This window comes from Flavobacterium sp., assembly GCF_044349645.1.
Taxonomy (GTDB): domain Bacteria; phylum Bacteroidota; class Bacteroidia; order Flavobacteriales; family Flavobacteriaceae; genus Flavobacterium.
The window spans coordinates 1-43438 of record NZ_JBIKQP010000018.1; the positions used below are offsets into that span (position 1 = coordinate 1).

Genomic DNA, 43438 nt, shown 5'->3' on the forward strand with positions numbered 1-43438 from the left:
TTTGAATTCTTTTTCAGAATTACCATTAGCATACGTTTTAGCATCACTTTCTATTTTATGAGAAACAAAAGTGAATGAAAGTTGGTAAATACTCACCAATGCAAATAAAATTGCGAAAAATTTAATAAGTCCTCTATTCTGCATTATTACTATAGTTAATTAATTTTTATTCTATTATTATTTGTAAAATTGTTAAAAATAAATAAAGTCCTAAATATTTTAAATAAAATATAACTTCTTTGTCTATTCTCATTATTTTTTAGCTGACAAATATATAATTCTCTCAGAGATTAACCAATTTATTTATCGATTAATATCAAAAAAAAGACTGCATTTTTGCAGCCTTCTTAAAAAGTAGATTTATTATTTATGCTAAAACAGATTTTAAATCTGCATTCATATTACGAACTGCATCAGCACTTTTTGCAAAAAGGGCTTTTTCAGCATCATTTAATTTGATTTGTAGAATTTCTTCTACACCATTTTTTCCAATGATACATGGAACTCCAATGCAAATATCGTTTTGTCCGTATTCGCCTTCTAGGTATACAGAGCATGCGATCATTTTTCTTTGGTTATTTAGAATTGAATCGACTAAATAGGCAACTGAGGCTCCCGGCGCATACCAAGCTGAAGTTCCTAAAAGACCAGTCAATGTTGCTCCTCCAACCATAGTTGCGGCAGCTACTTTCTCTAATTCTTCAGCAGATAAAAACTCAGAAACTGGAATACCATTATAGGATGCCAATCTAGTTAAAGGAATCATTGTAGTATCACCATGACCCCCAATTACCATTGCAGAAATGTCATTTGAAGGAGTCGCTAATGCATCTGCTAAATAATATCTAAAGCGGGAACTATCAAGTGCTCCACCCATTCCAATAATTCTGTTTTTTGGTAAACCTGTAGCTTTTAAAGCTAAATAAGTCATTGTATCCATTGGATTTGAAACTACAACTACAATTGTATTTGGCGAAAACTTTAATACATTTTCAACTACTGTTTTTACAATTCCTGCATTAATACCTATTAACTCTTCGCGAGTCATTCCAGGTTTTCTTGGAATTCCTGAAGTAATAACTACTACATCACTGTTAGCTGTTTTTGAGTAATCATTTGTAACTCCAGAAACTCTTGTATTAAATCCAGTATTTGTAGCACATTGCATAATATCCATTGCTTTACCTTCTGCAAAACCTTCTTTTATGTCTAATAATACTACTTCACTTGCAATTCCTCTGTATGAAATTGCGTCTGCACAAGATGCTCCCACATTCCCTGCTCCAACTATTGTAACTTTCATTTTTATTATTTTATGTTTAATTAAATTCGTACTGAACTGCAAAATTTGAATTTACAAATTTACCAAATGCAACTGTAGATTGTAAAAACACTTTGTTAATTTTATATCTACAGGAAACTTCTCCTAAGTAGTTAGTTTTAGTTTTGTAGATTTCTTTTATTTTTTCATTAAAAATTGCTTGAAACGGAATTGCTTGTCCTGATGGAACATCGCCAATAAATTTATATTTTATATCACTTATATTGGCAATTATTCCGCCCATAATTTCAAATCTTTTAAATTCTTTAGAAACATTAAATTGAAATTGCCATGTATCTACTAGACCATTTATTTGATTAATCCCTAATGCAAGCCCATTATTTGATGAAGGTGGGATAAAATCAAAACTAAGGTTCTCATTAGAAAAACAAACCAAACCAGACATGTTTATCTTTTTTTGAGTTAAAGATTTGAAATATTGGTCGATATTGTGTTTTAATCCATAACCGTATACTTGATAATTTCCACTTTTCAATTTGGTAACGGGAGAATATTTCAAAATTATTTCTGTTCCATACCAAATTGCTACAGACCCCGTAAAATGCGAATAGTATACTTGCTCGGCATTAACGCCTTGAGGAGTTTGAAAAAACACCTGATCGTTACCTATATAGCCATTCAAATTATATTGCTGACTATTACCAAGTGTCGTAGGTACTGTCGCTGAGTTCACAGGAGCCCAATTGGCATCAAAAAGACTGAAAAATGTTAAATCAGAATTTTTTATTTCAAATTCTCTATCTGCCTTTGGGACAAAAAAAACATTATTATTAAATCCTAATGTTACATCCCATAGTTTTCGTTTTTTTGGCGATGACAACCAACCAGAAGAAGCTTGATAAATCGAAGCATCTGAAGCAGGTGTAATATACCTGTCACAATAAAAAATAGCATCATTTAATAAACGACCAAAGGCTTCTAATTCTTGAGCTGTTTGTGAAAACGAAATATTGGAAACTAATAATAATAGGAATAATATCTTTTTCATTAATTAGGCGTCAATATTAGCATATACGGCATTTTTCTCGATGAATTCTCTTCTTGGTGGAACTTCATCCCCCATTAACATTGAGAAAACTCTATCTGCTTCTACCATGCTATCAATAGTAATTTGACGTAAAGTTCTGAAATTTGGATCCATTGTGGTTTCCCATAATTGTTCCGCATTCATCTCTCCAAGACCTTTGTAACGTTGAATTGCTGCGCTTCCTCCCATTCGTTCATTTGCTTGATCTCGCTGAACGTCGTTCCAAGCATATTCCTTTTTATTTCCTTTTTTAACTAAATATAAAGGAGGTGCTGCAATATAAACATGACCGCCTTCAATCAATTCCTTCATAAAACGGAAGAAGAAGGTTAATATTAAGGTTGAAATGTGGCTACCATCTACATCGGCATCACACATAATGATTACTTTGTGGTAACGTAATTTTTCTAAGTTTAATGCTTTACTATCTTCAGCGGTTCCAACTGTAACTCCTAAAGCGGTAAAAATATTACGAATTTCTTCATTTTCAAATACTTTGTGGTGCATTGCTTTTTCCACATTCAGAATCTTACCTCTTAAAGGTAAAATTGCTTGAAAAGCTCTGTCACGACCTTGTTTTGCAGTTCCACCTGCAGAATCTCCCTCGACAAGATAAACTTCACAACGTGCAGGATCTTGTTCAGAACAATCAGAAAGTTTTCCTGGCAATCCTCCACCTCCTAAAACGGTTTTACGCTGAACCATTTCACGTGCTTTCTTAGCAGCATGACGAGCCTGAGCAGCAAGAATTACTTTTTGAACTATTATACGAGCATCATTTGGATTTTCTTCCAAATAATTTTCAACCATTTCACTTACCGCCTGACTCACTGGTGCAACAACTTCTCTATTTCCTAGTTTAGTTTTTGTTTGTCCTTCAAATTGTGGTTCAGCTACTTTTACTGAAATAATTGCTGTTAATCCCTCACGGAAGTCATCACCAGCAATTTCGAATTTCAATTTGTCTAACATTCCAGAAGCATCCGCATATTTCTTCAAGGCTCTTGTTAAACCAGTTCTAAATCCTTGCAAGTGCGTACCTCCCTCGTGAGTGTTAATATTATTTACATAAGAAAAAATATTCTCTGAGTAACTTGTGTTGTATATCAAGGCTACTTCAACAGGAATTTCTCCTTTATCAGAATCCATTGAAATTACATGACCAATAATAGGTTCGCGATTTCCATCTAAATATCTGATATATTCTTTTAAACCTTCATTAGAATGAAAAGTTTCAGAAAGGAAATTACCGTCTTTATCTACTTCTCTTTTATCAGTAAAAATAATGGTTATTCCTTTATTCAAAAATGATAATTCACGCATACGCGCTGATAAAGTATCATATGAATATTCTATAGTTTGAGTAAATATTGATGGATCCGGATAAAAAGTTACAATTGTTCCTCTTTTAGTAGTATCTCCAATTTGCTTTACCGGATAAAGTGCCTTTCCTTTTTCATATTCTTGCTCGTATATTTTTCCGTCGCTACTATGAACCGTTGCTCTTAAATGATTTGACAAAGCATTAACAACTGAAACCCCTACTCCGTGAAGTCCTCCAGATACTTTATAGGAATCTTTATCAAACTTACCACCTGCACCAATTTTTGTCATTACAACTTCAAGCGCAGAAACACCTTCTTTTTTGTGAATTCCAACAGGAATACCACGTCCATTATCTTCAACAGAAATAGATCCGTCTTCGTTAATATCTACTATTATTTTGTCACAATGGCCTCCCATTGCTTCGTCAATTGAGTTGTCAACTACTTCATAAACCAAGTGGTGTAATCCTCTAACTCCTACATCTCCAATATACATCGATGGACGCATTCTAACGTGCTCCATTCCTTCTAATGCCTGAATACTATCTGCTGAATAATTATTTTTATTTATTTCTTCGCTCATATTAATGTAATTCTGAATATTTTTTTGTTTAACGTACAAATATAGTCAAACAAGAATTAATTTCGTCTTAAATCGCTTGTTTTATAGCTTAAGTTATTAACATATATCGGTTAATTACTAGGTCGGTTTTTACCAATAAAAAACGCTTACTAAATTGTAAGCGTTTAAAAAACAAAATGCAATAAAAAACTAACTAAAAATTACACTTGTTTTAGCAATATCGGTATCAGCATTTACGTGGGCAGTATTTGCTCTTCCGCTGGGATCTTGGTTTTCTTGCCATTTTGGAATCCATTTTCTAACGGTTTCAGCTGCACTTGATTGTGGATAATATTTATGAAAAATCGTTCTATAATAATAGGCTTCCTTAGTTGTAGGTGTATTATAAGGATATAAAGACGACGCAGATTCCAATTCAAAATCAGTAACTTTTGATGAACAAAACTGTATTAATTGATCAATCCAATTATAACCTACTCCATCTGAAAATTGTTCTTTTTGCCTCCATAAAACCTCATCTGGTAAGTAAGGATTATCTGGAGTATCAAAAGCTTTTCTGAGAATGTATTTTTCTTTTCCATCATAGGCTTTAGGCTGTTTTTCTTCTGCTTTAATCAGCATTGCTATATCCAAAAATTCTTTGTCTAAAAATGGCACTCTTGCTTCTAAACCATGAGCCATCGTAGATTTATCAGCTCTCAATAAATCGGCTGTAAATAATTTTTGAACTCTTTCGATAGTTTCTTTTTGGAAATCAACTACGGAAGGAGCATTTCTAAAATACAAATAACCTCCAAATATTTCATCGGCACCTTCACCTGATAAAACTACTTTTATCCCTCTGTCAGTAATCGCTTTAGATAAGAAATACATAGGGGTACTGGCGCGAATGGACGTTACATCATAAGTTTCTAAATGCCAAACTAATTTGTCTAAAATCTCAATTCCTTGATCAATTGTAAAGTGTATTTCATGATGTTCAGTTCCTAAATATTTAGCTACTTTTTTTGCTGCCAAAGCATCCGGAGCATTGGCATCTAAACCAATTGAAAAAGAATGTAATTTTTTACCGCTTTCTGCTAATAATCGAGAGGCAATTGAGGAGGTTAATGAAGAATCTAATCCTCCAGACAATAAAACACCTATTGGCACATCACTCATTAATCTTTTTCGAGTAGCTTCTGTTAATGAAGTTCTGATTAATTCCAAATCCAATTCGTGATCGGCTTTTGAGTAATCTTCATATTCAGGATGGTAATATTTTACAAAACCAGTTTTGGGAGTATAATAGTGTCCCGGTGGAAATGTAGAAAACGTTTTGCATTGGTCCGCAATGGGTTTCATTTCAGAAGAAAAGTAGGTACGACCTCTTTCGTCCAATCCATAGTACAAGGGTTTAACCCCCATTGGGTCGCGACCGGCAATATAGTCATCTCCATCAATAATTACGAAAGCCCAATCTCCATCCAACAAATCACAAAAATCATATCCAAATTCTTCATATAAATGAACAATAACTTCTGAGTCTGATTTAGTTCTGAAAGTATGATGTTTTAATATTCCATTCCGTAATTCTTGGTGATTGTATATTTCTCCATTGTGAACCATCCAAGCTGTTTTTGAACCTTGAATTGGTTGCCTACCTGAATGCAAATCTATTATAGATAATCGCTCATGACTTAATATGTGTCCGTTATCAGTAATCTTTAAGTCGCTTTCATCTGGTCCACGATGCGACATTCTTTTAGAAAGTTCCTTCACTAATCCTTCTTCTTTTCCTTTTCCGATAATGGCTAAAATTCCACACATAATATTTTATTTTACTTCTGCAAAATTGAATATTATGATTTATTTTTAAAACCAAATAGAAATATTTAGTTACAATTATTAATAAATAAATATATTTTTATGTAAATGTGAAAGTAGAAATCAATATTAGCCGAATGTTAGTTATAAATTGTAAAATTTGAATTTTATAAAATGCTATCAACGTGATATTTTGTTGCATTAATTTCGAATTCAAATCCAACTTTATTACCCATTAATTTTTCGCCAAGAGGCGATTGCGGTGAAAGTGCTATTATATTTACTTGATCAATAGTGATTTTTGGTAAAGCCAAACTCAAATACAAATAAATTCCATTGGCTTGAACCAAACTTCCTAAACCTATTTTTGTATTGGTTAAAGTTGCATCTATTTTGTCTAAAATCGCTTTTTGATCTAAAACCTCTTTGAGTTTGTAGTTTAGTTTTTCTTGTTCCAAATGCATCATCGATAAAGCGGTTTCGTGTTTGTCACCAGCAGATCCTTTGGCATCATTTTTTGAATCCTCGGTCAATGCCGATATCATATCACGAAAAACATCGATTTTATCTTGAACTTGACGAGAATAATGATGATGGATTTTTTGTTTGAAAGTCATAGCGAAAAAATATCCACAAAAGGAACAAAAATTAAAATTAACATAAGTCTTTTATCGTAAATAAAAATTAAAAATCAAATTTATAACTTGCTCCCAAAACTACTTGAAGTGCTTGAACAGGATAGTTAAACCATTTTTGATACGATTGATTGGCAATATTATTAAATTTTAAAAATCCTGTTAATCGATCGCTATGGTTGTAACCAATATTTAAATTAGCATCAAAAAAACCTTTGATATTAATCGTTTCAGGATAATAAGCCGGTGGGAAAATAGTTATCATACTTTGTATATAAACAATGTCTTTTCGTTCACCAACATAGTAAACATTTGCACCAGCAAACCATTTTTTAGTGATATTTACATTCATAGAAGCTTCTAATTTTAAAGTTGGCAAATTCCAAGCTTCTTCTTGAAATGTTTTGAAAAATCGACTGTAAGAACCGTTTAAACCTATGGTTACATTTTTAGAAAAATCGGCTTTTAATTCTCCAAATAAACTAACTGTTCTTATATCATCGTAAACTACACCAAAAGAATTTCCAAATTGGTAGCTCTCTGTATTTGCAGCAAACATATTGAATTCATTACTTTTAAATAATGATTTATTTTTTTCATTTTGAACTGAACCACGCATAGTATAACTCATATTATTTGACAATTTTCCTTTTAACCCAGCAAATAAATCAAACTGTTTGTCTGTTGGAGCAATTGCTAATGTTGGCGAAACAAACGGATTTTCATTTGAGAAATCACGATAAGAATTTTGATCCAAGCTACCCTCTACCCCGGTGTAAAAAATCATAAAATCTCCAACTATTTTTACTGAAGCATTTACTTGCGGATATACAAATACTTTACTGCTACTATTTTGGTTATCGGCACTATAAAATACAGATGCGCCAAGATTTATTGCCCAATCATTTTTATTTACAACGATGCTTGGATGAATTCCAAAATTGGTAAATCCATATTTGATTGAATTGGTTCCTAGGAAGTTTTTCTCAAAACTACCACCTAAATAATCTACAATCAAATTGGTTTTTATTTTCTGTCTCAGAAGATCAAACTCGAACGAAGGTTTCACATAAAATCTGTTTTCAACTGATCCGTTGGCATCCCAAAAACGATTGTATTTCAAACTAGCGTCCTTAAAAAAACTGTCGGTCAAACTTAAATTTGTTCCAATATAAAAATTGTTAAAACTATGCTTCGGATTAATTCTGTCGATAGTTGTTTGGGTAAAATTATCAGGAATTCCGAACCAATTGTACATTTGGTTTTGAAATCCTAAATCTGAAATCCAAGTCAAATTTTGAAGTTGGTTTCCATAGGTTAAATCGATAGAAGTTTTATCAAAACCATTGTTCAAAACAACATCTTTTATTCCGCCTTGAGACGAAAGATGTCTTAACATACCTCCAATGTATTCGTGATCGCTAATATTATCTGTAACAAAAAGTTCGGCATTAAGTGAGGTATAATTTCCTAAACCCAGATTAGCAAAGTTCTTATATAATTTTTCCGCTTGAGACTTATCAACGTTGGCAGCACGCCCTTTTATTGGTACAAAAGTAGAAGCTACGGGAAATGAAAAGAAATTGTATTTTATATCTTCTTTTTTAGAATTTTCAGCATCTTCAAGTGAGGGTATTTCCTTAACTTTAAATGCGTCAGAGATTGTTGGAGTATATGGTTTTACAACATTTACCACTTCAGTGCCTATATTTTCGTCTTTCTTTTGAGCGAAAGAAAAGTGGAAAGCCAATAGAATTATAACTAGTCCAATATTATTTTGAAATATCTTTGTCATTTGATTATTTATTTAATTTGTAACCGACGAATTCGTTTTTGCTTCTTCTGTTTTAATACTATCCAATTCCTTTTGAGCATCTTCAACTATATCAGGAAATGAAGTAAAATTTTTAATCACACTATCTAAAATATAGGTCGCTTGAAAACTATCTTTCAATCCATAAAAATTTTTAGCCATAACCACCAAGCCTTTTGCACCAAAATATTTGTAACCAGAATAATCTTTGGTTAATTTTTGAACTACCGTATTTGATTCCTCAAATTTTCCATCCGAATTTTTAAAATACGCGTCAAAATACAAAGCTTCGGCAGCTAACTCCCCTTTTGCAATTGTCATCAATTTTGAATACGCTTGACGTGCTTTTGGCAAATCATTAGAATTAAAAGCAGCTCTTGCAATTATTATTTGCGCATCACTTTTTACTTTATCTTCGGTTTTTGGATTACTTAATACTTTATCAGCATACAAAACAGCATTTACATAATCCTTTTGCTCGTAGTAGGTTTTCATCAAATTCGCTTGAGCAAATGTTATGTTTTGAGGAAAATCAGCTTCGGTTTCTAAACGGATTAATATTGGAACTAACTTATTATTATCATTTGATTTAATATGAATTTCCGCTAATCTAGCCAAGGCTTGTTCTGTAAATTCGTTTCTCGATTTCGAAATTACATATTCGTAATTAGTTACTGAATTTGCTTCCAATCCATCAGCATAATAAGATTGAGCTAAATAAAAATTAGCGTTCAAAGCATGATTCCCATTTGGAAATTTAGAAACATAATTACTAAAACCTACAATTGCTTGTTTGGTATTGTTTTGCAAAAATTGTTTTTCAGCAGCTTCAAATGTATCATTATCTAATTCCGCATCTGTGACAGAAACAAAATCTAAAGTTCTAACCCAAGTTGCATATTCATCGACTTTACCATTGTCTACATAAATTATTCTAGCGGTAGAAACTGCTTCTAAAGCTTCCGGAGATTTTGGGAAATCCGCTGCAACTTTCTTAAATTTTGCAATAGCTAAATCGTCTTTTTCAGTATTGTAATAAATCAAACCTTGACGCAATATCGATTTTGAAGCATAAGAACCTTTTTTAAATTCAGTCAATAACTGATCGTAAGTTTTTATAGCTAAATCATAATTCTTCTCCGCAACGTAAGTGTTTCCCAATTCAAATAATGCATCATCACGGTATTGCGATTTTGAATAGGTTGCAATTAACTTATTTAAATCATCAATTTTCTTGTCATTTTTAGAAACAAATCCGTAGCTAATTGCTTTTTGAAAAGCAGCATAATCTGCATCGATACTTTTCAAATCGATTGCTTTATTGTAAGCGTCCATAGCTGGCCAATATTTTGCAGTTACAAAACGGCTGTCGCCTAATCGCAAATAGGCATCGTTTAAACGAATTTTATCGTCTTTAACTGCTTCAACATGAGCTTGGAAAAAATCTCCAGCTTGATCGTATTCTTTTAACTTAAAATAGGAATAGGCAATATTGTAATTGATGTTTTTATATTCAGAAGTGTTTTTCGATTCAGGAAATTCTATAAATTGTTTGAAACTAATTAATGATTCGTTGAAACTGTCCAACACAAATTCTGTTTCTCCTTTCCAAAAAGTTGCCCGAGAAGTGAATTTTGCATCTTGCTGTTCACCAATTGATTTCTTGAACATTGATAGTGCTTCTTGATAATTACCATCAGTAAATAATTCTAAACCTCTGTAAAATGTTACTTTTTGGTAAGCTTGTTTGTTAGCAAAACTTTTATTTTTTTCTAATAATTCTAAGGCACCTTTGTAGTTTTTTGAAGTGATAAATGAATTAATTAATAGTGTTTCAATGTCTGTTTTGCTTGTCGAATTTGGATATTTATCTAAAAAAGCAATCAAAACATCCGGAACACTTTGATAGGAATTTCCAATATCATAACTCAATTTCGCATAATTCAAAAAAGCATCTTCTTGAATTTTTAAATCAAATATCATTTCAGATGAATTTTTGAACGCATTTAATGCCTGTTGCTTTCTATTGGTCTTTAAATAACTTTGACCCAAATGATAATAGGCGTTTTGAGCAACGGAGTCATTTCCATCAATGATTTTGTTAAACTGAGTTATTGCATTTTCAAAATCATTTTGCTGGTAATAGGCAAATCCCAATTGGTAATAATCAGTGTTATTCCACTTTCCTTTTTTTCCTTTATACTGATTTAAAAATGGAATTGCTTTATCGAATTCATTCAAATTGAAATAGCTTTCGCCAATTATTTTATTCAATTCCGATTTTTCTAATGCATTTGATTTGGCCAAAGCAACTGATCCAAGGTCGATTGCTTTTTGAAAATTTCCGGATTTGAAACTCATGTCAGCCTGAAAATAGGACAACTTTTCTTTGAATTTTTCATCCTCAGCTACTTGATCAAAATACTTATTGGCATTTTTATAATCATCGCCTTCATATGCCATAAAACCCAAATAATACTTGGCTTGCGCTGCAAATATTTTTGAATTTATCACTTTATTGAAGTAAGTAGTGGCTTGAGATTTATTCTTTGCTGCGAAAAAAACATACCCTTTTTGGAAATTAAATTTATCAATATCATCATTGGATAAATCGCTTTCGTCCACTTTTTCAAACCATTTTAAAGATTCGGCAAAACTTCCTTGCTCAAAATAATGTTGCGCTATTTCGATGTAGGCAATGTTTAGTTTGGCACTTGTTGGATTGTCCAAAATGAAATTTTCCATTAAAAGATCGGAATTCGATTGATTAAGCTTTATTGCACACATTGCATTGTAGAAAGCACAATCCGATTGAACTTCTTTTCCGTGATTTTCCCATTTTACTTTTTCAAAAATAATTTGAGCCGATAAATACTGCTTATTATTATAAAGTGAAATTGCCTGCTTATAAGCCTCCAAATCGTTGGTATGTATTTCAGATTTCTGAGCGTAAACGGTTGTAATTATCATTAATAACAACAACAAAAAGAGCCTGTTTGGATTTTTCATAATGGAATAAATTATTACAATCAAATATATCGAATTCTATAGCCTATAACGAACTTAATCTCATTATTATTATGAACATATTTTTAAACAATAAATAAGAAAATTGAAATTGGTATTTCAGTAAAACTTATTACTTTTACAAAATAAACAAGAAATCATATGTCACAACCTATTTTATTTTTAAGAAACGTAACTATTTACCAAGAGGAAAAAGTCATTTTAACTAATGTTAATTTGGAAGTAAACGAAGGTGAATTCATATATTTAATTGGAAAAACAGGTTCTGGAAAGAGTAGTTTTATGAAAACTTTATATGCAGATTTACCTTTAACTGAAGGGCAATCGAACATTGTGAATTTTGACTTAGCTACTTTAAAAGAAGACGATATTCCATTTTTAAGAAGAAAATTAGGAATTGTATTTCAAGATTTCAAACTTTTACCAGACAGAACTGTCAACGAAAATATGATTTTTGTATTGAAAGCAACAGGATGGATTGATCTTGTTGAAATGCAAAACAAAATTGATGAAGTTTTAGATAAAGTGGATATGAAATCATTTGCTTCTAAAATGCCACACCAACTTTCAGGCGGTGAGCAACAACGTGTAGCAATTGCAAGAGCATTACTAAACGATCCCGAATTAATTTTGGCTGATGAGCCTACAGGAAATCTAGATCCTCAGACTAGTATTGAAGTAATGGAAGTATTGAGAAAAATTAATGCTTCAGGAAAAACAGTGATTATGGCCACTCACGATTATGCACTTTTGATGAAATACCCATCAAAGACTTTAAAATGTGAAGACAGTAATATCTTTGAAGTTGTTCAAAAAATAGCTTAATGCTCTCCATTCTCATTCCAATATACAATTACAATGCTTATCCATTAGTCTTGGAACTTCACAAGCAGTGTTTGGAATGTGAAATTGATTTTGAAATTTTATGCCAAGATGACGCCTCTAAATCACTGTTAAATTCAGAAAATGAAAATATAAATTCGTTGTCCAATTGCAATTTTACTGAACTAAAAGTTAATATTGCTCACAGGCAAAACAGAAACTCACTTGCAAACAAAGCTAAATTTGATAATTTACTTTTTATAGACGGCGATTCCATTATCATTCGAAATAATTATATATCCAATTATGTTTCTTTTTTAAATGATTTTGATATTATTTATGGAGGAAGAATACATCCTAAAACTAGTCCTTCAAACAATCAAAAGCTTCGATGGAAATACGGAAAATTCATTGAAGATAAATCAGTTGAAAAAAGAAAATTATCACAATTTCAATCATTGTTATTCAATAATACAGTGATAAAAAAAGATTGTTTTAATAAAGTTAAATTTGATTCACAACTCACTAAATATGGCCATGACGACACGCAACTTTCGTATCAACTTAGCCAATTTAATCCTAAATTAAAACACATCGATAACCCCGTTGAACACGGTGATATCGATTCCAATAAAGATTACATTATTAAAACAAAAAGTTCGCTAGAAAATTTGATAGTATTATTTGAAGAGAAAAAAATAAACAAGGATTTTTCAAGGTTAATTTCGTTACTATTAATTTTAAATAAATTGAAATTAACGTATTTATTTTCAGTGTTTTATAAAATATCAGAAGGTTTTCTAAATCGAAATTTGGAAGGAAATAATCCTAATTTATTTATTTACAATATTTTTAGAATTGGGTATTTAAGTAAAATTAGCACCAAAAAATTTAAGAAATAGATTTCGCTTTTATATCCTTAAAAAGTGAATCCCAAAGCGGCATAATGGTATCGATATTGTAATTCAAACTCTTTATTTTAGCATTTTTTCCCATTTCGATTCTTTTATAATCATTGTTTATCAAATACAAAACAGCTTCAACATAATCCGATTCATTACCGTTTTTGACTAATATCCCGTCAGAATTATTAGTTATAATTCCTCTTGGTCCACAAGGACAATCGTAGGCGATACAAGGTAATCCAGTAGCCATTGCTTCAATCAAAACCATTCCAAATCCTTCAAATCTTGAAGTCATCAAATAAATTGAATTCTCTTGGTATTTGGAAACAATATCATTTGTTGGTTCAAAAAAACTAACACTATTGGTAAGATTTAACTCTGAAGTTAGTTTTTGCAAATATAAATCATCACTGGACTTTCCATAAATATCAAGATGCCAATCAGGATGCTTTTTGACTATACTTTTCCAAATATAAAGCAATCTATCAAACCCTTTTTCATAAACATGACGACCAACGGCTATAACTTTTTTTGATTTTAGTTTTGCTAAATTATCCGTGTAAAACCAAAGTGGATTTGGTATAATAACTCCTTGGGGTACATTCCATTCTTTAATACTTTCATTTGTTTCAACAACAAAATTATCAAAATATCTAGCTGAAAATTTCTTGAAAAAAATAGCCAATTGTGAACTAATTATTTTGAATATAGAATCGCTTTCCTTTTCCACTTCGTTTAAGGAATTATGAATTTCTAAAACAACAGGAATTTTTGTTTTTAATAGGAATGGTAAAAGAAATGCCTTTAATCCGTTGTCACAAACAACAATGATATCTGGTTTTAGCAATTCAATTTGCTCGTTTAATTTTCTTCTATAGTTGATTAAAAACTGAATCGGATTTCCATTTAAAATCATGTCATGGAAACCTATTTTCTTATTGAAATTATAAAATTGTGGAAACCCTCCTTTATTTTGAGTGAGAATATCAATTTTATAGCCCCATTTTTCGATAAGATAATACGTTTTTATTGATAGAACACGTGCAACTCCTCCTTCATTATTAATATTTGGAACTAGATAAAGTAATTTCATCATTTAGAATTCAAAAATTCATTATAATCACGAATATAATCTGCTTCTTCAAAAACATCAGAGGCTAAAACTAAACAAACTGCACCTGAAGAAAAATTTTCGAGTTCTCTCCAAATTCCCTTTGGAATATGCAATCCAATGTTTGGTTTGTTCAAAATATAACTCTTTTTTTCGTTACCATCATTTAAGATAACTTCAAAACTTCCGCTTAATGCAATTAATATCTCGTGTTGGTTTATATGGGAATGCCCTCCTCGAAACGCAGTACTTGGAACATCAAATAAATAGTAAACCCTTTTTAGTTCAAAAGGTAAAATATCATTTTGTACAAAGGCTAAATTTCCACGTAGATCTTCAATTGTGGGTATTTGAATTAGTTCTAAATCACAAATTTTGGCCATAATATTTACAAATAAATTTTCAATGAGGGATTATTTCAAAAGAAATAATATTAAATTAACGTGAAAAAAAAGATCTCATTAAGTTCCCAAATTAAATGAAAAAAAACGATATTTACAAGATAAATTGCATTTATAAAAAATGATAAATTATATCATACTGGTCCATAAAAACCCGTTTCAGTTAATTCGATTAATAAATAAATTGTCGGGGAAACATGTGAATTTTTATGTTCACGTTGATAAATTAGTTGATAGTAGACCATTCCTAGAAGCTGCAAAAGAGATAAAAAGCATTCATTTCATTTGTGATGAAAAAAGAGAAGAAGGGATTTGGTGTGGAATTGGGTTAGTTAAAGCCACAATTAATTCACTAAACCAAATAATTGCAGACGGCAGAAAAGGGTATTGTATATTGCTTAGCGGGCAGGATTACCCTATAAAAACTAACAATTATATTGAGGATTATTTATCAAAAAACTATGGAATAAATTTTATTGAAACATTTGACATTCCTACAGAGAATTGGTTCCATAAAGGAATGGACCGAATTTCTTTTTACAAATTTAACTTATCAAATAAAAGGGGTCATTTTGTTGTTGTACCTTCTATATTTCAATTTGAATTTTACAGTTTAAAAACAATTAAATCGATATTGAAACTAATTATTTACAATAAATTTCAACTTATTTTTAAATTATTTAATAACAGAAAACATCCTAATTATATATCTCCCAAAGGTGGAAGTGCCTGGTGGGGTCTTCCAATTGAAACTGTAAAAAAGGTGATTTTATTTTTAGAAAACAATCCCAAATTTCTTAAATATCATAAATATACATTCAACCCTGACGAACTATTTTTTCAAACTATTGTATCACATATAATTAAGGAAAAACCAGAATTAATGGCAAATTCGTTAACTTTTGTAGATTGGGGAAGAGAAGATTCTATTGGTGCTCCCAATTTGTCAATTGAGCATTTTAATTTAATTATAAATCAACCTGAAAACATTCTGTTTGCTAGAAAATTTGAGTACGAAAAGAACTCTGAAATACTCTCAAAACTAGACTCTTATCTTATTAAATCCTAGTAAATCTAACCATTTTTGTCCAATTATATCAATCGAAAAATGCTGGCTACTTGGCAAAGAATTTTGTTTACAAATAGTATATAATTCTTTATCGTCATTTAATAAATTCATCGCCTCAGATAATTTATCTAAGTTCTGGTCTTCAACTAATAGTCCGTTCCATTTATGTAAAATAATTTCACTTGGACCAGACAAACAATCATATGAAACAACAGGAGTTCCACAGGCCAAAGCCTCTAAAATTACATTTGGCATTCCTTCATTCAAACTACTTAAAACAAAAAACTTGGCATTTTTAAGATACGAATAAGGATTTTTTTGAAAACCTAAAAAATGTACTTTATCTGAAATATTCATTTGCTTTGCTAATTGCAAATAATCCATCATTTTAGAACCTTCACCAAGTAAAACCAAGTGAATATTTTGCTTTGGCAAATTTGTATTTGAATACGCTATGATCAATTTATCAAATTGTTTTACATCAGTATCCATTTGACCAACCCCAATAATAAATTCAAAATCGATATCAATTGCCTCATCATATTTTGAATGAATTTCTTCAATATTTATTGGATTATATATAGTTTGAACATTTGACAAATGGTGTTTTTGCTCTATAAATTCTTTGGTTTTATTAGTTACAGCGACAATTTTATAAGAATCATTATAGGTAAAACGGGTTAAAAATGACCAATTTGACATATAATGATCAGTTAAATAGCTATGAACTGTGAAAATTGATTTGGAATTATATAAGAATTTAGAAATAAGTAGCTCCTGCATTGGTTTATTTCGAAATCTAAAATCAATTATAAAATCGAAATTATTTTCGCGAAGATAATTTTTAAGAAATAAGTATCGATTTAGCTTGTTAAAAAAACCGTTAGATTTATTTTTTAATTTTCCAAGATTTATCAACTTACCCGAAAAATCATAGGAAACTTCATCAACCACTATAATATTATGAACATCAATTCCTTGTTTTTCAAAAAAAACTGACAAATTTGCCATGACTCGTTCTGCGCCACCAATTCCCAATCGGTAACCAATTAAAGCGATTTTATTTTTTTTGTTAGGTATTATCATCAACCTTTTCTTATTTTCGTATCAAATATAACTCTTTTTAATAATATGCAAGAAAATCCACTTGTATCAATAATTTGCTTGGCATTCAATCACGAAAAATTTGTGGTTGAGACTTTGAATTCTGTAGTGGAACAAAATTACCAACCTATTGAGTTAATTATTGTGGATGATTGCAGTACTGACAATACAAAACTAGTAATAAATAATTGGCTTTTATCACATTCAGAGGTGCAATTTATTGCAAATGAAGTAAATAGAGGAAACACTAAATCATTTAATACTGCATTAAAATTTGCTAAAGGCGAATATATTATTGATTTAGCAGCAGATGATTTAATAGTGCAAAATGGAATACAATTACAAATTAATGCTTTTCAGAATAGTAAATATAAAAATCTAGGCGTTGTTTATGGAAATGCTGAAATAATTAATGAAGATGGGAGTTTTAATTCATATTATTTTCCTGTAGATGCAAATGGAAAAGTGATTTCAAAAAGGGTCACTGGAAATATTTATAGTTCTGTATTATCAACAGGAGATAGCATTTGTTCTGTTTCTGCATTAATCAAAAAAAGTGTGTTTGACTTTTTGGAGGGATACGATGAAACATTAGATTACGAAGATTTGGATTCTTGGATTAGGGCTTCAAGAGAGTATGAATTTGACTTTATCGATGACGTTTTAGTTAAAAAAAGAACGGTAACCAACTCATTAGGATCCAATTTCTATAAGAAAAAACACAGAATCAATTTATCTACTTATAAAATTCTAAAAAAGGCTTTAAAATTAAACCGTTCAAAAATAGAAGATTTGTCACTTCAAAAAAGAGTTCATCATGAAATTATTCATTCCTTTAAATATAGAAATTTAAATTTATTGATTAAGAATTTAGGACTACGAATAACAATTTCATGGAGAAAAAAATTCAAGAATTATCCTAATTAATGGAGATTTTTCGAATTAACTTATTTAATGGCTTTTCAATAAATAGATATAATAGGATTGAAATTAAATTTAAAGCTATAAATACAATCCAATAATTTGTACTGATTTTATTCAAAATGGTGGCAAAAATTCCCATATGAATTAGATAGAAAACATATGAACTTTTACCCAATAATTGTAGTATTTTGGTGCTAAATAAATTAGATATTAAAGTCTTTTCTTCAATTAACCCAAGAAATAAAGGTGCAATTCCAATAACCGGTAACACTAAAGTATTGATTACTTTTCCTAAAAATGAATCTACTCCAAATCCGCCCTCAACCTTTAGTGAAACCAAGGCACAAACACTCAAAATAATTCCTAATAATCCAAAGTAGGTAATGCCCTTAAAACTAGTTTGATGTTTTCGAACAATTAGTGCTAATCCCATTCCAATAAAGAATTCACAAATTCTACCAAAGAAAGTGTAATCCAACATAAAATTAATTGATTTCATGAATCCATTGCAGTCAATTTCACTAAAATAGGAAACTAATAATAGTCCCAAACCAATAAAAAACAGAGGGATTATTACTAGGAAAAACCTGCTTTTATTTATAAAAATAAAAAATAAAGGAGCTGTGAAATAGAAAACTTCTTCAACGGTTAAAGACCAACCCTGGGCGATTCCTGTGAATTTAAGATCGTCCGAAAATCCTTTTAAGAATGAAATGTTATAAAAATAATTATGTAAATCATTCCAACTATATTGGGAATATACCAATGCAAAAAACAGAAATGTAAGTGTGGTTAGTATAAAATACATTGGATAAATCCTAGCTATTCGTTTAATAAGATAATTTTTAAAACAAAAATTTGGTTCGTCAAAATATCGGTTGCAAATCAAAAATCCACTTAAAACAAAGAAAATCGTAACACCGATATGAAATTCGCTAAAAAAATCGTGAATGTATTTTCCAAAAAATTCAATAGAAAAAGGATTGTAATGGTGAATAAATACCATAAAAGCAGCCAAAGCTCGAATACCTGTTAGTGCTGGAAAATTAACCTTATTCATGGTGTTTGAATTTTCTTTTTATCTTTCTAATGTAAGAAAAAATGTCAACTCGTTTATTTAATTCTCTATAAGAATATAAAATTGAAAAAACTAAAATTAATCCTAGAGGATAGTAAGCATAAGGATAATCAATCGTGAAAGTGATTGTACTAGCTGAAATACCAATAAAAAAACAAACCAATATTACTCGAAATGTATCTTTACGAATCGAAAAATCATACTTGCTTTTTAAAATCGGAATTATATAAAATGCATACAATATAAATTGGATCAAACTAGCAATTCCAATTCCTACTAAACCTAAAAAATGATAGAAAAATAGGGTTGAAACTAATAAAACTATATCACTAATAATTTCTTGTTTGAAATACAATTTGTTATCGCCTTTGGCTAAAATTACAAAGGCTAAAGGCCAAATTACTGATTTTAAAATAATCGCAAATAACGCTGCTTTAAAAATAGATAAAACTCCTAAAAAGTGATTTGAATAAAGCAATTCTACAATAATTGGACCACTAAAGTACATGAAAATTATTGCTGGAGTTACCAATAATAAACCCATTTCAATTTGATCGTTTACTAACTCTTTAACTTTGGAATTGTCACTTTGGATTTGGGTAATTCTAGGATAAAAATCGGCTCCCATAGCATTGAAAATGAGCCCGACGTACGATATTAAAATTACGGAACTCACTTCAAACAACCCCAATATTTCAGCACTTGAACCATTGCCATTCAAATACAATTTAATCAAATAACTACATATTTGACCAAAAATAACATTAATAGATAATAGAAAACCCATTTTCATTAGTGGTTTTCCTTTATGAAATGTATCGACTACAGAAAGTGAGATTTTATCTATTTTAATATTTCTGGTAAAATAGAAGTTTACTAATAAATTGATAAAACTAGATACTAAAATTACAGCAATAATCCCATCAAATTTGAAAAAGTAATAGATAGGAACTGTTATTAAAGTGATTAAAACCGAAGATAAAACATTTGAAATTGCAATCGATTTTATCATTCGAAGGCCTTGCAATAAAGCAATTCGACTGGTTGATAAATTTGAAAAAACAAAATTTACTGACAAAATTACAAACCAAAAATAATAATCTGTGTTACCAAAAGTCAATTTGCTAAGCAATTTTGAAAAACAAATAGTTACCAAAGCGCCAATAATACTGGTGATTATCGACCATCTTTGCAATACTATAAACCGTTGTGAGAATTTATATTGGTCGTTTTCAGCATTTGCCAAACTTACTTCACGAACTCCAGTAATATTAATTCCAAAGTTTGTAAATGAACTAATTATTGCAACTGTATTATTTAATAAACCTACTATTCCTATTCCAAATGGCCCTAAGAAAATTGCTACAAACTTAGACCCTACAATGCTTACCAACATTTTCATTGCTTGTGCAAATCCAAATATTCCAGTAGCATTTAGGATCGTTTTGTGTGAATTTTCTTTATTGTTAATTTCCATTTATTCAATATTACATCCAAAAGATTGGTATTGATTTTTAAATTCGGCAACCCATTTTTTCCATTCAGTGTTAGACGCTGAATAATTATTTGCAGCAACTAATAACTCCTCTATCTTGACATAATTCATATCGTTTGGATAATTTTCCATAGAATCAAAAACTTGGTTAAACCATGCTTCATTTATTATTCTGTTTAAAATAAACATATCAAAATTCACGTTGTCATATATTTTACTTTGATTACTTGCGGAAGAAAGAAAACCTGTTTTCATTAATTCAGTTTTCGTAAAACCAAAATATTGTGGTTTTTTCTTTCTATTTATATATTCAACAGCCTTGCTCAATTGAAGTAGTTCATCAACACTATTATTATGATTTTTCCATAACTTTAAAAAATACTTTTTCTTAAATATAGCCCCTGAAGTTGCATAAATAGTATAATACTCTAAAAATCTCTCTAAACTATAAATATTTAGAAAAGTCAATATTTTTCTAATTTTAAAGCGATGCAATCTAAAAATAAGATTAAATAAAAAAGGATTTGTAGTATATAAATTTGGCGTAAATATTGAATACTCATCATTAGAACTTTCTCTGTTCTTAGGGAGTAAATTGGAGTTTCCAAGCCAACATAATTTCAACATTTTAATTTTATCAGATTCTAAATTCAATCTGATTTTTTTTAAATTTATGGGTTTTGTAAACCAAAAATCATCTTCTATAAGTAAAAAATAATTTGATGCCTTTTCAGCAGCATTAATCCATAAATCTATCGGAATTTTTGGATTTACATTTGAATCTCCATTTGCAATAGCTTTCGATTTCTCTGAATATAAATCTGATTTAAGAATTTTAATTTCAGGGTGTTTTTCAACTAATTTGTCAAGGTATTTTTGCGGAGTTCCGTCATCTAAAACTATGATATTAAAATCATTATCATGAACATTTAAATAAATACTTTGAATGCATCTATCCAGATAATAAGGACGATTAAATGATTTTATTAATATGTCCATGAATTCAATTTTTGAATCACATAATCAACTTCTTCGGCTGTCATCACAGGACTTATAGGCAAACTCAAAACTTCATCGTGAATTTTTTCTGTAATTGGTAATTGCAAATTATTCCAATTTTGAAATGCCTTTTGACGATGAGGAGCAACAGGATAATGAATTAGAGTTTCAATTCCATTTTGCTTCAAATAATCTTGTAATTCAAACCTTTTTAGTGTTCGAATTACAAATAAATGAAACACATGATTATCAGAAAAATCCCAAAAAGGAAGCGTAATTTTATCATTATTGATTTCAAGCAAATAACGTTTCGCAATATTTTTACGAATTTGGTTTTCATTATCTAAGTTGGGTAATTTTATATTTAAAAATGCCGCTTGAAGCTCATCTAAACGGGAATTAACTCCTATAAAATCATTGTAATATTTCACTTGAGATCCATAATTTCTAATTGAAAATAATATTTCAGCCAAATCATCTTCATTAGTTATAACGGCACCACCATCCCCTAAAGCGCCCAGATTTTTTCCTGGATAAAAGCTAAAAGATTGAGTATTATTTGATTTAATATTATTTGAAATCGCTCCATGTGACTGAGCAGAATCTTCAACTACAATCAAATTGTTTTTTTTAGCAATCTCATTTATTACATCTAATTCCGCCAATTGACCGTAAAGGTTTACCACTAAAATAGATCGTGTTTTAATTGTGATTTTATCTGTAATTAAATTAGGATTTATGTTATAAGTTTCTAATTTTGGTTCTACCAAAACCGGAACTAAATCAGCTTGAATTATTGATAAAATTGTTGCGATGTAAGTATTTGCAGGGACAATAACTTCGTCCCCTTTTTGCATTTTTCCTAACTGAATATAAGCTTTATAAATTAATGTAAGAGCATCAAAACCATTTCCAACACCAATACAATATTTCGATTGACAATAGTTTGCAAAATTTCTCTCGAAAAGTTTCACTTCTTCACCTAGAATATACCAACCGCTATCTAAAACACTTTTCAATTTGTTTTGAAAAGCATTCTCGTAAGGCTGATTAATTTTATTTAAGTCAAGAAATTTTATCATATCAAAATGGTGTCAAGTAATTCATAATTTGAAGTTTCTACTTCGTAGAAATTCTGAACCAATGTATGTGCCCCGAAACTTTCCTTCCAAAAATTGATGTTTTTTACAATATTCAAACCATCATTTTCATGTGAAGGTCCAAAATCAAAATAAGTTCTTCCTTTAGAAACTTCATTTATTAAATAGTCATACAAATAATCAATACTACCAAGTAAATTATTACTTTCAGTACCAGAAATATATTGAGGTTTTACTACATTTTTAGTAATAAAAAGGGTTGTTCCGCAAACAATATTATTATTATAATAAACATTAAAATGCTTAATGTTATCTGGGAATTTAGCTTTTAAGGAAACTATTTCATCTAAAGAATGTACCGGTTTTGAGTTGTATTTTTCTTTTAAGTTTGGAATTAAAATAGTATTCCAAAAAGAATCTAAATTGTCTTCTTCTTTAATTTCTAAATTTAATTTTTTTCCTCTATTTATACATTCCCTTCTTGATTTAGAAATCTTAAAATTTGATTTTAAATTAATCACCGAAACAGCGTGTTTCATCGATGTAATCCCTTTACAAATAGAAACTAAATAATCAATCTCGTCAGATAAAGTATCACAATAAATAGATGGTATTTTTTTAATGTTTAGAGAAGAAATACCATTATTGTTTAAATACTGTAAAATCGTTTTAAAAATAAAAACTACATTGTACAATTTAGAATTTAGAGGCAAAACTAACCCCCCGTAAGTTAATCCTTGATGAGAGAAAACAGTTGCCCCTACTCTATTTGAAGGTAAAACAGCAACTAATTTATCTTGATCATAAATCAATAACGAAAAATCTTCAAATCGATCAGAATGGTATTCCATAAAATCTCTATTGAATAGAAAAGTAGCGTTCTTGGCGGTGCTAATAAACGCATTCCATTCATCAAAATACTTCGATTCGTACCTCTTTACTATGTAATTTTTCAAATTCAAATTTTAAACATTGGAAAATTAATCATTTAATTTAATTCGATCATTATTTTATTAAAATAAATTAGTATTTTTAATCAATTATTAAAAATAATGAAACGACTGATTCAAAACGCCCTTATTACGAGTTTATTACTTATAACAAGTACCTTTTTTGGTCAGGACGTATCATTATTCCAACAATTTAATGGGAAATATGATTTTGTTTTTATTGGAAATACTTTAAATCCGATAGAAAATTCATTTCAAACATCCGTTTCTGTTCTAACTTCTTCATCGGCACAATTGTCATTAAATCCAAATGACCAAATTGAAAAAGCTTACCTATATTGGGCTGGTTGTGGGCCAGGAGATTTTGATGTTAAATTAAATGGTCAAGCAATTCAGCCTGATCGAACTTTTATAATTCAAAGAGCGGTATCAAACCTTATTTTTGACTATTTCAGTGCATTTAAAGATGTTACTGGTCAAGTTCAATCAACAGGAAATGGAAATTATACTTTGTCTGATCTTGATGTTTCACCTTATATCGATTTTCATTCTCAGAGAAGTACCAATTTTGCTGGTTGGGCAATTATTGTAGTCTATAAAAATCCAAGTTTGTCTTTAAATCAATTGAATGTTTATGACGGAATGCAAGCCGTTCCTGACGAAATTAACATTACCTTAAATAGTTTAAATGTAATTGATAATAATGATGCTAAAATAGGTTTCCTAGCTTGGGAAGGAGATTCAGGAATTGCAGTAAATGAAACATTAAGAATTAATGGTGCTCCAATAGGAAATCCTCCATTAAATCCTGTGAATAACGCCTTTAATGGTACAAATAGTTTGACAAATTCTAATGTTTTATACAATATGGATTTGGATGTTTATCCAATTCAAAATAACATATCAATTGGAGATACTACAGCTCAAATTCAACTAACATCAAGTCAAGATTTTGTGATGATTAATGCAATTGTTACCAAATTAAATAGTCAACTTCCAGATGCCATAATTGAAATAAGTAATGTCGAGAAACAATGTGATTCAAGATCTATTTTGGTAAATTACAAGGTGATGAATCCAAATTCAACTGCTATTTTACCTTCGAATACACCCATATCAATTTATGCAAATGATAATTATATTAGAACTATTTACACCCAAACAAATATTCCTATTGACGGTAATGAAACGGGGCAAGTTACTGTGGTAATTCCAAATTCAATTCCAAATAATTTCAATTTAATGATGATGGTTGATGATCTTGGTTCGGCAGTTGGAATTGTAGCTGAAATAAACGAATACAATAACAAATTTGTCATGCCAGTTGTGCTTTCTGTAGCGCCATTATTTAATATTGTACCCAATTTAGAATCTTGTAATCTAGGGAATTCAAGGGGTTTATTTAACTTTTCAGATTATGAAACTTTAGTAAAAGTCAATTCATCAGATACAGTTAGTTTTTTTGAATCATTGTCAAACGCTCAAAATAACGTGAATCCTATTCTTAATTCCTTAAACTACATCGCAATAAATACACCCAAAACAATTTTTATTCGAATAGAAAATGGTGGGTGTTACAGTATTACTTCATTTTTATTAACAACAAAAAACTGCCCACCCACCGTTTATAATTTTGTTTCACCTGATAACGATGGCTTTAATGAAACCTTTCATATTGAAGGATTAAAAGATATCTTTTTGAATCACAAAATATCAATTTATAATCGTTGGGGAAAATTAGTTTGGACAGGGAACAATAATTCAAATGAATGGGACGGATTTGCTAATAACGGCCTTTTGATTGATGACAATCAAGTTCCATCGGGAACCTATTATTATGTAATTGAATTAAACGATCCAAATTATACCGAACCATTAACTGGATATTTATATTTGACAAAATAGTTTTCAATTAATAAATTACCTCACTTTCTCTGATTATATTTGCAATAAATAAATTTAATTTTCCATTTTGAAACTAATTACATCTGCTCAAAATCCGTTTATAAAATCACTTGTACTTCTTCAGGAAAAAGCGAAAGCTAGAAAACAAACTGGCACCTTTTTAATTGAAGGAAAAAGGGAAATTTCATTAGCTATTAAAGGCGGTTATAAAATTGATACTTTATTGTTTTACCCGGAATTAATATCTGAAAAGGAAATAAATGAATTAGTAAAACAATCAAATAATGCAATTGAAATCAACAAAGACGTTTTCGAAAAATTAGCTTATCGCGAAAGCACTGAAGGTGTTATTGCTGTTGCAAATAGTAAGAGTTTTAGTTTGGCTGATTTAAAACTAAATGAAAATCCTCTGCTATTAATTGCAGAAGCACCCGAAAAACCCGGAAATATAGGAGCATTATTGAGAACTGCCGATGCTGCAAATCTTGACGCTGTAATTATAGCAAATCCAAATGGAGATTTATATAACCCAAATATTATCCGTTCAAGTGTGGGTTGTTTGTTTACGAATCAAATTGCTACTGGAACTACCACTGAAATTATCACCTATTTAAAAGAAAAAAATATAAATTTTTATTGCGCCACCTTACAAAATTCTACTTCCTATCATACTCAAGATTATACAACTCCTTCAGCATTGGTTGTTGGAACTGAAGCTACAGGATTATCACAAGAATGGCGTGATGCAGCTACTCAAAATATTATTATTCCAATGCAAGGTGAAATTGATTCAATGAATGTTTCTGTTGCGGCTGCGATTTTAATATTTGAAGCAAAAAGACAACGAGGATTTTAATATTTTTTTAATAAAATAGCATTTGCACAACTAATAACTTATTCATAATTTTAAAGATTGAATAAAATAGCTATGACAGAAATCGAAATAGAGAAAGAAAACAAGGCTATTGCCCAAGAATACAAAGAACTTCTCCGAATAAGTTATCAAAAATTATCTGCTGAAGATAAAAAATTAATCAGAAAAGCCTTTGATGTTGCAGTTGATGCCCATCAAGAACAAAGAAGGAAATCTGGTGAAGCTTACATTTTCCATCCCATTGCTGTTGCAAAAATTGTAGCTTCGCAAATAGGTTTAGGTCCCACATCAATTGCTGCTGCTTTGCTTCACGATGTAGTTGAAGATTCTGAAATCACAGTGGAAGATATTGAAAAAATGTTTAATCCTAAAGTTGCTCAATTAGTCGATGGATTAACCAAAATTTCTAAAATTCAGAAAGATTTAAATTCTTCCATGCAAGCAGAAAATTTTAGGAAAATGATCCTTACATTGAATGATGATGTTCGAGTTATTTTAATAAAATTGGCTGATCGACTTCATAATATGCAAACTATGGATTCGATGGTGGATTACAAACAAACAAAAATTGCCTCCGAAACATTATATATTTATGCACCACTCGCCCATCGTTTAGGGCTTTATAATATCAAAACCCAATTAGAAGATTTAGGATTAAAATATACAGAGCCCGCTGTTTACAAGAATATTGTTGACAAAATTAAAGAAACCAAAGAAGAGCAAGACGAATACATCAAGAATATTTCTGAAGTAATTAAAAAATCTTTAGATGAAGAAGGCGTTGATTACATAATTAAAGGACGACCAAAATCTATATATTCTATTCGTAGAAAAATGAAGGCTCAAAATGTGAGTTACGAAGAAGTTTATGACAAATTTGCATTAAGAATTGTTTACAAATCAAATGCCCACGACGAGAAATTTTTAGCTTGGAAGATCTATTCAATTGTTACCGATCACTATCGACCAAGCCCTAGCAGGTTGCGTGATTGGATTTCTTCTCCTAAATCTACTGGATACGAAGCCCTACACATTACCGTAATGGGGCCAATGGGACGATGGGTTGAAATTCAAGTTCGAAGTGAACGAATGGACGAAATTGCTGAAAAAGGGTATGCAGCCCATTATAAATACAAACAAGGGGCAACGGAAGAAAGTGGTTTGGATATTTGGTTGAACCAATTGAAAGAAGCATTGGAAAACCAAGAAAAAAATGCAGTTGATTTTGTTGAAGATTTTAAAATGAATCTTTATTCCAAAGAAATATTTGTATTTACACCTTCTGGAGAAATAAAATCCCTTCCAAAAGGAGCTACAACATTGGATTTTGCGTTCAGTATTCACTCTGCAATTGGAGTTCGCACCCGTGGAACAAAGGTAAATGGAAAGTTGGTGCCACTCAATTACGAATTAAAAAGTGGTGATCAAATTGAGGTTATCACATCTGATAATCAAAAACCTACACCACACTGGCTAAATTATGTTACTACTTCAAGAGCAAGAACCAAAATCAAGAACGTATTAAATGAAAATACTAAGAAAATTGCTGAAGAAGGAAAAGAGCTTTTAACACGAAAATTACGCCATTTAAAAGTTACCTTAAATGAAAAAACTGTAAACGAACTTGTTGTTTTCTTCAAACTCAAAACAAGTTTGGATTTATTTTATAGAGTTGGAAATGGAACCATAGAAAACCAAAAATTAAAGGAATTTGCGGCATTAAAAAGCAATTCTTTTATTAATTTCTTCAAGAATAAAATCAAAAGATCTCCCTCGGCTAATATTGAACAAATTTCTAAAGATGAAATTATTTCCAATCTTGATTTATTAGTATTTGGTCCTGAACAAGACAAACTAGAATACAAATTATCAACTTGCTGTAATCCGATTGTAGGTGATGATGTTTTTGGTTTTTTAACTATAAATGAAGGAATTAAAGTCCACAAAAAAGATTGTCCGAATTCTCTAAGCATGCAATCAAATTATGCTTATAGAGTCATAAAAGCAATGTGGATCGATTCATCACAACAAGAGTTTAAAGCCGTTTTATTTATAACCGGAATGGACTTTTTAGGACTTACCAACGAACTCACCAAAGTGATCTCAAGCAATATGAATATTAACATTCAAAGTATTTCACTTACAACTGAAGCCGGATTGTTTAACGGAAAGGTAGCTGTTATTGTTAAAAACAATACTATTCTAGAAAAAATGATGGCGAAAATCCGCAAAATAGAAGGGATTGACAAGGTAACTCGAGTATATAAAAATTAAAGTTTTTAACAATCAAGTGGAATCATTTTATTATTAAAATAATAATTTATCTTTGCAGAATATGACACTAATTTCAGTAGATAATAGTAAGAATCAAGAAATTGTAAAAAATGTTTTTACGGTATATCTTGAAAATAAGGGACACAGGAAAACACCTGAACGCTACGCTATTCTTCAAGAAATTTATGACAGTGTAGATCATTTTGATGTTGAACATCTTTATTTGAAGATGAAAAACAAAAATTATCGTGTGAGTCGTGCAACACTTTACAATACTATTGAACTTTTATTGGATTGCGGTTTGGTTAGAAAACACCAATTTGGACAAAATCAAGCGCATTATGAAAAGTCCTATTTCGATAAGCAACACGACCATTTAATTATGACAGATTCTGGAGAAGTAATTGAATTTTGCGATCCTAGAATTCAAATGATTAAAAAAACCATTGAAGAAATATTTGACATAGAAGTGCACAATCACTCTTTGTATTTATACGGAACAAAAAAATCAAATAATGAAATCAAGTGATTATTTCAAAAAAACATTTGTTTTTGTATTTGTCTTTTCTTTAGCCTATCGAATTGTATTGCAATTATTTGATGGCTTTGACTCATATAGTTTAAAATTCTTTTTAAAAACTCTGTTTGTTAGTTCATTAACTGCACTAATTTTAGGAATATTAAGTTACTTTTTAAAAATAGAATTCATTAAAAAAAAAACAAAAAAAACAACAATAAATAGCAACACACAAACAACAGCATAATGACCGTAGATTTATTATTAGGATTACAATGGGGAGATGAAGGTAAAGGAAAAATTGTAGACGTACTTACGTCAAAATATGATATAATTGCCCGTTTTCAGGGTGGGCCGAATGCAGGTCATACTTTAGAATTTGATGGAATAAAACACGTTTTGAGAACTATTCCTTCTGGGATTTTCCACAAAAATTCCATAAATATTATCGGAAATGGTGTGGTAATTGATCCTGTTGTTTTCCAAAAAGAAATCGAAGGATTAGAGCGTTTTAATTTAGATATTAAAAACAAATTAATCATTTCAAGAAAAGCACATTTAATTTTACCAACCCACCGTTTACTCGATGCAGCTTCGGAAGCCTCAAAAGGGAAAGCTAAAATTGGTTCTACTTTGAAAGGTATTGGTCCAACTTATATGGATAAAACTGGTAGAAATGGATTACGTGTTGGAGATATTGAATTAGAAGATTTTAAAGAACGATACAGAGCATTAGCTGACAAGCATGAAGCTATGATTAAATTTTATGATGTTGCGATTCAATACAATCTTGCGGAACTTGAAGTTGAATTTTTCGAAGCTATTGAAGACTTAAAAAAATTGACTTTCATTGATAGTGAAGAATATTTGCACCAAGCTCAAAAAGAAGGAAAATCAATACTTTGTGAAGGTGCACAAGGTTCTTTATTGGACGTTGATTTTGGAACTTATCCATTTGTGACTTCGTCAAATACTACTGCTGCCGGAGCTTGTACTGGTTTAGGAATTGCACCAAATAAAATCAAAGAAGTTTACGGGATATTTAAAGCTTACACAACACGTGTTGGAAGCGGTCCCTTCCCTACTGAAGATTTTGAAGAAGATGGAGCTACAATGGCAAGAGTTGGTAACGAATTTGGTTCTGTTACAGGAAGACAAAGACGATGCGGATGGTTGGATTTAGTAGCTTTAAAATATGCTATCCAAGTTAATGGGGTAACCCAATTAATGATGATGAAAGGAGATGTTTTATCTGGATTTGAAACCTTAAAAGTATGCACAGAGTACAATTACAAAGGTCAAAATATTGCACATTTACCTTATAATATCGAACCTGAAAATGTAACGCCAATATACAAAGAATTTAAAGGTTGGAAAGCAGATTTAACAGGAATGACCACTTATGATCAGTTACCGATAGAATTGAAAAACTATATTGACTTCATCGAAAAAGAAGTTGAAGTTCCAATTAAAATAGTTTCTGTTGGTCCCGATCGTAAACAAACAATCATAAAATAATAAAAGAAACGCTTTGAGAAATCAAGGCGTTTTATGTTTAATGCAAATTAATATGAAAGAAACCAATTTATTCAAGTCCTTTTTTGAAAGTGAAAAAGCGGGTGGATTGGTATTACTATTTGCAACTCTAATTTCTTTGTTTTTAGCCAATTCTATTTTCCAAATCGAATACCTTAAAATATGGAATTATGAAATTGGGAATCACAGTCTCGTAGAATGGATAAACGATGGGTTAATGACCATTTTCTTTCTTTTGATTGGATTAGAATTGGAGCGTGAAGTATATATCGGGGAACTTTCGTCGCTAAAAAAAGCTTCATTACCTTTAATTGGAGCTATTGGAGGAATGCTAATTCCCGCTTTGATTTATGCTGGATTTAATTATGGAACAACCACACAATCTGGTGTTGGAATTCCAATGGCTACAGACATCGCTTTTGCAATTGGAATCCTATCGCTATTAGGAAATCGAGTACCAATGTCTTTAAAAGTATTCCTTACCGCCTTAGCAGTTATAGATGATTTAGGAGCAATAATTGTGATTGCAATATTCTATACTTCAAGTATTTCTTTATTGAATTTAGGGATTGCTTTATTGATTTTAGGAGTTTTATTTATTCTAAACCGACTTAAAGTAAACAATCTAATTCCTTATTTAATTGGTGGAATACTGATGTGGTATTATATGCTGAATTCAGGAGTTCACGCTACAATTACCGGCGTTTTATTAGCTTTTGTAATTCCTTTTGGAGATGGAAGTAAGAAAAATATATCTTATAAATTACAACACATTTTACACCAACCAGTCGCATTTATCATCTTGCCTTTATTTGCTTTAGCAAATACTTGTATTGTATTAAATTCAAATTGGTATGAAGGTTTGAGTCATACAAATAGTATCGGGATAATTCTAGGATTAGTTATAGGAAAACCCATTGGTATTTGGCTATTTTCCTATTTAGGCGTACTTCTTGGAATTGGAATTTTGCCAAAAAGTTTAAAATGGAATTCCATATTCGGAGCGGCTATTTTGGGCGGAATTGGGTTTACTATGTCTATTTTTATAAGTCTCTTGGCATTCGAAAACAATGAAGATATCATCAACTCTAAAATTGCAATATTAATCGCTTCATCAATTGCAGCAATTAGTGGATATATTTTTTTAAAAATCAAACTAAAAAGGGATTAATAAAATTCATTTAAATCAATTAATAAATATATCTTAATTTGCAGCAGCATTGCTTCCTTTTTCTTAAATTTGACAAAAATTAAACCTTTGAAAAAGTACTTATTTCTTATAAATAGCTGCATCATCCTTTTCAGTTTGCAAACGATAATGGCTCAGACGCCAAAGAAAATTATCATTGAACATTCCGATTTTGCAGATATCAATCAAATAGAAATTCCTGATGCTGCATTATTAACTGGTAACGTGCGTGTGAATCATGACGGCGCGATATTAACCTGTAATAAAGCTTATTGGTTTCAAAAAGAAAATTACATCAAAGCCTTTGGAAACGTACAAATTATTCAAGGAGACTCGTTAACAATGACCAGCAAATATGCCGAGTACAATGGCAATATTAAACAAGCATATGCAACCGGCGATGTGGTTTTGAGATCACCAGATATGTCGTTAGTAACAGATACTTTGAACTTTAATAGAAACAGTCAAGAAGCCTATTATACTACTGGAGGAGTAATTAACAACAAAGGAAATTCGTTGAAAAGTAAATCAGGAAAATACTATGTAGCCCAGAAAAAATACCAGTTTTTAACCGCTGTTGTAATAAAAACTCCTGAAAATATTATCAAATCAAATCACTTGGATTATTATACTAATTCGGGTCATTCCTATTTGTTAGGGCCATCAACAATTGATGGAAAAGACAACAAAATCTATACAGAAAACGGTTTTTACGATACCAAAAAAGACATTGCTCGATTGCAACGAAATTCCAAAATAGAATACAATAATCGTTTAATAGAAGGTGATAGCTTGTTTTATAATATGAAAAGAGGATTTGCATCAGCAACCAACAATGTAAAAATTACCGATACCGTAAATAAAATCATTGTAAAAGGACATTATGCTGAAATTTATAAGTTTAAAGACTCTGTTTATGTTACCAAAAGAGCCTTAGCGATTAGCTTAATTGAAAAAGATTCGATTTATATTCACGCTCAAAAATTAATGATTACAGGTAAAGAAAACAACAGAATAATTCGTGGTTTCAAAGATGCAAAGTTCTATAAAATAAATTTAAGCGGTAAGTGCGATTCCATTCATTCCGATCAGAAAAAAGCACTTACAAAACTCATTGGAAGACCAATTCTATGGAATTTTGAAAACCAAATGACGGGCGATATAATGCATCTAATTGGCAATAATGACACCGAAAAATTAGACTCTCTCAAAGTGTTAAGCAACGCGTTTATAGTCTCTAAAGACACCATTGGAACAGGTTTTAATCAAGTTAAAGGTCAAAATTTATATGGGAAATTCAAAGACAAAACCCTTGATAACGTAGATATTATAAAAAATACTGAAGTCATTTATTACATGCGAAATGACAAACAAGAACTCATTGGAATTAATAAAAGTGTTTGCAGTAAAATAAATCTGAAATTGGATAAAAATAAAATCGATGATTTGACTCTTTTTGACAAACCAGATAGCGATATTTATCCTGAGAAAGAATTACCCGAAAATGCAAGAAAATTGAGAGGATTTATTTGGCGTGGTGACGAACGAATAAAATCAATTGACGATTTATTTACCAAAGAAGAAAACGAAATGAACGAAAAAATCGTGAAAGCAAGTAAAGCCTTAAAAGCCAAAGCGGATGTTCCGATGAAAGTCCGAAAAGAAACCTTAGAATACAAAGACAAATAAAAAAGTAAATTGAACAACGATTTCCTAAAATACCAAGCCCAAACGTCTCCTTACCCACTCGGGATGGAAGTTTCGCACGCCATTGGGTCTTATATATACGATACCAACAACAAAAAATACCTTGATTTTGTAGCTGGCGTTTCAGCTTGCACGCTCGGACATCAGCATCCACGAGTGAATAATGCAATTAAAAATCAATTGGATAAATATTCGCACGTAATGGTTTACGGAGAATATTCCCAAAGCCCAGCAGTAAAATATTGTAAATTATTAGCCGACCATCTTCCCTATCCATTAAAAAAAACCTACTTAGTAAATTCAGGAACCGAAGCTACCGAAGGCGCATTAAAATTGGCCCGACGCATTACTGGAAGAAGTCAATTGATTTCTTGCCACAATGCCTATCACGGAAATACAATGGGCTCGTTGAGTGTAATGGGATTTGAAGAACGCAAGCAAGTTTTCCGCCCATTAGTTCCCGATGTCGATTTTATAACCTTCAATAACGAAGACGATTTACAGAAAATAACCACAAAAACAGCTGGGATTATCTTAGAGACCATTCAGGGCGGCGCTGGATTTATTCAACCTTTCAATGGATTTTTAAAAAAAGTACGCGCCCGATGCACTGAAGTAGGTGCCATAATGATTCTCGACGAAATCCAACCCGGTTTTGGACGAACAGGAAAATTATTCGGATTTCAAAACTACTATGTCGTTCCCGATATTGTAATTATGGGAAAAGGAATGGGAAGCGGAATGCCCGTTGGTGGTTTCACAGCCTCTGAAGCACACATGGATTTATTGAGCAATAACCCTAAATTAGGCCACATAACCACCTTTGGGGGACACCCTGTAATTGCAGCAGCCTGCCTTGCCACTCTACAAGAATTAACTGAAAGCACCTTAATGTCGGATGCAATTCACAAAGAAAAATTATTCAGAAAACTCCTTATTCACCCATTAATAAAAGAAGTTCGAGGCGAAGGATTAATGTTAGCAGCCATGACCGAATCTCCAGATATTACGACCAAAGTAATCTTAAAATGCCAAGAAAAAGGTCTCATTTTATTCTGGTTATTATTTGAAGGTTGCGCCATCAGAATCACACCGCCATTAACCATTTCAGAAAGCGAAATTGAAGAAGGGTGTCAAATAATTCTTCAAGTCATGGACGAAATCTTAAAAGAAATCTAAGTTTTATTAGAAGCTATTCCTGCTATCATTCCAATCCTCAATATTGCTTCATCCTGAGCAATATTAAGGGATTTTCCCTTCTATCAGGGCTAAAAAATCACCTATAAATAAACTGTTTTTTGTTAATTAAATTGTTCACAAAAAAAAGTATTCAATTCCAAAATTAGAATTATATTCTTACCTTTATTAAAGGATAAATTAAACAAAATAAGCATGCATATAAGCGACGAAGAAGACGAGTACAAATTATCCTTATCAAAGTTTGAGTCGATGTTGAAAACCAACAAAGTGCTCTTTTTTGATTCCGAAGAATTTGAAGAAATTATCCTTCACTACCTTGATATGGGCAAGCCAGCTTTGGCTAAAAAAGCCCTGAAATTAGCTCTGGAACAACACCCAAGATCCACCGGATTAAAATTAGTACAAGTAGAAATGTTAGTTTTTGAAGACAAACTTGATCTTGCAGAAAAGTTGTTAAATGAATTGTATGCAATAGAACCTACCAACGAAGAAATCTATATTCAAAAAGCTAATATTTATTCGAAAAAAGACAACCACGAAAAAGCAGTTGAATTACTTCAAATTGCCCTAAAATATACTGATGATTATGCCGATGTTTACAATTTAATTGGAATGGAATACCTTTTCATGGACAAATTAGAATTGGCCAAAGAAAATTTTATCAAGTGTTTGGAAGAAGATACCGAAGACCAAGCCGCATTGTATAATGTGGTTTATTGCTTCGAATTTTTAGATAAAAACGATGAAGCAATTGAGTATTTGACTAAATACACCGATAAAAATCCATACAGTGAAATTGCATGGCATCAAATTGGAAGGTTGAATTACGGATTGAAAAAATACGAGGAGGCACTTCGAGCTTTCGAATATGCTACATTAATTGACGATGAATTTCTTGGTGCCTACATGGAAAAAGCAAAGGCTTATGAAAGACTGAAAATGTATGAAAAAGCAATTGAAAGTTACACTAGAACAATCGAATTAGACGAAGCAACATCTTATGCCTTACTTCGAATGGGTAAATGCTATGAAAAATTAGGTAAAAAAGCATTAGCAATTAAATATTTCAATAAAACAGTTCACGAAGATCCTTTATTAGACAAAGGTTGGATTGCCATTACTGATTTTTATGTTCGTCAAAAGAAATTTGAAAAAGCACTTTATTTTGTAAATAAAGCGTTGAATATTGATAACCAAAATCGTTTTTATTGGAAACGATTTGCAGCCATTAACAAGGAACTGAATTTATTTGAAGAAGCTGAATTTGGCTATAGAAAAGCGGTTGAATTTGGCGATTACCAATTGGATACTTGGTTGTTTTGGGTTGATATTCTTCAATATTTAGGTGAATTTGAAAGTGCAATTCATACTTTATTGCAAGCTTCAGAATATTTTCCTGAAGAATACGAAGTAGAATACCGATTAGCAGGATTGTATTTCATGATTCACGATGAATCCAAAGCAAAATTCCATTTAAGCAACGGGCTTCGATTGAGCTTCAGCAATAAAACCATCCTTGAGGAATTATTTCCTGTGGTTTGGACACGTAAAATGGTGCAAAACGCAATCAATAAATGTTCAAAATAATTATTGAATGGCAAAACACCAATTTGGATTAGTTGGGAAGAATATTAGTTATTCTTTTTCGAAAGGTTATTTTGGAGAAAAATTTGAAAAGCTAAATTTGGTAGACTATTCCTATGACAATTTAGACTTACAAAATATTGAAGAATTTTCAGAATTCATTAAACGAAATCCAACTATTTCTGGACTAAATGTTACCATTCCTTACAAAGAAGCAATTATTCCTTTTCTCGATGAATTATCGAAACGAGCAACTGAAATTGGGGCTGTAAATACAATTAAAATTACAAAATCTGGGAAATTAAAAGGGTTCAATACCGATTACCATGGATTTCAAAAATCATTAGAACCTTTATTAAATGTAAACCACAAAAAAGCACTTATTTTAGGAACTGGGGGCGCATCAAAAGCAGTAGCCTATGCGTTAAAACAAATAGGAATTCCTTATTTATTTGTTTCTAGAAAAGCTATTGTTAATTCTATTGGTTACAACCAAATTAATGAAAAAACATTTGAAGAATTTCAAATAATAATTAATTGTACACCAGTTGGGACTTTTCCAAATACAAATTCTTGTCCTGAAATCCCATATGAATATTTCACATCCATCCATATTGCCTTTGATCTAATCTACAATCCCGCAGAAACCTTATTTTTAAATAAAGCAAAGGAACAAGGAGCAATAATCAAAAATGGTTTGGAAATGTTGACTCTTCAAGCCGAAAAATCATGGGCTATTTGGGGATTATAAACTCTGAATTTAGAAATTAGCAAAATAATCAAACTTTTTTGAGAAAAAATCAGTTTAAATATCAAAAAATCTTTGAATTTTGATTGGTCTTTTGCTATCTTTCGTGCTTTAAAAAATATGAACCTTAAACATTTTAAAAATGTTAGAAGAAAAGAATGATAACCTGTCAGTTGAAACAAACGAGACAGATGGAAGTGTAGAAAACGGATCACAAGAAGTGATTCAAACAGAAGCTCACGAAGTTGAAGAAGTTACAACTGAGCCTATTGCATCTGAAGCAATTGAAGTTGCTGAAGAAGTGACTGAAACAAATGATGCAATAACAGCAATTGAAAATGAAAATGCAGCAGAAAATGAAGATGAAACGCTAAAAGAGCGTCATGAAATTCCGATGCTAGATTACGAATCATTGTCAATGGAAGAATTAATAGCCGAGTTAGAAAAACTTAGTTCTGTTGAAAAAATAATGTCGGTTAAGGACCATGTAGAAGAGATAAAAAATTCATTTTTACCAAAATATTACCATTTTATTGACGAAAAAAAAGAAGAATTTAATGCTGAAAACCCCGAATCGAAAGACGAATTCCATTATCATTTTCCATTAAAATCTAAATTTGATCAATTGTATTCTTCATATAGAGATAAAAAGAATGCTCATTTTAAGAATTTACAAAATAACTTAAAAAATAATCTTGAAGTTCGATTAGCCATAGTTGAAGAATTAAAAGAGCTAATTAAACCACAAGAAAACATAAAGGATACACTTAAACATTTCAACGAATTAAGAGAGCGTTGGAAAAATGCAGGTGCAATTCCAAAGGACAAATACAATCACGTTTGGAATAATTATCATTTCCATGTTGAGAATTTCTACGATTATTTACACTTGGATCGAGAAGCGCGCGACTTAGATTTCAAACACAATTTAGACCAAAAACTGAAAATAATCTCACGCGTTGAAGAATTAGTAGGCGAAGCTGATATTAACAAAGCATTTCGTGAATTACAAGATTTACACAAAATTTGGAAAGAAGATATAGGTCCAGTTTCGAGAGAAAATCGCGAGGAAATTTGGAATCGATTTAGCGAATTAACCAAACAAATGCACGATAAACGAGAACTTTTGTTTGAAGCGCAACGTGGAACTGAGAAAGAAAATTTAGAACGTAAAAAAGTAATTATTGCTCAAATTGAAGTGTTAGCTACAGAGAAAGTTAATGCTCATAGCCAATGGCAATCACAAATAGATAAAGTTGAAGCATTGAGAGCTGCATTTTTCGCGGCTGGTAAAGTACCGGCTGAAGTAAACGAAAGTACTTGGAATGAATTCAAAACCGCAGTTCGTAATTTCAATACCTTTAAAAATTCATTTTATAAGGATATTAAAAAAGAACAACAAGATAATTTGAATAAAAAAATGGAATTAGTTGCTAGAGCAAAAGCACTCCAAACAAGTGAGGATTTTACGACGACAACACCATTAATGAAGCAAATTCAAGAAGAATGGAAATTGATTGGACACGTTCCAAGAAAGTATTCAGATTCAATTTGGGCTGAGTTTAAAGCTGCTTGCAATCATTATTTTGAAGTATTAAAGGCACAGAAAAATGAAGCTAATTCTGAAGAAATGGAATCATTTGAGAAAAAGAAAGCATATTTAGAACAACTTAGAGAATTTCAATTAATTGGTGAACACAAAGCTGATTTAGATGCAATTAAATTGCATATTGAAAATTGGAAAGGTTTAGGGAAAGTTCCTTTTGCAAGACGACATATTGAAGGTAAATTCAATAAAATATTAGATGCTTTATTTGAAAAATTAAGCTTAAGTAAAAAAGAAACTGAAATGGCTAGATTTTCAAATAGAGTAGGAAATTTATCAGAATCTAATGATACTCGAAAAATTGAAAATGAAAAGATATTCATCATGCGCAAAATTGATGAAGTTCAAAATGAAATCTTCCAATTAGAAAATAATATTCAGTTTTTTACCAATACTAAAAATGCTAAGAAAGAAAATTCAATTGTATTAGAAGTTCGAAAAAATATTGAAATTCAGAAAGAAACGCTTGAAGTTTGGAAAGAAAAACTAAAGCAAATTAGAAGTATAAATGTAGAATAAACTGTACTACTTTAAACGTAAAAAACCTCGAATTGCGAGGTTTTTATGAAATAGTATCTTTATATTTTTTATATTATTTTAAAAAAAATCTCAATAATCTTGAACCAATTTTACGTTCTATTCCACCTCTGGTGGTAGGTATTCCAGTTTTTCTAGCAATCTTTTGCTTCATTTGTGTAATACCCAATAATCTGTTTAAAGAAAATGAAAAACCATACTTTTTCATAATTAATTTTTTATAGTATGTACCTTATTGAATTAGCCGCTCCTGGTTTTTTAACATGCTTAATTGATTTATTTAAATATAAATCAGAAATTTCTGATACTGCTATTTCTCCATTAAAACCCCACCGGTTATTGAATTTATTATTATTAGTGGTTACTGGATACCAATCCGAAATTTTATAAACAGCTATAATGATACCTTGATACTCAGCAAGAGCATATTTAACAACATTCCTTCTAGACTCCCCAACTCTCCAAGCTTGTTTTGTAGCTTCATAAATACTTGTATTTTTAGATTTTGCTTTTAAATAATTTTTATTGATATTTATGATAATAACCTCGTGAAACAATTTTTCAAGTTTGGGAGCATTATACAATCTGATAATTTCATCAGTAGTTTTAATTCCATAAAAATTGCTTTCATGCCCTAGTGCTTTATTCTTAAGTTTCTCATCAAAGAAATTTATAAAATCTATTAAAGTTGATTCTAACAAAAATGATACGCTTTCATTTAATCCATGTCTAATTATTATGTGTTTTATCTCTAAACCACTATTTATAATTGAAATAATTTCTTCAGCTTTCAAACTGATACTGTTGAAGTCTTTATTCTTGAGCACCTCTTCTTTGTGAGCAAATACCCTATTTTCTTTTCCTTTACCTATATAAAAAGGTTTATTATTAATTGGATTTATAAGAGCATAAACATAATACTTTAATTTATCGGCAGTAAGATTGTCAAACATAACTCCTATTTATTTTCTTTTTTTAGCTTCGGCTTTTCTTTTACGTTCGGCAGCTGCTCTTTCACGTTCTCTTTTTTTTGCCTCTGCGACTCTTTTACGCTCAGTTGAAGCTCTTTCTCGTTCTCTTTTTTTAACTTCTGATGCTCTTTTTCTTTCAGCCGAGGCACGTTCCCGTTCTCTTTTTTTATTTTCAGCTGTTCTTTTTCTTTCTGCAGCTGCACGTTCCCTTTCTCTTTTTTTTGCTTCAGCAATTCTCTTTCGTTCTTCTGGAGTACTCATAATCTTTAATTTTATTTTTAAATTGAAATTATTTAATCAAAATTTATTTTTTGAATTAAATAACTTTATGCACAAAAATTTTAAAATCATAGTTGTTTTAAAAAAATTATAACCTAGAAGCGTTCCCTATGGTTAAACCATTATCAACTAAATTTTTAGCTGTTTTATCCTTTATTTGAACTTTAATACCAAATTTTTGATCAAATAAATCTTCAACTTGACCCACTTTCATGCTTGCTTTTATTTTTAATTCTTCTTTTGAATTTGAATTAACGTCTTTAGTAGTTTTTTTGTTTAATGCTGAAAGAGTTAATGTATCTTCGGCAATCATATTTCCTTTATAAAAAACCAACGAGAGATCAAAAGCCTCTTTAAAATCTTTTGAAATTGTTTTTAATTTTTTATTTGGCGCAACGCTAAATTCCGCGTTTTTAAATCGATCTTTAATATTGTTTAATAGTCCCATTTTTGTTGTTTTTAAATTTATTATTAAGAAATAAGACACTACACACTGCCTAATTATTTTACTTTTAATGATTTGAACTTAAATTATTATTAATTAAATAAAATAAGCCTAATAATATTAACAAAATTAAAATGATAATCCACCAATAGTTAATTTTCTTTTCAGAATTTTGAATACCATTTAAGAAGCTAGGATTGATTACTTTAATATCATAACTTCCTTTATTAAAGGCCATTTTCTTCTCAACTTTTGTAACTCGGACACCGTATTGAGCAACATGATCAATTAGATTTTGTAAATCATTTTCACCAGTTTCAGTATCATTAGATTCCCAAGATTTAGATACTAAAATTTCTATTCCATCAGAAGTGAAAAATGTTTCTCCAGGCTCCACAAAATGAGAAGCGCTTATATCCAGACCTTCTGCTTCAGATTGTTTTCTGATTTCACCCGATTGAACTACCCCGTATAAACGATTGGTATATGGTTTAAAAAGTGATTTATAATTTTTAGGTGCTGCTGGATTTATTGAATCTGGAAGCATCAATTTTAACTCTGAAAAAGTGATTTTTGGATATAAAGTAAAAATTGCATCAACAACTCCTAAAGCGGTTCTATTCATAGCTTTTCCTGAAACTTCAATTACGCCTTTTTTTAATTCTGAAATTTGGCTTTGTGTTAGATTGTCAAATGTTTTTATTTTGGTGTTCATAATTATAATTTAATAGTTAAATTTTATTTTTGAAAAATTATTAATAATTCAATTCCACGCTCCTTTTTGACAACCTGCAGCTTCTTTTTCTCTGTTTAATTCTGTTAATGTTTTTTCGTCTCCAGATCCAGATGTGTAAAATCGAGATCCCTTAGAATCAGTATAACATATTTGTACATACAACCCGAAAATTTCGTTGAACTCCTGTTCAATTGTTTTTACTTTTTTTCTTCCTGAAAATGAAATCGTTCCACTTCCTGTTTTTTCTCTTACTTCAGTTAGAGTTTTTTCTGAATCTAAAGAATAAATTGTTTCCCCTTTTTTTGCTTTTGCCGCCATTGAAGAAGAATGAATATGAATACTTAAATATGGAAAATGCTCATTAAATTCTTTTTTTAGTGTTTTTAGTTTTTTTGATCCTGTTGTAGTTACTTCTCTTGCCATATTATTCAAGTTTAAAAAAGAGGGTAAAATCATAATTACCCTCCTCTATATTAATTTATTACAATTTACCAGCTTGAGTTAATGTCATTTCGTTACCCGCTAATTTTGAATTGTCAGCGTTAGCAATTTGTACTTTAATTCCGAATGTTTCTTTAAAATACTTTTCAACATTCTCTACTCTACTTCTAGCGCCAAGCTCTAAATTACCGCCAGGATTATCTGTCTTTGATAATTCACTAATTTTCATTTTATCATCCGCAAATTTAATTCCATTGTAAATTCTAATGTTACAACTAAATTCTTTTGAAAATTGAGATTTAATACTCTGTACAGAACTTGCTTTTGTTACTTTAATTGTTGCCATATTTTTATAGATTTTTATTTATTGCCTACTCCTTTTTAAAGTAGTTTTTCAGCTTATTTCTACTATTATAAAATATACTAAAATGATCTAGCTATTAATTAAAAAAGCAATTTTCATTAATCTCTAAGCTTTGTGAAATTAATTTACATAAACCAATTGATTTACTATCAATTTTTCAAATATATTAATATAAAAAGATTATTTTAGCCCATAATTAGCCCATTATATATGAACAGTAATACACACAACCAATTAAGAATAGAAATTCAAAAAAAGTTTGGTAGCACTATAAAAAAACAATCAGATTTAAAATTGCTGTTACTTTCTATAGAAAATTGCACTCAAAAGTATATTGGTTTTAATACTATAAGACGTTTTTTTGGTTTCTTAAATTATACAAATCCTAATTTAAATACCTTAAATATTCTTAGTCAATATTTGGGGTTTTCTAACTATAGTTCATATCAAAAAAAGAAGATAAGTGAGGATGAATGGTTCATTTGGAATCAAATTATAAAAATCGAATTAAGTGAAATTATTTCTGAAGAGGATATTATTTGGCTACAAACTCAGTTAAGAACCTATGAATATCATCTTAAAATTGCTTCTATTTTTAAAACATTAATATATCGAAAAAAATACGATAGTTTAAATGCATTTATAGATCCAAGGATTTTCGATTTTGAGGAGTCGGATAGATTAAAAATAGCTTCTAACATATGTTTATTATTTCGGAGTTTAGATTATAATACTGTTAATGAAGTAGTTATAAAATTATCGCCAAATAACACTTTTAGAGAAAATATTTTGCATTGGTTTATAGATTACTCTTATCTAAATGGTTATTATGGAAGTATAATTCAAGAGGTTAAAAAATATGCTTTACCAGAAAGTCATGAATTACTTTATTATGATTTAATATTGAATTTAAATAATTTCTTGTCTTGTAAAAAAAAAATTGAACTAATAAGTTTAGATAGAATTAAACCCAATTTTTATATCGTTTTAAAAGGTAGATGTTATGGCT

39 protein-coding genes are annotated in these 43438 nt (G+C 30.3%); 17 read left to right on the plus strand and 22 right to left on the minus strand.

Going from position 1 to position 43438, the window contains the following annotated elements; translation table 11 throughout:
* Nucleotides 1-367 precede the first annotated feature (367 nt).
* The 7 genes from mdh to AC9UFV_RS05240 all read right to left on the minus strand — a co-directional run bounded on the left by mdh (nt 368) and on the right by AC9UFV_RS05240 (nt 11540).
* Nucleotides 368-1303, minus strand: coding sequence for a malate dehydrogenase (gene mdh / locus AC9UFV_RS05210; RefSeq protein ID WP_509573529.1), 936 nt, complete (start codon nt 1301-1303; stop codon nt 368-370).
* A gap of 16 nt (nt 1304-1319) precedes the next feature.
* A complete protein-coding gene (locus tag AC9UFV_RS05215) occupies nt 1320-2330 on the minus strand; it encodes a DUF6588 family protein (RefSeq protein WP_509573531.1) in 1011 nt (336 codons plus the stop codon).
* A gap of 3 nt (nt 2331-2333) precedes the next feature.
* Nucleotides 2334-4277, minus strand: coding sequence for a DNA topoisomerase (ATP-hydrolyzing) subunit B (gyrB, locus tag AC9UFV_RS05220; protein WP_509573533.1), 1944 nt, complete (start codon nt 4275-4277; stop codon nt 2334-2336).
* A gap of 189 nt (nt 4278-4466) precedes the next feature.
* A complete protein-coding gene (gene asnB / locus AC9UFV_RS05225) occupies nt 4467-6086 on the minus strand; it encodes an asparagine synthase B (protein ID WP_509573535.1) in 1620 nt (539 codons plus the stop codon).
* 164 nt (nt 6087-6250) lie between these two features.
* Nucleotides 6251-6700, minus strand: coding sequence for a hypothetical protein (locus AC9UFV_RS05230; RefSeq protein WP_509573538.1), 450 nt, complete (start codon nt 6698-6700; stop codon nt 6251-6253).
* A gap of 67 nt (nt 6701-6767) precedes the next feature.
* On the minus strand, nt 6768-8513 hold the full coding sequence (locus AC9UFV_RS05235) for a TonB-dependent receptor (RefSeq protein WP_509573540.1): 1746 nt from the start codon (nt 8511-8513) through the stop codon (nt 6768-6770).
* 12 nt (nt 8514-8525) lie between these two features.
* Nucleotides 8526-11540 (minus strand): tetratricopeptide repeat protein, encoded by a 3015-nt coding sequence (locus AC9UFV_RS05240; protein ID WP_509573542.1) that lies wholly within the window; start codon nt 11538-11540, stop codon nt 8526-8528.
* 159 nt (nt 11541-11699) lie between these two features.
* On the opposite strand from AC9UFV_RS05240, the gene AC9UFV_RS05245 reads away from it, so the two are divergent.
* The gene (locus tag AC9UFV_RS05245) at nt 11700-12383 is read left to right on the plus strand and encodes a cell division ATP-binding protein FtsE (protein WP_509573544.1); all 684 of its coding nucleotides are present in this window, start codon (nt 11700-11702) and stop codon (nt 12381-12383) included.
* A complete protein-coding gene (locus tag AC9UFV_RS05250) occupies nt 12383-13282 on the plus strand; it encodes a glycosyltransferase (RefSeq protein WP_509573546.1) in 900 nt (299 codons plus the stop codon). The genes AC9UFV_RS05245 and AC9UFV_RS05250 overlap by 1 nt, the downstream gene beginning before the upstream one ends.
* On the opposite strand, the gene AC9UFV_RS05255 is transcribed toward AC9UFV_RS05250, so the two are convergent.
* Nucleotides 13272-14381 (minus strand): glycosyltransferase family 4 protein, encoded by a 1110-nt coding sequence (locus AC9UFV_RS05255; protein ID WP_509573548.1) that lies wholly within the window; start codon nt 14379-14381, stop codon nt 13272-13274. The two genes, AC9UFV_RS05250 and AC9UFV_RS05255, sit on opposite strands and share 11 nt — an antisense overlap.
* Nucleotides 14378-14779, minus strand: a complete 402-nt coding sequence (locus AC9UFV_RS05260) for a sugar 3,4-ketoisomerase (RefSeq protein WP_509573549.1) — start codon at nt 14777-14779, stop codon at nt 14378-14380. The genes AC9UFV_RS05255 and AC9UFV_RS05260 overlap by 4 nt, the downstream gene beginning before the upstream one ends.
* 139 nt (nt 14780-14918) lie before the next feature.
* On the opposite strand from AC9UFV_RS05260, the gene AC9UFV_RS05265 reads away from it, so the two are divergent.
* Nucleotides 14919-15866, plus strand: a complete 948-nt coding sequence (locus tag AC9UFV_RS05265; protein WP_509573552.1) for a beta-1,6-N-acetylglucosaminyltransferase — start codon at nt 14919-14921, stop codon at nt 15864-15866.
* Here AC9UFV_RS05265 and AC9UFV_RS05270 read toward each other — a convergent pair.
* Nucleotides 15840-16952, minus strand: a complete 1113-nt coding sequence (locus tag AC9UFV_RS05270) for a glycosyltransferase (protein ID WP_509573554.1) — start codon at nt 16950-16952, stop codon at nt 15840-15842. The genes AC9UFV_RS05265 and AC9UFV_RS05270 overlap by 27 nt on opposite strands.
* Nucleotides 16953-16997: 45 nt before the next feature.
* Here AC9UFV_RS05270 and AC9UFV_RS05275 point away from each other — a divergent pair, with 45 nt between their 5' ends.
* Entirely contained in the window at nt 16998-17897 is a 900-nt protein-coding gene (locus AC9UFV_RS05275; protein ID WP_509573557.1) for a glycosyltransferase family 2 protein, read from the plus strand.
* Here AC9UFV_RS05275 and AC9UFV_RS05280 read toward each other — a convergent pair.
* Genes AC9UFV_RS05280 through AC9UFV_RS05300 form a run of 5 tightly spaced genes read right to left on the minus strand, consistent with a single transcriptional unit; the run spans nt 17890 to nt 23522 of the window.
* On the minus strand, nt 17890-18954 hold the full coding sequence (locus AC9UFV_RS05280; RefSeq protein WP_509573560.1) for an acyltransferase family protein: 1065 nt from the start codon (nt 18952-18954) through the stop codon (nt 17890-17892). The genes AC9UFV_RS05275 and AC9UFV_RS05280 overlap by 8 nt on opposite strands.
* Nucleotides 18947-20449 (minus strand): oligosaccharide flippase family protein, encoded by a 1503-nt coding sequence (locus tag AC9UFV_RS05285; protein ID WP_509573562.1) that lies wholly within the window; start codon nt 20447-20449, stop codon nt 18947-18949. Before AC9UFV_RS05285 ends, AC9UFV_RS05280 begins: the two co-directional genes overlap by 8 nt.
* Complete coding sequence (locus AC9UFV_RS05290) at nt 20450-21466, minus strand: glycosyltransferase family A protein (RefSeq protein ID WP_509573564.1); 1017 nt, start codon at nt 21464-21466, stop codon at nt 20450-20452. It lies immediately after the preceding gene.
* Complete coding sequence (locus AC9UFV_RS05295; protein WP_509573566.1) at nt 21454-22548, minus strand: DegT/DnrJ/EryC1/StrS family aminotransferase; 1095 nt, start codon at nt 22546-22548, stop codon at nt 21454-21456. The genes AC9UFV_RS05290 and AC9UFV_RS05295 overlap by 13 nt, the downstream gene beginning before the upstream one ends.
* Entirely contained in the window at nt 22545-23522 is a 978-nt protein-coding gene (locus AC9UFV_RS05300) for a GNAT family N-acetyltransferase (RefSeq protein ID WP_509573568.1), read from the minus strand. The genes AC9UFV_RS05295 and AC9UFV_RS05300 overlap by 4 nt, the downstream gene beginning before the upstream one ends.
* 96 nt (nt 23523-23618) lie before the next feature.
* Here AC9UFV_RS05300 and AC9UFV_RS05305 point away from each other — a divergent pair, with 96 nt between their 5' ends.
* The 12 genes from AC9UFV_RS05305 to AC9UFV_RS05360 all read left to right on the plus strand — a co-directional run bounded on the left by AC9UFV_RS05305 (nt 23619) and on the right by AC9UFV_RS05360 (nt 39175).
* A complete protein-coding gene (locus tag AC9UFV_RS05305) occupies nt 23619-25421 on the plus strand; it encodes a T9SS type B sorting domain-containing protein (protein ID WP_509573570.1) in 1803 nt (600 codons plus the stop codon).
* A 67-nt stretch (nt 25422-25488) separates the two neighbouring features.
* Nucleotides 25489-26277, plus strand: coding sequence for a TrmH family RNA methyltransferase (locus AC9UFV_RS05310; protein WP_509573572.1), 789 nt, complete (start codon nt 25489-25491; stop codon nt 26275-26277).
* A gap of 72 nt (nt 26278-26349) precedes the next feature.
* Complete coding sequence (locus AC9UFV_RS05315) at nt 26350-28569, plus strand: RelA/SpoT family protein (protein WP_509573574.1); 2220 nt, start codon at nt 26350-26352, stop codon at nt 28567-28569.
* Between the two features lie 61 nt (nt 28570-28630).
* Nucleotides 28631-29098, plus strand: coding sequence for a Fur family transcriptional regulator (locus AC9UFV_RS05320; protein WP_509573576.1), 468 nt, complete (start codon nt 28631-28633; stop codon nt 29096-29098).
* Complete coding sequence (locus AC9UFV_RS05325) at nt 29085-29333, plus strand: hypothetical protein (protein ID WP_509573578.1); 249 nt, start codon at nt 29085-29087, stop codon at nt 29331-29333. Before AC9UFV_RS05320 ends, AC9UFV_RS05325 begins: the two co-directional genes overlap by 14 nt.
* Nucleotides 29333-30604, plus strand: a complete 1272-nt coding sequence (locus AC9UFV_RS05330) for an adenylosuccinate synthase (protein WP_509573580.1) — start codon at nt 29333-29335, stop codon at nt 30602-30604. The genes AC9UFV_RS05325 and AC9UFV_RS05330 overlap by 1 nt, the downstream gene beginning before the upstream one ends.
* A 52-nt stretch (nt 30605-30656) precedes the next feature.
* Nucleotides 30657-31793, plus strand: a complete 1137-nt coding sequence (nhaA, locus tag AC9UFV_RS05335; protein WP_509573611.1) for a Na+/H+ antiporter NhaA — start codon at nt 30657-30659, stop codon at nt 31791-31793.
* A gap of 87 nt (nt 31794-31880) precedes the next feature.
* On the plus strand, nt 31881-33500 hold the full coding sequence (locus AC9UFV_RS05340; protein ID WP_509573582.1) for an OstA-like protein: 1620 nt from the start codon (nt 31881-31883) through the stop codon (nt 33498-33500).
* A 9-nt stretch (nt 33501-33509) separates the two neighbouring features.
* Nucleotides 33510-34697, plus strand: coding sequence for an aspartate aminotransferase family protein (locus AC9UFV_RS05345; protein ID WP_509573584.1), 1188 nt, complete (start codon nt 33510-33512; stop codon nt 34695-34697).
* 213 nt (nt 34698-34910) lie between these two features.
* On the plus strand, nt 34911-36305 hold the full coding sequence (locus AC9UFV_RS05350) for a tetratricopeptide repeat protein (protein ID WP_509573586.1): 1395 nt from the start codon (nt 34911-34913) through the stop codon (nt 36303-36305).
* A 7-nt stretch (nt 36306-36312) separates the two neighbouring features.
* Nucleotides 36313-37053: a shikimate dehydrogenase family protein gene (locus AC9UFV_RS05355; protein ID WP_509573588.1), complete on the plus strand. Its 741-nt coding sequence runs from the start codon at nt 36313-36315 to the stop codon at nt 37051-37053.
* Between the two features lie 139 nt (nt 37054-37192).
* The gene (locus AC9UFV_RS05360) at nt 37193-39175 is read left to right on the plus strand and encodes a DUF349 domain-containing protein (RefSeq protein WP_509573591.1); all 1983 of its coding nucleotides are present in this window, start codon (nt 37193-37195) and stop codon (nt 39173-39175) included.
* Between the two features lie 73 nt (nt 39176-39248).
* Here AC9UFV_RS05360 and AC9UFV_RS05365 read toward each other — a convergent pair whose 3' ends face one another.
* The 7 genes from AC9UFV_RS05365 to AC9UFV_RS05395 form a co-directional block, all read right to left on the minus strand.
* Nucleotides 39249-39401, minus strand: coding sequence for a hypothetical protein (locus AC9UFV_RS05365; protein ID WP_509573594.1), 153 nt, complete (start codon nt 39399-39401; stop codon nt 39249-39251).
* Nucleotides 39402-39411: 10 nt separating this feature from the next.
* Complete coding sequence (locus AC9UFV_RS05370) at nt 39412-40146, minus strand: LEM-3-like GIY-YIG domain-containing protein (protein WP_509573596.1); 735 nt, start codon at nt 40144-40146, stop codon at nt 39412-39414.
* A gap of 9 nt (nt 40147-40155) precedes the next feature.
* Entirely contained in the window at nt 40156-40425 is a 270-nt protein-coding gene (locus AC9UFV_RS05375) for a hypothetical protein (protein ID WP_509573598.1), read from the minus strand.
* A 106-nt stretch (nt 40426-40531) separates the two neighbouring features.
* Nucleotides 40532-40891, minus strand: coding sequence for a hypothetical protein (locus AC9UFV_RS05380; RefSeq protein WP_509573600.1), 360 nt, complete (start codon nt 40889-40891; stop codon nt 40532-40534).
* A 64-nt stretch (nt 40892-40955) separates the two neighbouring features.
* Nucleotides 40956-41603, minus strand: coding sequence for a hypothetical protein (locus AC9UFV_RS05385; RefSeq protein ID WP_509573602.1), 648 nt, complete (start codon nt 41601-41603; stop codon nt 40956-40958).
* Nucleotides 41604-41651: 48 nt separating this feature from the next.
* The gene (locus AC9UFV_RS05390; protein WP_509573604.1) at nt 41652-42047 is read right to left on the minus strand and encodes a hypothetical protein; all 396 of its coding nucleotides are present in this window, start codon (nt 42045-42047) and stop codon (nt 41652-41654) included.
* Nucleotides 42048-42105: 58 nt separating this feature from the next.
* Nucleotides 42106-42411 carry a hypothetical protein gene (locus AC9UFV_RS05395; protein WP_509573607.1) on the minus strand — a complete coding sequence of 102 codons (306 nt, stop codon included), beginning with the start codon at nt 42409-42411 and terminating at the stop codon, nt 42106-42108.
* Between the two features lie 228 nt (nt 42412-42639).
* Here AC9UFV_RS05395 and AC9UFV_RS05400 point away from each other — a divergent pair.
* Nucleotides 42640-43438, plus strand: a 799-nt coding sequence (locus tag AC9UFV_RS05400; RefSeq protein ID WP_509573610.1) for a hypothetical protein, incomplete at its 3' end; no start/stop codon positions are given.

What these genes read in the sequence shown, in the direction of transcription:
- AC9UFV_RS05355 (WP_509573588.1), top strand. Translation starts at nt 36,313, where the DNA reads ATGGCAAAACACCAATTTGGATTAGTTGGGAAGAATATTAGTTATTCT.
- AC9UFV_RS05320 (WP_509573576.1), top strand. Translation starts at nt 28,631, where the DNA reads ATGACACTAATTTCAGTAGATAATAGTAAGAATCAAGAAATTGTAAAA.
- AC9UFV_RS05305 (WP_509573570.1), top strand. Translation starts at nt 23,619, where the DNA reads ATGAAACGACTGATTCAAAACGCCCTTATTACGAGTTTATTACTTATA.
- AC9UFV_RS05330 (WP_509573580.1), top strand. Translation starts at nt 29,333, where the DNA reads ATGACCGTAGATTTATTATTAGGATTACAATGGGGAGATGAAGGTAAA.
- AC9UFV_RS05315 (WP_509573574.1), top strand. Translation starts at nt 26,350, where the DNA reads ATGACAGAAATCGAAATAGAGAAAGAAAACAAGGCTATTGCCCAAGAA.
- AC9UFV_RS05275 (WP_509573557.1), top strand. Translation starts at nt 16,998, where the DNA reads ATGCAAGAAAATCCACTTGTATCAATAATTTGCTTGGCATTCAATCAC.
- AC9UFV_RS05370 (WP_509573596.1), bottom strand. Translation starts at nt 40,146, where the DNA reads ATGTTTGACAATCTTACTGCCGATAAATTAAAGTATTATGTTTATGCT.
- gyrB (WP_509573533.1), bottom strand. Translation starts at nt 4,277, where the DNA reads ATGAGCGAAGAAATAAATAAAAATAATTATTCAGCAGATAGTATTCAG.
- AC9UFV_RS05240 (WP_509573542.1), bottom strand. Translation starts at nt 11,540, where the DNA reads ATGAAAAATCCAAACAGGCTCTTTTTGTTGTTGTTATTAATGATAATT.
- AC9UFV_RS05325 (WP_509573578.1), top strand. Translation starts at nt 29,085, where the DNA reads ATGAAATCAAGTGATTATTTCAAAAAAACATTTGTTTTTGTATTTGTC.
- mdh (WP_509573529.1), bottom strand. Translation starts at nt 1,303, where the DNA reads ATGAAAGTTACAATAGTTGGAGCAGGGAATGTGGGAGCATCTTGTGCA.
- AC9UFV_RS05245 (WP_509573544.1), top strand. Translation starts at nt 11,700, where the DNA reads ATGTCACAACCTATTTTATTTTTAAGAAACGTAACTATTTACCAAGAG.
- AC9UFV_RS05360 (WP_509573591.1), top strand. Translation starts at nt 37,193, where the DNA reads ATGTTAGAAGAAAAGAATGATAACCTGTCAGTTGAAACAAACGAGACA.
- nhaA (WP_509573611.1), top strand. Translation starts at nt 30,657, where the DNA reads ATGAAAGAAACCAATTTATTCAAGTCCTTTTTTGAAAGTGAAAAAGCG.
- AC9UFV_RS05230 (WP_509573538.1), bottom strand. Translation starts at nt 6,700, where the DNA reads ATGACTTTCAAACAAAAAATCCATCATCATTATTCTCGTCAAGTTCAA.
- AC9UFV_RS05280 (WP_509573560.1), bottom strand. Translation starts at nt 18,954, where the DNA reads ATGAATAAGGTTAATTTTCCAGCACTAACAGGTATTCGAGCTTTGGCT.
- asnB (WP_509573535.1), bottom strand. Translation starts at nt 6,086, where the DNA reads ATGTGTGGAATTTTAGCCATTATCGGAAAAGGAAAAGAAGAAGGATTA.
- AC9UFV_RS05250 (WP_509573546.1), top strand. Translation starts at nt 12,383, where the DNA reads ATGCTCTCCATTCTCATTCCAATATACAATTACAATGCTTATCCATTA.
- AC9UFV_RS05290 (WP_509573564.1), bottom strand. Translation starts at nt 21,466, where the DNA reads ATGGACATATTAATAAAATCATTTAATCGTCCTTATTATCTGGATAGA.
- AC9UFV_RS05270 (WP_509573554.1), bottom strand. Translation starts at nt 16,952, where the DNA reads ATGATAATACCTAACAAAAAAAATAAAATCGCTTTAATTGGTTACCGA.
- AC9UFV_RS05380 (WP_509573600.1), bottom strand. Translation starts at nt 40,891, where the DNA reads ATGGGACTATTAAACAATATTAAAGATCGATTTAAAAACGCGGAATTT.
- AC9UFV_RS05350 (WP_509573586.1), top strand. Translation starts at nt 34,911, where the DNA reads ATGCATATAAGCGACGAAGAAGACGAGTACAAATTATCCTTATCAAAG.
- AC9UFV_RS05365 (WP_509573594.1), bottom strand. Translation starts at nt 39,401, where the DNA reads ATGAAAAAGTATGGTTTTTCATTTTCTTTAAACAGATTATTGGGTATT.
- AC9UFV_RS05235 (WP_509573540.1), bottom strand. Translation starts at nt 8,513, where the DNA reads ATGACAAAGATATTTCAAAATAATATTGGACTAGTTATAATTCTATTG.
- AC9UFV_RS05385 (WP_509573602.1), bottom strand. Translation starts at nt 41,603, where the DNA reads ATGAACACCAAAATAAAAACATTTGACAATCTAACACAAAGCCAAATT.
- AC9UFV_RS05215 (WP_509573531.1), bottom strand. Translation starts at nt 2,330, where the DNA reads ATGAAAAAGATATTATTCCTATTATTATTAGTTTCCAATATTTCGTTT.
- AC9UFV_RS05375 (WP_509573598.1), bottom strand. Translation starts at nt 40,425, where the DNA reads ATGAGTACTCCAGAAGAACGAAAGAGAATTGCTGAAGCAAAAAAAAGA.
- AC9UFV_RS05295 (WP_509573566.1), bottom strand. Translation starts at nt 22,548, where the DNA reads ATGATAAAATTTCTTGACTTAAATAAAATTAATCAGCCTTACGAGAAT.
- AC9UFV_RS05395 (WP_509573607.1), bottom strand. Translation starts at nt 42,411, where the DNA reads ATGGCAACAATTAAAGTAACAAAAGCAAGTTCTGTACAGAGTATTAAA.
- AC9UFV_RS05265 (WP_509573552.1), top strand. Translation starts at nt 14,919, where the DNA reads ATGATAAATTATATCATACTGGTCCATAAAAACCCGTTTCAGTTAATT.
- AC9UFV_RS05285 (WP_509573562.1), bottom strand. Translation starts at nt 20,449, where the DNA reads ATGGAAATTAACAATAAAGAAAATTCACACAAAACGATCCTAAATGCT.
- AC9UFV_RS05255 (WP_509573548.1), bottom strand. Translation starts at nt 14,381, where the DNA reads ATGATGAAATTACTTTATCTAGTTCCAAATATTAATAATGAAGGAGGA.
- AC9UFV_RS05260 (WP_509573549.1), bottom strand. Translation starts at nt 14,779, where the DNA reads ATGGCCAAAATTTGTGATTTAGAACTAATTCAAATACCCACAATTGAA.
- AC9UFV_RS05390 (WP_509573604.1), bottom strand. Translation starts at nt 42,047, where the DNA reads ATGGCAAGAGAAGTAACTACAACAGGATCAAAAAAACTAAAAACACTA.